Consider the following 50,483-nt stretch of genomic DNA (forward strand, 5'->3'; position numbering starts at 1 on the left):
GGAGGCGTCCATATACGGCAAAAGTGCGGGCCGAGTCTCGGTGTCGGCATGAAGCCGACCGCTGCGAATCAACTCAAACGGGGCGGTTTTCTTGAAGTGCGCCCCAAGCAATCCCACTGCCGAGTTGGCTTAAAACCGCCGAGTCGGCTAAATAAACCAGCTGCTCAGCCCAACCGCCACGCATGGTACTTGCCCAACCACAGCAGCACCTTCTCAGGTGCATGCGCCCGTTTCCACTCACCCGCAGCGTACTTGTTGGCCTCGGCCAGTGTGGGATAAGTGTGAATGGTGCCCAGAATTTTGTTCAAACCCAAACCGTGTTTCATGGCCAAAACAAACTCGGCCAGCAAATCGCCTGCGTGCACACCTGCGATGGTCACACCCAGAATTTTGTCTTTGCCAGGCACAGTCAACACCTTCACCACACCATGGGCCTCGCTGTCGGCGATTGCGCGGTCCAGGTCGTCAATGCCATAGCGTGTTACCTCGTAGGCAACGCCTTGTTCTTTCGCATCCTGTTCATTCAAACCCACGCGGGCCACTTCAGGATCAGTAAAAGTGGTCCAGGGAATGACTGAATAATCGGCCTTGAATTTTTTAAGATGGCCAAACAGCGCATTCACAGAGGCATACCACGCTTGGTGCGCAGCCACATGCGTAAATTGATAGGGGCCCGCCACATCGCCTGCTGCAAAAATATTGGGGTACAGGGTTTCAAGGTATTCGTTGGTGACCACGGTGCGGTTGGTTTCAATACCCAATTTTTCAAGGCCATAACCGGTCAGGCGCGCTTTGCGACCCACTGCGCAAATCACATCGTCAAATTCAATTTCAACGGTGTTGCCTTGGTGTTCGGTGACCAAAACTTTTTGATCGCCTCTGCGCTCAAACCGAACGGCTTTGTGTTGGGTCAAAATATTCACGCCATCGGCGCGCATGCTGTCCATGGCCATGGCGGAAATCTCCGGGTCTTCGCGCACCATGATCCGATCGCCCAGTTCAACCTGGGTTACTTGTGAGCCCAAACGTGCAAAGGCCTGCGCCAGTTCGCTGCCAATTGGGCCACCACCCAGTACGACCAAACGTTTGGGCAGGTCGTCGCGTTTTGCGAATTCGTCCCACAAAGTGTCGCTGGTCAGGTAACCACTGGTTTCAATACCGGGCAAAGGCGGCACCACGGGCTGCGCGCCAGCGGCAATCACAATGCTGCGTGTGGTCAGGCGGCTGGTTTCGCCGCTGTTGTGTTTGATTTCAACGGTCCAGGGATCAACAATGGTTGCATAGCCCTGAATGACATCTACACCCAAGCCGGTGTAGCGTTCTACACTGTCGTGCGGCTCAATGGCTTTGATGATGTCATGCACTCGGGCCATCACCGCCTTGAAGCTGAAGCTGGGTGTGGCTACATGCAAACCATACTTGTCGGCGTGGCGCATTTGGTGGGCCAGCTTTGCACTTTTGATAATGGCCTTGGAAGGCACACAACCAAAGTTCAGGCAGTCGCCACCCATTTTGTGCGCTTCTACCAGCGTCACTTTGGCCTTCACAGCGGCTGCAATGTAGGAACTCACCAAGCCGGCAGCACCAGCACCAATGACCACCATATTGCGATCAAACTTAACCGGTTTGGTCCACTGGGCGTACACCTTGCGGGCCTTGATTTTGTCGGTCACTTTTTTCGCGATCAGCGGGAAAATTCCCAGCAACACGAATGAAAGAATCAGGCCTGGCGAAAGTATGCCGGCCAGGCTGTCAATTTTTGCAAGTTCGGTGCCCGCGTTCACGTACACCACGGTGCCTGCAAACATGCCAAGCTGGCTGACCCAGAAGAAGGTGAAGGCCTTCATGCTGGTCAAACCCATGAGCAAGTTGATCAGAAAAAACGGAAACACTGGCACCAGGCGCAGTGTGAACAGGTAAAAAGCGCCCTCTTTTTCGACGCCTTCATTGATCGCCTTTAAACGGTTGCCGAATTTGGCTTGCACAGAATCGCGCAGCAGGTAACGCGCACCAATGAAGGCGAGCGTGGCACCAATGGTGGAGGCAAACGACACCAAAATCAAACCTTGCAGCAAGCCAAACAAGGCGCCAGCGGCCAAGGTCATCACTGCGGCACCTGGAATTGAAAAGGCGGTAACGACGACATAGGCTGCAAAGAACACACCAGCAACCAGCCAAGGCGATTCGGTCTGGAATTCACGAAACTGCTCCAGACGGCTTTTCAGGCTGTCGAGTGTGAGCAAACTGTGAAGATCGAAGGCAAACACCGCCACAACAGCTGCAACGATAAGCAGCAGAACAATTTTTTTCATTTCAATTCCTTGGTTTTTCTACGCAGTGTGTTGCCAATAATGCATGGTCTGGGCAACTTGTACAGTTAGTTTCGGCGAGTCGTACAAAAAAGTTACCTCGATCTGGAAAGATAGTCGCGTTAATCTAGGTCAACACGATGACAAACGCCTTTCGACCATGAGCCAAACCATTCATTCAATTTTTGTCAGCCACGGCGCGCCCACCTTTGCACTGGAGCCCGGCTTGCCCGGTCAGGCCCTGGAAACCCTGGGGCAACGCCTGATTGCCCAAGGTACGCGCGCACTGATTGTGCTGAGTCCGCATTGGCGCAGCGCTCAACTGGCGGTGACCAGCCACGAAGCCCCTGTGATTGTTCACGATTTTTATGGTTTTCCCAAGCAGCTGTACGCGCTGAAGCCGGAAATTTGCGGGGCACCTGAACTGGCTTCGCAGTTGGCTGCGCACTTGGGCGAACAGCGCTTTGCAACAGCACTGCGCCCGCAGCAAGGTTTTGATCACGGGGCCTGGGTGCCTTACATTCACCTGTTTCCAAATGGTGGCCCACCCATGCTGCAACTCAGCATGCCTGTGGACTGGACTGGAGATACTGCATTGACAGTTGGTGCATTGGTCGGTGAATTTGCCCGCAAAAACAACGCTGTGGTGATGGGCAGTGGCAGCCTGACACACAACTTCGATGACATGGACATGCGTGCTGCCAAAACAGGCGATACTTCGCTGGCGGAAAACCTGCCTTATGTCCGCGAGTTCAATGCCTGGATTCAGGAACGTTTGCAGGCAGGAGACAGCAAGGCGATTGCGCGCGCGACGCTTGAAGCACCGCACTTTGCACGGGCTCACCCAGACGATGACCATTACCTGCCCCTGCCCTTCGCAATGGGTGCAGCAACCAAGCACTTCAAAGTGCATGTGCTACCCGAGGATATTCGCTACAAAGCCTTGTCGATGCAAAGCTTTGCCTTTGCTGAATAAGGCGTCGTTTATTTCAAGAAAGTTGCGTGGCGCTGCAGTTGATGGTTTCGGGCAGCACGCCGTCTTGCAAGGCTTTTTTCAGCGACTCAACGCCCCGGCTCCACAAGGGCACTTGTGCAGGCTGACCTTGAACGGTGGGCACGGTGAGTGGATCTTGCGCCGCTTCTGTGTGCTGATTAATGGCACGCACCAAATCAAGATGCCGCACCCAAACCCACTGACTGCGTTCGATGTCTACGCACTGGCGTGTTTGGGCGATCTCATCGACTGACTTGAAAGGAACCTGTGCGGTATACAGGTGAAACGGCACGCCGGGTGAAATCGAAGGGCCTTGCATTTGACTGGCATCCAGCTCAGCGCTGCGGTATGCACAATTGGATTCTTCCGTGAATTCGCGAATGGCAGTTTGTGCCGGCGTCTCGCCCTTTTGGCCACTGCCACCCAGGGTCGCCCAAGCGCGGCGCGTGGGGTGCGGATCAAACGCCATTAAGTGCAGTGCCTCACCAGCCACGCAGCTGTAGGCAATCAGCCCGGCGGGCGGCAGGCTGCTGGATGAGCATGCCGCAAGGATGGAAAAAAGTGACACGACAAAAAACACACGCATGGTGAAAGCAATCCTGAGCAATGAACGCCCATTATTACCTGCTTACATGACACCTTGCGGGATTACGCTCCCATCCAGCCCAAAGCAATGGCTGTAAGCACGGTGGATACACCGGCCGTGTAGATTGTTTTCAGTTTTCCAGTCATTTTGATGCTCTCCGGAATCATTTCATTGCACACCACAAAGGCCATTGCACCGGCGGCGAACGCCATGGATGCGGGTGTACCCATGGCCCAAGAGTCGGCAGTGATTACGCCCAAACCAGCCCCCACAGGCTCGACCAAACCAGTGGCCAAAGCGGCCAGGGCAGCAAGTGCCTTGTGCACGCCAATACTCCACAAGGCAGTGGCCACAATCAAACCTTCGGGAATGTTTTGCAAACCAATTGAAAATGCCGTGCCCGATGCGCCATTCAAGTTGCCAGCACTGGCACCCACTGCAAATCCTTCCGGCACGTTGTGCAGGGCAATTGCAATGGTCATCAGCAAAGCCATGCGCAATCGTTGTGAACCCGCCATTTCTGAACCCGCCACGGGGTGTTCATGCGGCAGGGTTTGATCAAGCACCGTCATCACACCGTAGCCCGCTGCGGTAGCCACCAGCACTACCATGAAGGCACCTTCGGTTTGAATGGCGGGAATGAACAGGGACATGACGGCAGCGGCCGCCATCATGCCGCCAGCGATCGCAATGAACAAACCCAGACCTTTGTCATCTATTTTCTTCATGACCAGCAACGCCATGCCACCCAGGCCAGTGGCAGCACCGGCAATGGCGGAGAATTCAACTGCCTGCAACTTTGTGGGGCTGGCCACAATGTACTGAACTGCGGCCCAAACAGCAGGCGCGCCTTGCGTGATGATGAGGTACATGCCCAAGGCTGCAATCAGAATGCCCACCACGCCACGTACCGCGCGAAAGGCACGAATGGCGTTTAACTCCTGCCGGTCAGCAATGTTCAGACCCACAATTTTGGTCATTTGATGAAAACTCATGGCGGGCTCCTGTGTTGCAAAGGCTTGAATACACCTTGAGTTTGCCCAAGATTCAATTATTCGTCTAACGGATAATTTCTTTGATGTTAATCGTTTTTACCGATTAACAGCGCAGGTCCTGAATCCGGACAACACGTCTTGCCGGTCCGGTTGAAAGTAGTTTCGGTATTTGGGATGGACCATTTCAGCCGAAGTGGCCCAACTGGCGCCCTTCAATACCTTTCGGTCATGAAACCAGGGTTTGGAGTAATCGACATAAGGGTGCATTTTGAACCCGTCGAAGGGCAGAAAAGTATTGGCAGTCCATTCCCACACCTGACCCCACTGCATTGCGGGTTGTGTGTGTGCGGCGTACTCCCATTCAGCCTCGGTGGGCAAACGGCGACCCGCCCACTGGCAGTAAGCCTGGGCATCGAGCCAACTGATATTCTCGGCCGGCGCATTCAGATTAAGCGGCGTTTGCTGACCATAGCCCAGATTAATCCAGCCACCGTTTTCAAATGCAACGAAGACAGGCATGGGGTGATTGCTGGCCTGAACAAATTCAAGATATTGCGCCCAGCTGACTGGGCGGGAATCGATGGCGAACGCCTGCAACTGAACCACACAGGCGGGTACCTCATTGTCGAATGCAAAACCCTCGCCCTGCCAACCCAGGGTCCACTGTGTAGCCGGCAGGCGAAGCTGGACTGATTCGCCACATTCCTGCACGCCAGGCCGGCACGCATTGTGGGGGCGCAATGGGATGTTCAGTAACTTGGCCATGAAAACCGCGGCTTCGTTGTGCATTTGTTCATGCAACACACACAGGCGGAAAAAATACAGGTACTGGTCTGCTTTACCTGGGTCGGCAGCGCACAGGGCGTCGGCCTGCTCCAGCAACTTCAAGGTGTCGCAAAGCGAGGCAGCCAGATAATTGCGGGTGCCTTGCAAGTCAGGCAAACCAATTTCCCAGCGGGTGTCGTGCGCAATGGTGCTTGAATTCAGGCGCGCATCGGCATTGAACAAGCGGGACTCCAGCTTTGGGGCATCGGGATTGCATTTCACACCCAAGGCCCAGTCGGGATTTCGGGCCAGCCACCAGTCTTGAAACCAGGCCACATGGCACAACTCCCAAAGCGGCGGGTTCAATTCAGGGCGTCGTGGCACCTTGCAGTCTGAACCAAGGGCGGCTACATAATCCTCAAGCAAACCCAAGGTGCGTTCGCGCGTGCGCGACAAGGCCTCACGAAGAAACGTGGCGTTCGCTGTTCGGGCCAACTGGGCTGGATTGATGCGGCTGTTCACAAAAGCACTGCGGTGATTTGGATGGGTTAAGTGTACGACAAATGGCTACAATGAAAGCAAGCGGAAATGTCGATAACCAAGGAATGAGTACACTGAATACACAAGCCAGCGCCCTGTCATTGAAGCAGCTCAGCTATTTGCTGGCTGTGGCTGAAACACTGAACTTTACCCGAGCGGCCGAGTTGTGCTTTGTTACGCAGTCGACGTTGTCGGGTGGCATTGCAGAACTGGAACGCACACTTGGCGTGCAACTGGTGGAACGAGACCGCCAGCGCGTAGCGTTAACACCAGTCGGTATTGAGGTGGCGCAGCGTGCACAAAGTATTTTGTCGGCCAGCCGTGACCTGATGGTACGGGCTCAAATGGCCGCAGACCCAGCCAGTGGAGAATTTCGCCTGGGGGTGATACCCACGATCGCGCCCTTTTTACTCGGTTCAATTTTACGCAAAACCAACGCTGACTTGCCACAGTTGGCGCTTCGCGTGCGCGAAAGCCAAACCGCAGCCCTGTTGCAGGAACTGGAACAGGGCGACCTGGATGCCGCGCTGATTGCCCTGCCGATCGACTTGGGCAAACTGAAAGCTTTTCCGCTATTTGAAGAACCCTTGCGCCTGGTGGCCCACCGAAACGACCCCCTTTGCAAAACCGCCGGTGTACGCCTGCGCGACGTGGACACGCGCCGATTGCTGCTGCTTGAAAAAGGACATTGCCTGCGCGACCACACCGTATCGGCATGCAGCACCAAACAGCGGGATGGGAGCAGCCACGACGACAACCTCATTGAGGCCAGCAGTTTGAGCACCATGGTTCAACTGGTTAATTCGGGGCTGGGCTGTGCCTTGTTACCCGACATGGCCATACAAGCGGGTTTGCTGAACAACACGGAAGTCAAACAGATTGCACTGGCCGCCCCGGCACCAAGCCGACAAATCGCATTGATTACCCGCAACAGTCACCCAAAACTGCACTTTATTGAAACGACACTTTGCCCTTTGCTGATGGCTTGCCAACTCGCTTGAACAGTTGGGTAGTTTGAGTTGCTTTTGGCAATTTTTAACTGGTATGATCAGTTGACCAGTTAAAAATTAATTGCTGTGTAATTAGGCAAGCCATGGAAATTATTCAGAAAACATCGATATCTGAGCAGGTTTACACCCAACTTCGTGATCGGATTCTTAAAAAGGTATTACCAGTTGGAGCCGAATTGCCCTCGGAGCGCGAGCTCTCTGAAACCCTGGGGGTGAACAGGGGTGCCGTTCGCGAGGCAATCAAGCGTTTGCAACAGGCCCGACTGGTTCGGGTACGCCATGGTGGTGCCACCCAGGTTGAGAACTTTGAAGCCGAGGGTGGCCTGGAACTGCTGTCCGGCCTGATGGTAAATACCCAAGGCCAAATCAACCTGGAAGTGGCCCGTGGCATTGTGGCCCTGCGCAAGGCTTTGGCGCCTGTGGTGGCCGGGCAAGCTGCGCAGCACGGCGGCAAAACACTGGCCGACACACTGAAACCCGTGATTGCGGAAATGCAAACCACCAGCGAACTGCCAAGGCTGCAGCAACTGGCCTTTGATTTTTGGGCTTTGGTGGTGCAAGGCAGCGGCAATGTGGTGTTCAAGCTGGCTTTCAATTCCATGAATCAAACCTACCTGGCCGCCTGGCACACTCTGACCCTGGTGATGCAAGACGAATTTCGCGATATCAATACGCTGGCTCAGCTTGCACAGGCCATTGAGGCCGGGGAACAGCGGCGCTGCGAAGTACTGGCGAGACAACACGTGGAACTTGGCAGCCGTGCATTAAACGCCGCTCTTGGCCACGCCTGATTGCACAATAAAACGGAGACGCACATGTTGGGAATTCCTTTGGGGCTGTTAACCGCCAATGCTGTGGAATGGGGCATACACAAGTATGTGCTGCACGGCATGGGCAAGAAGCGCGGTACATTTTGGGCTTTTCATTTTCATGAGCACCACAAGGAGGTGCGTGAGCATGGCTACTACGACCCGAACTACGAGCGCTTTCCCTTGGGGATGCACGCGCAGGGCAAAGAGGCTTGGGCCTTGATTGCCAGTGCGGTGGCTGTAGCCCCTTTGTTTCCGGTAGCGCCATTTTTTGTCGGCACACTTTGGTACAGCAGTCTGAATTACTACCGGGTTCACAAAAAAAGTCACATGAACCCCGCCTGGGGCGAACAACGCGTGCCTTGGCACTTCGACCACCACATGGGCAACAACCCTGGTGCGAATTGGTGCGTCACGCGCCCGTGGTTTGATTACCTCATGGGCACCCGCGTGTTTACCGAGGGCGGGGTGCGTGAGGACAATGTATTGGGTTTGAAACAAATACCAAAGTGGCTTGAACGTCTGTTGCCCAAGCCCGAATCGCTGGGTACCTTCGCACCCAAACCGGCAGTACGGCGCGCAGCGTAAGCCTGTGACATAATCGGTTCACTACAAAAAGGAGAACTGAATGGGCTTGTTGATCTTGGTCGCCGGGTTGGCGCTTTTTTTAGGCATGCATGCGACTCGAATTCCAGACGACCAACGCCGGTCGGGCATGATTGCGAGACTCGGTAAAGGCAAGTACCGGGGCATTTACACAGCGGTATCAATCATAGGCTTGGTGCTGATTGTATACGGCTACGGCCAGGCCAGGCTTGACCCTGTTTTTGTTTGGAACCCGCCAGCGGCAATGCGCCACATCGCGGCACTGCTCATGCTGGTTTCTTTCATTATGCTGGCGGCCTGTTATGTGCCCACCAATCACATCAAGGCGAAGTTGCAGCACCCCATGACCTTGTCAGTGAAGGTGTGGGCACTGGCGCATTTGATCGCCAATGGCACCCTGGCCGATATTATTTTGTTTGGGTCATTTTTGGTTTGGGCCGTGTTGCTGTTCAAAACGGCACGCCGGCGCGCCATTCCCATGGGTTTTGCAGGTGACGGCCCCACCATGGTGGGCACCTTGATGACCGTGGTGGTAGGTGTACTGGCCTGGCTGGTTTTTGCGGCCTGGCTGCATGTTCACTTGATCGGCATCAGCCCGTTCAGTCGATAAGCAATTAGTGCAATAAAAAAGCCCCTGTGTATTGCGCACAGGGGCTTTTTTTATTGGACCTTGAATGATCTACAAATACCAGAAGCAAAGTGCTGCTACCGCTGTGGGACCCAAGGCCCCGGCAAGCAAACCACCGGCCGATACGGCTTCATCGGGGAACTGGCGCTTGAGCAATGACAAACCCGCTGGATTGGGCGCGTTGGCAATCACGGTAAGGCCACCGCCCGCCACCGCACCAGCCACCAAGGCATAGCGGAAACTCTCGGAGGTGCCTTCAATCAGAGAACCAAGGTACGTCAAAGCCGCATTGTCGGTAATCGCCGTAAGTGCCATAGCGGCCATGAACAGCACACCGTCGTCCAGGTCGCTGACCGCGGGCTGCAGCCACCACTGTTGCATACCACCCAACACCACCAAACCGGCCAGGAAGAATGCGACCAGCAAACCTTCTTTCAACAGCAGGCGCGACTGGAAGGTGTTGTAAGCCGCAGTGAAACCCAGGAAGAACAGGAAAACACCCATGAATACGGCGGGGTGGTGTGCGAAATATACGACTGCACCCAGAAACGCGAGGTGGATCACCATGGCCCACCAGGGCACGGGCGCCAAAGGTTGACCATCTTCACCCAAGGCTTCCGGTGTTTTGACTTCTGCACCCAGATGCTTGGCAGCAAAGAAGATGAACACGGTGGCATTGATGAACACGCCAATGGCAGCTTTCCATCCAAAGTTAACCATCATGAATGGCGTGTCCCAACCCCAGGTGCCAGCGACCATCAACACGGGCGGTGCCGCAAACGAGGTGAGCACGCCGCCAATCGAGATGTTCACAAACAGCACGCCCAAGCCCCAGTAGCGGATGAAGTTGGGGACAGCTTTTGAAAAGAGTACATCACGCAGCAGCAATGCAGCCAAAGTCATGGCGGCGGGCTCAGTGATGAAACTGCCCAACAAGGGCACCATGAACAGACCAAGCCAGGTGAATGCAACACCTTTGTTCACGGGCATCAATCGGGCCAACCCCTCTACCAACAAACGGGAGGCATCCAGCACAGGGCGGCTGGCCGCCACCACCATGATCACAAACACAAACAAAGGCTCGGTGTAATGGCGGGTATCGACATACTCCACTGCGGAGTCGAGGTTGACTGAGAAAGCCATGGCAATGACCAAAAACAGGGCCCAAATACCAAACACGGCCTCTACTTCACCCAGCAGGTGAAATAGCCCGCTGTGGTGCTTGCTGTGATGGGCCAGGCGCTCAAAGTAGCTGGCAGAAAAAGTGTGAATAAGCGCGCCGGCAAAGAGAAAGGCGGCAATCCATTGGATGGTGGTTGCTGTCATGTCGGTGTCTATTGTTGTAAAGGTTAATCGAACGGTCCCATAGAAGGAGCCTATCACGCCGTTAAAGTTCCCCGTATTACGCATATTTTCGGGAAAAGTTCCCTAGAGAAGTCTGCGCCCGATTTCTACACTGACCTTAGAACATAAAAAAATTCTGAGAGGAAGGACATGAACAGATTCAAAAGAACAACCATCACCAGTGCTGTGCTGATCATGATGGGACATGGCGGTTTTGCCTTGGCGCAAAACAACGCATTGCCAGGAGTCGAGGTGTCGGGCAACAGCATTTTGCCTTCCAACATTGAGAACTTGCCCGGTTCGTCAAATGTGATGACACGGGAAGACCTGGACAAGCGCGAGCCCTTTTCCATTCTCGAACTGGTTCGCGAAGTACCTGGTTTACATGCGGTGTCAGAAGACGCTGCGGGCACTCACTTGAATATTGGGTTGCGCGGGCTGAACCCACGACGCAGTTCCCGAACACTGCTGCTGGAAGACGGTGCGCCCACTGTATTTTTTGCGCCCTATGGCGACCCCTCGGCGCATTACTCCACACCGCTGGAACGACTGGAGCGCGTGGAAGTGCTGAAAGGATCGGGGCAAATTCTGTATGGTCCGCAAACGCTGGGCGGCATGATCAACTTCGTGACGAAACCCGTGCCGAGAGAGGGCTTTGAAGGCTCAGCGAAATTGTCACTGGGCAACGAGGGCTATCGCGGTACACATTTGAACCTGGGCACGGGTTCAGAACGCGGCGGCATCATGATTGATTTGCTCAAGCGCCAAGGTGATGGCATTCGCGCACAACATGAGTTTGATGTACAAGATGTGACCATTAAAGGCCAGTTGAATATCAACAGTGCGCACACCCTGACGGCGAAGTACACCCGGTTTGAAGAGGATTCGCTGTTCAGCGAAACCGGGCTTACTGCGCAAGAGTATTTGCGCGACCCCTACTCAGTGCCCGGTACCGAAGGTGAGCGCTATGTCATGGACCGCGATACCATTCAGTTGATTCATGGCTGGCAGTTGGATGAACGTGCCCGCCTAACCACGCAGGTTTACCACACCAAAACGGACAGAACTTCTTTGCGCTCGCGAGAATTCGAGTCGGCGTTTGACCCCATGGACCCAGCCACGATTGGCCTGGGCGAGCTGGAAACCGAATTTGCAACACGACCCCGCCAATACGATGTGTTCGGCATTGAGCCAAAGCTTGAGTTCACCCATTCTGCTTTTGGTGTACCCAGTGAAACCATCATCGGGATGCGTTACCACACCGAAGACATTGACCGGAAAAAGTTTGAGTTTGACAACTTCGCCGACACCACACCCGAGGCGGATGAGCGCCTGCTGGCCGATGTAGAGGCCACTGCATTTTTTGCACAAAACACATTCCTGATGGGCAACTGGACACTCACACCTGGCGTACGCGTGGAGCAAATTGAACAGACCAAGGTGCTGTTTTCCGGTGTGCCCGGCACAGCCAATTTTCAGCAGGAAGACATGTTGGACACCAGCGAAACCGAGACCCTGCCCGGCATTGGTTTTACCTGGAACGGACTGGAGAATGCGACAGTATTTGGCGGCGTACACCGCGGCTTTGCCCCGCCCCGCCCAGACCGCGACATTGAAAACGACATGCTTCAGCGCGTGACCCCCGAGCTGGCCACGGTGGCTGAACTGGGTATTCGGGGCAATGTACGTGCCGGATCTTATGAAGCAACATTCTTCAATCTGGACATTGAAGACATTGTTGTCAATTCAGGCGGCTTCTTCCGAAACGAAGGCAAAGCGCAACACACCGGATTTGAGTTGGCCGGGCGCTTGAACCTGGGCGAATTGTTCAACGCGAAAGCCAATCCATTTTTTGTCGGTATGGCCTACACCAATCTGTTCACAGCGGAGTTCAAGAACTCGGGCGTGGTGGGCGGTGAAGGCGAGGATGGATACGGTACATATCAGGCAGGCAACCGCTTGCCCTACGCGCCGAAGCACACCTTGGCCTTGAATTTGTCGTATGAGACTGAACAATGGAATGCCCGGGTTGGTGCAACGCATGTCAGCAAGCAGTTTGCCAACACCGAAAACTTTGGCGGAACCGAGCCGCTGGGCTTTTGCCCCAACGGGGAAGACCCGGCCAATGACCTGTTCTGCGGCCTGTTCGGAGAAATTGAAGCGGTCACTTTGCTGAATGCCTCTGTGAGCTTTAAGCCAGCAGGAAGCAATGTCAGCTATTTTCTGAATGCAGAGAACTTGACCGACAAGCAATACATTGCAGCGCGCACGAACGGTATTCAACCGGGCAGGCAGCGGCAGGTGGTGGCGGGGATTAATGTGAGGTTTTAAGTCGTCATCACCATTTCGCTTGACACACTCAGGTGCATACCCCCTTGCGCCAGAAAACCTGAATACCCCCTTGTTATTGATTAACCGCCCTAAGCGCACCCGCTAAACAGCGGGCGGGCTGCGCTTTCGGCCTTGCCGAACGGACGGTGAATTCAACACCAAGGGCAGGTTTTCTTGATCGGCGCAGCGAGGGCATTGCGACCTGAGTGTGTTGAGCGAATGGGTTGGCGATTGCAGCAGCGACAGGTCATCTATCGCCCCACAGGCCGCTTCGCCAGCTTGCGCTGCAAAGTTCGCCGGTGCATGTTCAGCGCACGCGCGGTGGCCGACACATTGCCATCGTGTTCATTGAGCACCCGCTGAATGTGCTCCCATTCCAAACGAGAAACCGACATCGGTTGAAAGTCGGATGGGTCATCATCTCGGGAAATGTCAGCGCCTGCATCGTCGTCCAAAGCACGCAACACGGCAGCACTGTCTGCGGGCTTGGCCAGGTAATTGTCCGCCCCTAGCTTGATTGCCTGAACAGTCGTTGCAATGCTGGCATAACCAGTCAATATCAAAATATTCGCATTCGGCTGCAAACCGCGAAGCTGTGTAATCAGCTGTAAGCCAGATTGTTCGCCCAAATTCAAATCAAGCGTCATGTCTGTGAATTGCTGTTGCCCTGCTACCAGCATGGCCTGCTCTTTGTTCAGCGCCACACTGGCCTTGAATCCCTTGCGCTCAAACGACAAGGCCAAGGTGCTGGCAAACGCCTCATCGTCGTCCACAATCAGAATTGAACGCGTCATTGCTGCAACACCGGCAAGCTTAAGCTGGCGCAAACACCAGGGTTCAAATTCCGCAGCCCCAGCTTGCCGCCCTCGCGCTCCAGCAGGTTGGCCAGAAGAAACAGACCCATGCCCTGACCGTTGGCCTGAAACAATTGCTGTCCTATCTTGGGCAATAAATCCGTATCAATACCCTGTCCCGCGTCGTTCACAAACAAAGTCATACTGACTTCATCGCATTGCATGCCCACCTGAAGCGGCTCACTGACCGATGCGCGTTGCTGGCTTTGTGCCGCGTTGTCGAGCAAGGTAATCAAGCCCAATTCCAACAACTCCTTGCGCACTTTAAACTCGCCTGCAATGGAGGCAATGCTGGGCATTAATCGCACTTCATGTTGCGGGTTGCGTGTTCGCCAAATGCCCAAGGTGGCCTGAAGCCATTCGCTTGGCTTGATCATTTGCGCGTCAGCATTGTGACGCGGGTTGACTTCAATTTGATCCCGAAGTTGCCCCAGGGTGTCGGTGATGGATTGAACCTGTGCACTGAGAATGTTCATTTCCCGCGCCTGCGCATGCATGGCAGGGTCGTTCTTCCAGTCGGAAACAATGGTGGCAATTGTAGACACTGGCGTACCCAACTGGTGTGCAATGGAAGCCGCCTGATTGCCCAGCGCCGCCAAACGGGACTCACTGGCCAGCCTTTGCTGCGCGCGCCCCAAGGCTTGATCGCGATTGCGAATCGATGAACTCAACCGCGCCACAAAACCCACCAGAATCAACACACTGACCAGGAAATTCAGCCACATGCCCACCAGGTGAAAGTGCACGCCATCGTCGGGGTTCGCCAGCACCAAAGGAATGTAACTCCCCATCAACACCGTGTAGGCCACTACACTGAACAAGGCAAGAACGGCCACTTGCGCCCAGGGCAGCAAGGCCGCAGCCAGGCCCAGCAGTGGCAAGTAAAGCGACACAAACGGATTGGTCACGCCCCCCGTGAAATAAAGCACGAAACTGAAGGCTGCCAGATCGGCGAACAATTGGGCCGCCACTTCAAAGCTGCCCACCGAATGCCCCTGCCGCAGGCGAATGTAAGTAATGCCATTGAGTAAAACCAAGGCACCCAGAATGACAGTCAACACTGGCCAGGGCAGGCTGACCTTCAGCAGCAGGCCAACCACTGCCAACAACAAAAACTGGGCGGCCAGTGCAAGCGTACGCATCCACATCACTGTCACCATTTGCTGGCGACGAACGGACAAATCGCTTTGGTCCATCAAGCCTTCAGTCCAAAGGTGCATGAAGGGACGGTGGTCGGGAAACGGGCTTGTTTTCATGCTCACATTCTAAGTGGCTTCTTGCTTCATTGCCTCGAAATTGTTGAGCTTGCAACCCGGCTGCGACAATATGCCGCATTCTCGCAGTGCGGGCCGTGGCGTATAAAGCGTGCTGGTTGATCTTGCCCGGACTATGCGATGCGCGCTCATGCTTCTTTCAAACTGACCACCCTGTCAACGTGCCTGCTGTTGGCTTTTGCACCACTGGCACAACCGGTATTTGCAAACCCCACGCTGAATGGCGTGGAAGTTCAGGCCCAACGCGAGGCACTGAGTGCAGCCAGCGTGCAAGTGGCCAAAGAAAAACTGAACCAGACCGCTGGCGGCACCGCCGTGGTCGAGGCTGAAAACTTTGAAGCAGGTAAGGCTGTGACCATCAAAGACATGCTGGACTTTACGCCGGGCGTGTTTGCCCAAAGCCGAGTGAATGAAGAAGCACGGCTCAGCATTCGGGGCTCGGGCTTGTCGCGCACCTTTCACATGCGCGGCATTCGCCTGCTTCAAGATGGCATACCGATCAACCTGGCCGATGGTGGCTCTGATTTTCAGGACATTGACCCACTGGCCCTGCAACACGTTGAGGTGTACAAAGGAGCGAACGCCTTGCAGTACGGTGCAGCCAGTTTGGGCGGAGCAATCAATTTTGTAACGCCCACAGGCTACACCACACCCAACAGCCAGTTGCGCCTGGATACCGGCAGCCATGAATTTGCGCGCGCGCAATTCAAAACTGGCGATGTGCTGGGCGATTGGGATTATTTTGCGTCGCTTTCGCAATTGAGGTCTGACGGATTTCGGCAATTCAGCGGGCAAAAAAACACGCGATTGAATGCCAATGCAGGCTTGAAAGTTTCACCCCAACTGGAAACCCGTTTCTATGTGATTCACGGCGACATGAACCAGGAGTTACCGGGTAACCTGAGCAAAGCGCAGTTACAAACCGACCCCACACAGGCCAATGCTGCCTCGGCCAATACGAATTCACAACGCGACTTTTTGATTACACGGATTGCCAACAAAACCACCTGGATTTCGCCAGCAGGTGTGGAGTACAACGCCGGCGTGTATGCGGTGGACAAAAACCTGTACCACCCACTGAGTTTTGGTTTGATTGACCAGCAAACCCGAGATGTAGGTACGTTTGGCAACCGGATTGCGCAAGGCGAATTGTGGGGTTTGCGACACGACACCACCTTGGGTTACAACCTGGTGCACGGCGTTACCGAGGCACGAATATTCAACCATGTGCGCGGCGATCGAATCAGCCTTCGAAGCTACGAGGACCAGAAAGCCCACAACATGGAACTGTACGGCGAAAGCCGATTGCTCCTCACTGATACTTTGCAATGGATCAACGGCCTGCAATGGACCCACGCCAAACGCACGGCAGACGATCAGTTTTTAAGCGATGGCGACGGCAGTTACCAACGCCGCTATGCACAGTTCAGCCCAAAAACCGGCCTGCTGTGGCAAGCCACAGATACAGTGCAGGTATACGGCAATTTCAGCCGTGCATTCGAGCCACCCACATTCTCTGAAACCAGCCCAACGCGCGCGCTTGAGGCGCAGGAATCAAGCACTTTTGAAGTGGGAACTCGCGGTGTTGCCCGTGAAGTTCGCTGGGACATCAGCGCTTACTACAGCCAGTTGAACAATGAGTTTGTGAGCTACCAACTCAACCCACTTGTGCCGGGCTTGAGTGCCATTCTGAATGCAGACAATACAGTGCACCAAGGGGTAGAAATTGGTCTCGCCGGGCCTTTTGCACGCGACTGGATACAAACTGGCGATACCTTGAACTGGCAACTGGCTTACACCTTTGGCCGCTTCCGTTTTGACCAGGACCCTGTGTATGGCAATGCAGCCATACCAGGCATTCCTGAGCAGTATGTGCGGGCCAAACTGGACTACGCCAACACTTTGGGCTGGACCCTGTCACCCAACATTGAATACGTGCCGCAAGGCTACTTTGTGGATTTGACGAACACCTTGTCAACAGATCCTTACCTGTTGCTTGGATTGAATGCATCGTACAAGTTCAGCGACACCTTGCGCGTGTTTGTGGATGCCCGCAATTTGACCGACAAGGTGTATGCCGCCACCACGGGTGTGATTGTGAATGCGAATGGTGCGGATTCAGCACAATTTGCGCCGGGTGAAGGCAGAAGCGTGTATGCGGGTGTTGAGGTGAAGTGGTAAGATCAGGCTGCGACATATCGTCGCAGGGGCGCGACCAAACTTTACCAAACCACGCGTAGAATCAAGGTCTTCAACCAAACCCATTGCAGCACATGTTCAACTTCCCTCGCCTGGCCATTGCCACTCTGCTCGCACTGTCGGTGTCGGGCTGCGCCATGGTCAGCGTGGGCTCGGTCAGCTCGGAAGATTATCTGTCAGCCCGCAGGGGCGATGTACTCACCACCGGCAAGCTCAGCGCATCGGCGCGAACTGCCTTGCAAGTGGTGGGTACCGATGAGGCGCGCTGCAACACCAATATTTCCGAATGCAGAAAAGTGCTGATTGCCTCCATTGGCTTAAGCGATGAACAACGCCTGTCCACCATTTCCGAACTCTGGCTGCAGGAGGCCCTGCAAAATGAAGAAGCCCAGAAACTGGAGCCCGCCAACGACGCACTGAAAGCCGCCACGCTGTCGGCTTACCTTGAAAGCGCCAAGCATGCTTATGCCTATTTGTTTTTCACCAGCCGCACCCCTGATCTGCGTGCATTGGAAGACCGGCAAGCACAGGTTCGTGACTACTACAATTTTTCAACTCAACAGGCCGTGGTGGGTTTGTTCAATCGCTACCGCGACCAACTTGAAAAATCAGTTTCAGAAGAAAAAACCTATCTGCTCCAGTTCGACCCATGGCAGGTCAGTGGCAGCACAGCTGGCATCAGCCTGAGCCACAAAGGTCAATTGCCCAATGAGCTGGTTGCTGCATCATCGCTCACCTTCAAGGGTTTGCGTAACCAGTATCGCCGTGATGGTTTGGGCGCAGAGCTGGTGGCCGTGTTTGCCGACAGCGTGGTAAAGCAGGAAGATGAAAACAAACCCTGGAGCGAAACACCGTTCCCATCCATTACCGTGATGCTGCGCTTTCCCGGCAACAGCATTGAGTCGGTTTTGGAAGGTCGGCGCGTGGAGCTGCAAGGCTTTGACCCTCACCGGAATTCAAGTGTGGATGTTCGCGGCATACGCGTACCCTTGGCTGCAAATTTCACGTCTGGCTACGGGCTGTGGCTTGCACGCTCGGGTTTTGCGCAAGAAAGTTTGTTGTCATTGATTGGCCGCAGCGAAACGCTGGACAAACCCCGCATTTACTTGATGCAGCCTTTCGACCCAAATCGGCGCGTGATTCTGATGCTGCACGGCCTGGCCAGCAGCCCGGAAGCTTGGGTTAACGTGGCCAACGAAGTATTGGGTGATGAGCAACTTCGCCAGAATTATCAAATTTGGCAAGTGTATTACCCCACCAATTTGCCACTGCCTTTCAACAACCGCGAAATTCGCGAAGCAGTGAATGCAACACTGAGAAACTTTGACCCTCAGGGTAACCGCAGGGCCTCTAAAGACATGGTCCTGATTGGTCACAGCATGGGTGGCGTATTGGCGCGGTTGATGGTGTCGAACTCGGGTGATCAGTTGTGGGAATCTGTGCTGGACCGCTACAACATTTCAGCGCAACGCGAAAAAAAGCTGCGCCAGAAAATTGAGCCTTACGTGATTTTCAAGGCAATGCCGCAACCCACACGCGCCATATTCATTGCAGCACCCCATCGCGGAACACCTTACGCAGAAAATCGTTTTGCACGCTTTGTATCGGGGCTTATTCGCTTGCCTGCCACCGTACTAAGCCGAGTCACTGAAATTGGTCAGCTGTTGGTGAACCCGGATGAGGCGTCTGACGAACCTTTGGTTGGATCGATCAACAGCATTAAAAACCTCAGCGATCAAGACCCCTTTGTTCGGGAATCATCAAAGCTGCCAATTTCAGACAAGGTAAGCTACCACTCGATTATGGGCAACGACACACCGGGCGTGATACTGGAAGCCAGCAGCGATGGCGTGGTGCCCTATGCCAGCGCAAAACTGGAGGGTGCGGCCTCCGAACTCGTGGTTAACTCGTGGCACAGCGTGCAGGAAAAACCCGAGGCCATTGTAGAAATTCGCCGTATTTTGCATGAGCACCTGAACTCGCTACAGCAAGGTTCGCAGCAGTAAGCCTTACTTCAATGCGTTGCCGCTTTCACCGGCAACCAGCGACCATCTTGCAGCACCACCTCATAACGGGCCCACCGCTTAAAGGCCTCCACGTTGCTTAGGCCTGTTTCATACAAATCAGCACCGGCCACATTCTTGAAAATCACTTGCTGCCCGGCCTCGCCTTTGTAAGGGGTAGTCAATGACATGTCCAGCAACTCGCGTACGCACCAGCGGTACCCCACTTGCCCGTTGCTGTAAAACGCACCCACAGTCAGGGTTTGGGGATGCGTGCTTTGTTCATCGGCATGCTTGGTGGCGTACTCGAATAGTTCCGCCAGCACGTCTGCACTCACATCCACGTACGAATCCATGCGCGCGATTGCCGCTGCAAAATCCTCGTGGGTGAGGCTGGCCCCTGTTTCGGACAAAGACTCGACCGGTTTTTTCTGCTTGCGCGCAAAATGATTGGGGTAACGCCGCCAGGAAAACAGCGCATTGAAACTGACAGCCACCAACAAAATCGCCAAGGTGTTCAGCAACACCGGGTTGATCATGTACCAGTAACCCAGGTTGGATATTGATTCACCACCCAGCACTGCCGTAAGCGCGGTGGCACCGCCCGGCGGATGAATACAATTGGCCCAGTACATCACGCCGACCGCCAAACCCACCGCCAAACCCGCAGCCAGATAGGTGTGCGGAATGTAACGCGCACACGTCACGCCAATGAGTGCCGATACAAAATGCCCGCCCATCAATGCCCAAGGCTGTGACAAGGTGCCGTGCGGCACGGCGAACAACAACACTGCAGTAGCACCCATGGACGCCACCACCAAAATTGTGTCGGTGCCCTGCACCACAAAACTGGATACCCAACACACCATCAAAATGCCCAAGAAAGCACCCAGGCCCGAAATTGCTTTCTCGCGGGGGCTGGTGGAATTGGACTCGAAGCCAAGAATAGACCTCGACACCGACAGGGCACGCAGGGTCCGGATGGAGAGTTTCATGTTTGGAATCAATGGCTTTGTGTGAAACAAGCCCATGATGATACGCCTGTAAGCCCTGAGGTAGCACCAAGTTGGTGCAATTCCGGATGATCCTTTTTTAGTCCGCAGCCGATATACTTCGCACTTCCTCATCTTTGCCGCTTAGCCTGTGCGCAACTCCACCATTGATCTGCTGAAAGCCTTGGCATCACAAATTATTGTGGTCCACCACTTGCTGTTGTACACGCCCATGTCGCCAGCTTTACAAGCCAAGTGGCCCGGCTTGCTGGGTTTTATCGCCGATGAAGGCCGCTATGTGGTGCAAATTTTCCTGGTCATTGCTGGGTTTTTGGCGGCGCAATCGCTGTTGGGTTTGCTGGACAAGGCACGCGAAGTAGCGGTTTGGACGCTGTTCAAAAAACGCTTTTTGCGCTTGGCCAAACCATTTTGGGTAGCCATTGCCGTGGCCGTGTTGTTGGGCTGGTTGGGCGGCAAAATTGCCATGCACAGCGAGGTGTCCGATTTACCCGGTTTTACCCAACTGCTGGCCCATGTGTTTTTGCTGCACGACATTGTTGAAGTAGAGGCTTTGTCGGCTGGGGTTTGGTATGTGGCGATTGACCTTCAACTGTATGCGGTGTTGGTGTTGATGGCGTGGACCAGTCAGAGAACGGGTGGCTTGAAATTGCTTGAACCCCAGCAGGGATTGTTGCTGCTGGCAGTTGCCATGAGTGTTGCGTCACTGCTGGTGTGGAACAGAAATGCTGAACACGATGAATGGGCCTGGTACTTTTTTGGAGCCTACGGCTTGGGCGTTGCCGCCCATTGGGCTCAACGTGAAGGCAAAGTGATTTTGGTCAGCTTGCTGATTGCGGGCCTGCTGGGCATTGCACTGTGGGTTGAATGGCGCGAACGTTTGTTGCTGACGGGTGTAACTGCTTTGCTGTTAATGAACAGTAGTCGTATTGAACAATTTGTTGGCTCGATTGTTCAAGGCCCAGTGCGCTGGCTGGGCGATATTTCGTACTCGGTTTTTCTGATTCACTACGGCATTGCTGTGTTTGCAAGTTCAGTGGTGATTGCTTTGGACTTGAGCAGCTTTGCAGAGATGTTGGCCGCGTTTTTGTTGACCTGGGTGGTGAGTGTTGCGGCGGGGTGGGTGTTGTATTGGGGGGTTGAGAGAGGGTGATTGAATCAGAAAACAAATGTCATCTCAGTGATTGGCTGCGTTTAGAGTGAACCGAATTTCCACCGAGTCGAAAGGCACATGGACTTTCTTGGTTTCTGCAAACTTTTCAACCAAACCATGCTCAATCAGTCTTGTAATATCACTATGGACATTCGAATAATTGCGTCCAACACGCTTTGCCAAACCGTAAATCGACATGGGCCCAGAGGCTCGAAGCTCTTCTAGAAGGCCGATTCTGGAGGCTGTTAATTCAGATAAAAGAAGTTTTGATGATTCAAAAGTAAGAAAATAGTCAGACGATCTGGTTTGCCCAGCATCCACCTTGCGAGCGGCTTTCAATAAATTATTGAAGATTTCTCCCTTCGCCGCTACTTCAATAATTGCTCTCATCTGATCGGCCTCCAAAACTCGACATCACGCTGAAAATCTTGCATCAGGGTTTCCAAATTACTGAAGACATAGGGCCACTCTTCGTCATTGATGTGACGATGGTCGCCTTTGCCCAATTCATTATCGTACCTAACGCGACACGCACCCGGTACGCCATAAAACAACCGGTATTTGTACTTGTGAGTGCACGGTTCAAGACTCGCCGGTAATCTCCAGACAACCACCTCAACAATTGTGTTGTCTTCACGTATTTCTTTGGCCTTAATTACCTGAATGGCCTTCATATATTGTATTTTAGCAATATATTGCACGATTGCAATATAAATATCGGGTGAATGTTCTCAATCATTGGTCCAATTAACCTCAACTGGGCCTCTGCACTTTCAACATGGCCTGTTGGGCCCGCCCAGCCATTTCCGTGCTGAACTGGTCAAGAATCCAGTGCAGGGTTTGAATGGTGAGCGCTGTGCCGCTGATCGGTGCACGCCCCAGAAAATCAAGCATGGAATTCACAATGGTGAACACATCCTCAGCCAACAACTTGCTGGCGTTTGCAGCTTTCACCAGCACTTCTGAAAGCAGATCTGCCGCTGTAACGGCAAGGCTTAATCCACCCTGCATGGTGACCAGGTAGGCGTATCCCATTGAGCGCAACACCTGCTCTGTCAGCTTGCCCACCAGGTCGAGCAGCTTGGCATTGAACATGCCACCGCCACCCAGTTTCGCAAACTCTCGGGACAAATCGGCATACTGCGACAAGCCGTTCGGCATGGGCGAAAAATCGCCCCAACTGCTGCTATAGGCCATTTTGGAATAACCACTGTGCAGCAGATGCGCATCAATACCCACCTTTTCGCCATGCCGTAGTAATAATTCTGAAGACCCGCGCGAGGCGTGCATGTAAGGAAACAAAGGCACCATGGGCACTGGGTCGCAGGGGTTGGCGATGCGCCGAATTTGGCTGGGAGCAATTTGCTTGGTCATGTCTTGCGCATAACTAACAATACCCACGCGCGGCGCGCCAATGGTGTAAAGGCATACATTGAAACCAGCGTCACGCAGCATGCAAGCATTCAAATTAGCCAATGCCCCGCCCAGGCTGTGACCCATGCAGTGAATGGTACTTGGCCGCTTTGCACCACTTTGCGATACAAAATTCACCAACTGGCTTTGATAACTTTTAAAGGTTTTCAGAAACCCACGGTGAAACACATTGCCCCGAGGGCCGATGCCATAACCAAAGTTTGCGTTGGTTGCGAGATCAAATTTGTTGTGCTTAAAGTTGGTACCGCGCGTGACAAGAACCAGCTCGTTGGCACGGCTGCCGGTGCCGTGTGCGACGAAGCCAAAACCGCTGAGCAGGTCGATGTTGAAGAGGCCGGATCGGCCGGCGAGTGTGCCAAATCCATCCGATCCGATTGGAAGTTTACGAGTCTTTGCCACCTGAATTAACTCGTCTGAACTTAGAGTGGAAACATGCGCAATTGACTTGTTTGGATTCGCCCTTCTATGACTGCGGAAAACGGTATCAGCCTCATACACAAAACCAGAAAGTGCATGAACATAGTTTGGTTGTAAAAGTAGATTAGTCATATTTAAGGCTTTTCCGTTCTTCAGATTCTTCTACTTCACAGTTAATAATTGGCAACCTACCGTTGAATAACTCCTTGTTTTTCAGATCGCACTTCATCCGTATGTTAGGAAGCCCCGTCTCAACATTCTCCTGGTACGAGTTTTTCGATGTGGCGTAGGCCATGTAATCTTTACCGTTGATTGGAATGAAAATTCGAAGGCTTATATTAGGTACGTGAAACAGCTTGGCCAAAAAACCGAACTCTGCCGCACCGCGTACTTCGGGAAATTGAAAACGACCATTCTTATCCGTAGACGTAATTGCCGTACGTGGCTCAGACTCCATATTCCAGTGAAGAATTCTTTTCACTTTAACTCCTGCCAAAGGTTTACCGTGATCAAGTAATTGACCCTCTACCGCAGAGGACAGAACGAGGTTGTCTTGCCACACGGCATGAGCTCCTTGCGAGAAAGAGAGAAGAAAGGTGGCGCAGGCAGGGAACAGCCATCTACCGAGGTTTGGTCGCATAGGGTTGTGATGCGTTTTGATGGAAAGCGAACACACTATCAGACCTGTAAGGCCACTCAAAAAATCACTTATTCGGGTAGCTCTAATTGATTAGGCTGTTCAACCTTGCAGTCGATGATCGGCAAAATGCCCTCAAACATTTGTCGGTCTTTTAGATCGCAACTCAAATTAGTTTTCTCAGCACCTGCTTCCACTGCTTGGTCATATGAATGTCTTCCACTCGAAAACAGCGAGGTTGAAGACCGCCCTTCAATCAAGTTGACATCAATCAGCACCACTGGCACGTGAAACAATTTGGCCAAAAATCCAAATTCAGCAGCGCCCCTTACTTCGGGAAACTGAAAATGACCGCGTTCACTCGTAAAGGTAATTTCATTGCGTGGTTCGGCGTCCATATTCCAAGAGAGCACCAGCACCACTTTTGCCCCGACTACAGGCTTCCCTTGGTCGAACAATTGACCACTAACCGCCGAGGACAAAATCAGATTGTCCTGTCGAACAGTTTGAAACAGGCTCAAATCCCAAGTTGTCAGAATTAAGTAGGGAACAGAGAGAAATCCCAGAAGTACAAAGTAACGTAAACGCATGTGCGGGTTATCTTCCAAGGCAAGGACCCAACACTAGCAGAGGCGATTGGATGCTCAAAAAAGTGGCTTACTCAAGTCACTCACAGGGGGTAGAACCAATGCCTTAATCCAAAATTCACTTCTTATGCCTAAAAAACCAGGTTTTTTTAACATGAAACCACTATCATGTTAAAAAAATCGAATATTTTTAACACGTTGCAGGTGTCATGTTAAAAGCAAGCTACAACATTCCCCCAATGCCGCCCCCTGAGTTTAATCAGGACGATCCCGCCATTTTGAAAGCCTTGGCTGCAGCGCACAGGCATCTTGCAGAGCTAAAGGGCTGTGCCAAAAGCATTCCCAATCAAGCAATCCTGATTGACACCTTGACACTCCAGGAAGCCAAAGCCAGCTCTGAAATTGAAAGTTACGTTACCACGCAAGACGAACTCTTTCAGGCTGATTTGCAACTTGCTGACTGGGTATCGCCAGCCAGCAAGGAGGTATCGCGTTATCGGGAAGCCTTGAAATATGGTTTTGCGAAAATGCAAGCCAATCAAGGCCTACTTACCAACAGCACATTAATCGCGCTATTTCAATTATTAAAAAATAGCGCTGACGGTTTTCGTCACATGCCAGGTACTGTGCTTAAAAACGATCGAACAGGTAACACGGTTTTTGTGCCGCCGCAGAGTGCTAATGAAATTCAGCAACACATGGACCATCTGGAGCACTTTATCAATACGCCAGACGATATTGATCCTCTGATTAAAATGGCGCTTATTCACCATCAGTTCGAGAGTATTCATCCATTTAGTGATGGCAACGGGCGAATCGGCAGAATATTGTGCGTGCTGTATCTGACGCAAACCAGCTTGCTGGATATTCCGATTCTTTATCTTTCCAGATACATCAATCAGAACAAATCCGATTACTACCGACTTCTCCAAATTGTAAGAGACCAAGGTCAATGGCATGAATGGGTGTTATTCATGCTGCAAGCAGTAGCGGTGACAGCTAGAAGCACTGTGGACTTGGTAGAAGGTATGCGTGTGTTGATGGCAATTACCAAACAGAAAATGAGAAAAGAACTTCCGAATCTTTATTCGCAAGACTTGCTCAACAACCTTTTCAGGCACCCGTATACCCGAATCGAATTTGTGCAAAACGACTTGGGTGTTTCACGTCAAACAGCAGCGAAGTATTTACGCGAACTTGTTAGCAAGGGAATTGTTCTGGAACATGCTCAAGGCAAGCATGTTTATTTCATCAATCAGCCGCTTGTGAGTTTGCTGAGTCAAGACGAGATTCAGTAGAGAAATCTCAGGCAAACGAGCTTCAACACATGAAGATGATGTGATACAAAAAATGGACCGAAGCGGATAGTAGGACTGACGGCGGGAATGTGTGACAAATAACTAGGGTTTGTTTTTATCCCGCTCATGCAATGCTTAGCAACTATTTGAAATAGTTAAGTTAAAGAAATAATTTGCGATGTTCGGTTAAATGGATATCGCATTGTTGTTCGATAAATCAAGTTATGCACCAGTAACCCGTTCTTCGGAGTAAACGAAGTGAGTATGCGATTTTTATACGTAATGGATCCTATGTGTGCCTGGTGTTATGGGTTTCAGCCGGAGTTGGATCGGTTTCTAGAACAATATCCTTCAGCGGAGGTGGACTGGATAATGGGAGGGTTAGCGCCTGATACCAAAGAACCCATGAGCGAAAACCTGAAGGAAGCTATTTCTTCCTATTGGCATCAAATAGAGAAAATGTCTCAGGTAAGGTTTAATCACAGTTATTGGGAACGAAACACACCCTATCGTTCAACATACCAAGCTTGTAGAGCAGTGATAGCAGCTGAGAAGTTAGCTGCCAGAAGCTCACCAAATATGGCAAAAGCGATTCAATCTGCTTATTATCGTGAGGCCAGGAACCCATCTTTAGATGAAACGCTGATTGATTGCGCTGGCACAATAGGGTTGTGCGAGGAGCAGTTTTTAGCTGTCCTTCACGCCAAAGAAACTGCACTTGAGTTTCAAAAACATTTGGCAATTACACGTCAACTTCACGTTAGTGGGTTTCCCGCCCTCTTTTACATTAACAAAGAGAATCAGGCTTACCCACTAACTCACGGTTTTTGCAAAGCTGAAGCGCTTTTTGAACGTTTCAGTCCAATCCTGGACGAGTAAGCACATAACCAAGCGCGCTTAGCAAGCAACACATGCACGATCACTTCTCCACAAACGCCCGCTCAATCACATAATCCCCACGCTCGCCCTGCCGGGGGCTAATCTTCAAGCCCTTGGCATCCAGCAGTTTGCAGGTGTCTTCCAGCATGCTGGGGCTGCCGCAAATCATGGCGCGGTCGTGTGCAGCGTCCAGCGCAGGCAAACCCAAGTCGTCGAACAATTTTCCGCTCTGCATCAGGTCGGTTAAGCGGCCACGGTTGCGGTAGGGTTCGCGGGTTACGGTGGGGTAGTACAGCAAGCGGCCCTGCACCAGTTCGCCAATGTATTCCTGCTTGGGCAGTTCCTCGCGAATGTAATCGGAATAGGCCAATTCGCTCACGGTGCGCACGCCGTGTACCAGCACCACTTTGTCGAATCGCTCGTAGGTGTCGGGGTCGCGAATAATGCTCATGAAGGGTGCAAGGCCGGTGCCGGTGGCCAGCAGGTACAGGTTGCGGCCATCATTCAGGTCGTCGATCACCAAGGTGCCCACAGGCTTTTGGCCCACAATCAATTGATCGCCTGGCTTTAAATGTTGCAGGCGGGAAGTCAGCGGGCCATCGGGCACTTTGATGCTCAAAAATTCAAGATGTTCTTCGTAGTTGGCGCTGGCAATACTGTAAGCACGCAGCAGTGGTTTGCCTTCGGCCTGTAAACCGATCATCACGAAGTGGCCGTTGTGAAAACGCAAGCTGGGGCTGCGGGTGGTTTTGAAACTGAACAGTGATTCATTCCAGTGGTGTACTTCCAGCACGGTTTCAAATGCCAAATTGCTCATGATGCAACTCCAAGTTCTCGCAGGTAAGCCCAGGGGAAAATTCCGCGTTCGTGGCCGTCTGCAAATTTAAAGTTCAGGGCGTGTTCGCCCACCATTTCAATGCCGGTAATGGCGCTGCCCTGCACCACGGCTTGCCCTGCGCGCTGCGCAGCCACGCATTCTGCACACTTGCAATGTGTACGCAGCAAACTGTGGGGCAATTCGCTAACCGCGCCGTCGGCCCATTCAATGCGCAGCAGTTGCGAGGCGCGTTGGTCTGTAACCGCAACGGGCTGAATAGCCATGTTGTTCATCGCAACGTCTCCATGCCCTCTTCGCCCAGGTGCCAGCTTTGGCCCATGGTGGCGGGGTCAATTTCGCCACCCATGGCAGCCAGGCTTTCTTCACGAATAAGACTTTTCAATTGCCGGTGCAAGGCTGTGAACACGGGCGACGCGGTCATGGCAGACGAACGTGGCCGAGGCAAATCGATGGGAATTTCCGCCTTGATTTTTCCGGGGCGGGCGGTCATCACATACACGCGGTCGGACAGAAAAATGGCCTCTTCAATGTCGTGCGTAATAAACAGCACCGAGATTTTCCATTGCTGCCACATGTGGGTCAGAATTTCCTGCATCACTACGCGGGTTTGGGAATCGAGTGCACCGAAGGGTTCGTCCATCAACAACACGCGCGGGCCGGTGGCCAGTGCGCGCACAATGCCCACGCGTTGTTTCATGCCACCGGAAAGCTGATCGGGGTAATGGTTCTCGAATGGCAGCAAACCAGCCAAGCCCAACAAGGTGCGCGCTTTGCCTTCGCGTTCATGGCGGGCCATGCCTTGCAGCTTCAAGCCAAACTCAACGTTTTCGCGCACCTTGAGCCAAGGAAAGAGTGAGTACTGTTGAAACACCACACCACGTTCGGCACTGGGGCCATGAATGGCCTGACCATCCATGGTGACCACACCATCGCTGGGCTTCAGGAACCCGGCCACAATGTTCAACAGCGTACTTTTGCCGCAACCTGATGGGCCAACCACCGACACAAACTCACCGGGCTGCACATTCAGAGAAACATCCTGCACAGCAGCAAAACGCGCACCGTTTTGAATGAAGTTCACCTGCACATTGCTCAGTTCAATACAGCCCTCGGGCTTTTTCACAGTGCTGTTCATTTTCCACCTCCGGGCCCGGCAATGTGTTGCCAAGGCATGAGCAAACGGGCCAGCAGCAAAATACCGCCACTGCACAACAAACCCAACACGCCAATCACGATCATGCCCAGCACAATGTTGGGGTACTCAATCAGCGAGTACGCTTCCCAAGTGAAATAACCCACACCGAACTGGCCTGAAATCATTTCCGCTGCAATCAGCGACACCCAAGCCACGCCCATGCCCACCGCCAAACCGGTGAATACATTGGGTAGGGCTGCAGGCAATATCACTTTGGTCAGCATGGTGAACTCATTTGCACCCAAACTTTTTGCAGCGCGCAGCAGCACTGGGTCAACGCCCTTCACACCCGCCATGGTGTTGATCAGGATTGGAAAGAAGGCGCCAATGAAGGTGATGAAAATAATGCTGCTTTCTGTGGTGGGCCACAGCATGATTGAAATGGGCACCCAGGCAATCGCAGGAATTGGGCGCAACACTTCAAGCGCTGGAAACATGAGGCCCCGCACCACCGCAAAGCGGCCGCACAGCAGGCCCAAGGTGACACCCAGGGCTGTGGCCATGGCAAAGCCCTGCATAATGCGCACCACACTTTTCCAGATGTTGGTCTGGAAGCGCTGGTTTTGCATCAACTCGACCATGTTGGTGAACACTTCACCCGGCGTGGGAATATTGTTGAAGCGCACATAAAAGTCGAGCTTGTACAAAGTGGCCACATACCAGAAGGCCACCAATGCGCCGATCGACAAAAACGTCATCAACGCAGCCAAGCTGTGCTTTTTTACACTGATCAAAAACAGTTCACGTGCAGGCAGTTTTTCAGCCACTTCGGCTTTGGCACGCGCTGCAACGCGTGGCGCACTGCCGGGTGCGTCCACCGCTTGCAAGGCAGGCTCTTTCGCCCCGGGGGCGAGGGTACTGGCTTTCACCACCGGGGCATACGGCTTCGCAGCCGCGGGCATTTGAATTTCAAGAGGTCGGGACATGGTTTATTTCCCCACTACTGCAAGTGCAAGTGCATCGTCATAGAGGCCCACTTTGCCGCCGTTCTTCGCAGCAAAAGCCTCTGCGTCTTTCTTCAACAGAAAGGGCACAATCTCGGGAGTTTTGGCACCGGCTTTCAGGGAATAAAATGCTTTGTCGGCAAACACCTTGATCTTCATGCTTTGGTCGTACACATAGGCCACGCCAATTTTTTTGCCCTCACCTTGGGCTTTCTTAATGGCAGCCAGTGTGCAGTTGGCCGACTTGTAAGCAGTAATTGCGCCGCCTTCAATCCATACTTCACCAGCTTGGCGTGACTCGGTAATCTTGCCGCCGCACAGCGGGTCGGTGCCGCTAATTTCATAGTTGGTGGTGCTGGCTTTTTGCTTGGCGTAATCCAGGCCCAGTTCTTTAAACGCTTGCTTCACATAGGTTTCATCAACCCATGCATCGGCGTCAAAATCTTTTACACGGCCCATGCGCTTGAGTACACCATGATCATATTTCACGGTTTCAACCCACTTGGGCTTGATGGTGGGGTCCAAAGTGTGCACACCGCCTGGGCCTAAAAACATGTAAGCCACTTCTTTCTCAATGCGGGTCCATTCTTCAATTTTTGCGGCAGCCTGCACCGGGTTTTTGCGCACCCAGTCGTTGGCTTCCATCAATGCCTTGATGTAGGCCACCACAAACTCGGGGTACTTTTTGGCGAAGTCTTCGCGCACCACCACGCCGTGAAACGTGGGCACTTTGGTTTCAGCACCATCGAAAATTTTGCGGGCAAAACCACGGTACGGAAGAAGCTCGGCAAACGGCACAAAGTCGGCGTGGCCGTCAATACGTTTTTCTTGCAGGCTGGAAGTACCCACTTCCGGGCTTTGGCTTGAAAGTTCGAAGTCTTCCGCCGTCCAGCCTCGGTCTTCGAGCGCTTTGAGCAACATACCATGTGCTGCCGACCCAAAAGGCACGGAGAGTTTTTTGCCTTTCAGGTCAGCCAGCTCATAGTAAGGGGAGTCTTTGTGCACCACCACACCGTTGCCTGCGCCTTCCGCGTTGTAGGCAATCAATGCAATCAGGCGGCTTTTGGTTTCATTGCCGTTTTGAAACGTGGCACCGTTCACCAGCAGCGGGTAGTCGCCCATCATGCCGATTTGTAAGGTGTTGGCCACCATGCCGTTGGTCACGGGTGGGCCAGAAGTGAAGTTTTGCCATTCCAGTTTGAATTGAATGTCTTTGAAACGTGGCACTTTGGCCAGGTGCTTTTCAATCAAACCGAGTTCTTTCAACACCACGCCGCCAGTCACTGTGTTGGTGGTGGTGTTTTGTGTACCAATTCCTACTGTGACCACTTCGGCCAGTGCTGGAAATGAAAGTGTGCAGGCCACCAGCGCGCTGGCTGCGCGAATACCGATGGACCTGCTTGCTACCTTGCCCTGTGCTGCGATTCCTTTGAAGATTCCCGTGTTCATGTCAACAATCCTTTTCAATAGACTCGTTTCAAAATAGGTATCAGGTGGACATCTCTTCGGGTTCATGCCTTGTCTGTGCAGGCTTCTTCCAGGTACTGCTTTTTGTTCGTGATATCAACCCAGGCGTCGGCGTCGGCAAGCGGCTCTTTGGCGCTGTCAATCACCGGCCACTGCTGGGCCAACCGTGCATTGATTTCAATGAATTCCTGCTGGTCTGCGGGCACATTGTCTTCTTCGAAAATTGCGCTGGCTGGGCATTCAGGAATGCACACACCACAATCGATACAGCCTTCCGGATTAATCACGAGGAAGTTCGGCCCCTCATGAAAACAATCCACCGGGCACACCGACACGCAGTCGGTGTATTTGCATTTGATACAGGCTTGCGTCACCACGAATGTCATGGCTGTTCCCCTTAGCTGTGTTTCAGCGTGATGTTGGTCAGTGCCAGTCGGGCCAGTTTGCGTACATCGGGGTCGTTGTCTTCCAGCGCTTTCTCAAGCGCTGGGATTGCCCGTTTGTCACCAATTTCACCCAAGGCAATGGCTGCCTCTTTTCTCAAATTACTCACTGTGTCATTCATGGCTTCCACCAAGGCAGGCAACGCAGGCAAGGCCTTCATGACACCCAAGGCACGCGCAGCTTTCACGCGCACTTGCCAGTAATCGTCTTGCATGGCTTTCACCAATTCATCGGTGGCCTGTGCCATGCCCAGCTTGCCAATGGTGGCTGCGGCTTCTTCACGCACCATCCACACGCTGTCATTCAAAGCCCGCATCAGTGACGGCAATACACTGACCTCATTGGTGTAACCCAATGCACCCACAGCAATACGGCGCACTTCACCATCAGGGTCGTGTGCTGCCACTTCAGCCAACTCACCCACTGCCTCGGCACGCTTCAAGTAACCCAGCACGCCCACTGCTTCACGTCGCACTGCCGGGCTTGGGTCTTTCAACTGGGTCAAGGCGGGCTCGTAAGCTTCGGGCACCCGCAATGCACGCACTGCTTTCAGGGCCAGCGAACGCACTGTGGCATCGGCATGGGTTAGCAAAGGGATCAAGGGCGGGGCTGATTCCGATTCTTTCAATTCAGCAAGCACCAAACCGGCCGCTTCTTGAACCACTGCTGATGTATCTAGCAGCATCTGTGCCAAAGCCGTGACCGTGGTTTGGTCCTCAAAACCTTCCAGTGCACGCACTGCTTCCAGGCGTACATTGGCGTCGGCATCTTGCAGGCAAGGCAGCAGCAACAACTCAATGTCATCTTCATCGCTGTAAGGCAAGTCGATCACAGCCAGTCGGCGCACTTCGGCATCGGGGCTGTTTAGCCGTTCTTGCAGGGTAGGAATTGCAATGCTCATGGTGTGCTCCTTTTCAGCGCAGCAAGAATGGAATGTCCACGTGCACCGCGCCTGTGGGGCAATCTTTTTCACAGGGCAGGCAGTACCAGCATTCATCAAATTTCATGAAGGCTTTGCCGGTGACGTGGTCAATGGCAAGTACGTCTAGCGGGCATACATCCACACACACCGTGCAACCTTTTTCAGCAATGCATTTCTCGGAATCCACCTTGACGGGGACTTGGGTAATTGTTGCGGCCATGGTCATGTTCAGTACCTCTCGTGTTGAGTGTTGGGGCAAATCAAGCGGCTTCACCGACCACGCGCAAGCGCTGGTAAGCATCCATTTCCTTTTCATCGATGGGCACAATGTAGGGCTCGATTTCCTTTTTCTTCATGGCCATTTGGCCTTGTTCGTTCTTGTACAACAGGGTGTGACAGAACCAGTTTTTGTCGTCGCGCTCGGGGTAATCCACATTGAAGTGGTACAGACCCCAGCGACTTTCCGTGCGGAACAGGCTGGCGCGTGCCGCCATTTCTGCGCAGTCGATAATCGAATGGGTTTCCATGGCCCGCATCAGCTCATGCGGGTTGGTGGCCACCATTTGTGCAGCATCGGCGCGCACTTCATCCATGCGGCGCAAACCGATCTGGTATTTGCGCGTTACTTTGGGTGGCTGTAAGTAGTCGTTTACCAAACGACGTGTTTTGTATTCCACCTGGAAAGGGGTCGGACCATCGGTGCGCAACAGAGGCGCTTCAATGCGGTCGTGCTCGGCTTGTACCTGGGCTTCGTCCAGTTCATTCAAGGTGTTGTCGGCGCAGTAAGCAGCGGCATTTACACCGCAAATCTTTCCGTACACGAATGCACCCAGCATGTAGTTGTGAGGTACGCTGGCGCAGTCTCCGGCAGAGTACAAGCCGGGCACGGATGTTTCACCTTGCGCATTAATCCAGATGCCTGAAGCACTGTGACCACTGCAGAATCCGATTTCGGATATATGCATTTCGATCATTTCCTTGCGGTAGTTGTTGCCACGTTGTTCGTGGAAACGGCCGCGGCTTGGGCGCTCATTGGTGTGCAGAATTACTTCAATTTCGCTGATGGTTTCTTCGGCCAGGTGGTCCAGCTTCAGGAACACAGGGCCGTTGCCGCTTTGCAGTTCGCGGTAAAACTCCATCATCATTTGGCCACTCCAGTAATCGCATTCAATGAAGCGCTCACCGGCTGCGTTGGCGGTGTAACCACCGAAGGGGCCGGTTACATAGGCACAGGCAGGGCCGTTGTAGTCCTTAATCAGCGGGTTGATCTGGTAGCACTCCAGGTTGGCCAGTGCAGCGCCTGCATGGTAGGCCATGGCGTGGCCATCGCCGCAGTTGGTTGGGTTCTCGTAGGTGCCCATCAAGTAGCCGGAAGAAGGCAAGCCCATTCGGCCTGCGGCACCGGTTGCAATAATGGCGGCCTTGCAGCGAATGACATAAAAATCTGCGGTGCGGCAATCGAATCCCATCACACCTGTGATCTCGCCATTCGCACCGGTCAACAGGCGCGTACACACCACGCGGTTGGTCACTTCAACCCTTGTACGCTTGAGCTGACGGTACAACACGCGCTTCATGTTGTGGCCTTCAGGCATGGGCAACACATAACTGCCCAAGTGGTGAACCTTGCGCACTGAATAGTCGCCAGTTTCATCTTTCTCGAATTTCACGCCCCATTTGTCGAGCTCTTGAATCATGTCGAAGCTATTGGCGGCATAGGCCATCACACCTTCCTGGTCCACAATGCCGTCGTTGGCAATCGTGATTTCCTTCACATACTGTTCAGCTGTGGCGTGGCCTGGAATTACCGCGTTGTTCAGTCCGTCCATGCCCATGGAAATTGCGCCGCTGCGTTTCACGTTGGCTTTGTCCACCAACAGCACGCGCAGCTTCGGGTTTTGTTCTTTCGCTTTCACGGCAGCCATGGGGCCGCCTGTGCCGCCACCAATCACTACCAGGTCGTATTCCAAGTCGATGCGTTTCATGTTCACACTCCTCAAGTTCGGTTGATGCGCAAGCGATACTGGAATGCATCGCCCCGGTAATACAGGTATTCAAAGTCAATGGGCGTGTCGCCCGCGTAAGTCATTCGTTCCATGCGCAGCAAGGGGCAGCCCTCGTCCACACGCAGTTGGTGGGCCAGCGATTCATCCGCAGAAATCGCCTCAATTTGCAGATCGGCGTGGGTCAGGTTGTAGCCGTGATCGTTTTCAAGAATCGCGAAAATATCTCGAACCGCCAGGTCTTCCTGCAGCAGCTTTTCACCAATCTCGATCGGGAAATAACTGACATCCACTGAAATAGGTTCGCGATTCAAAAAGCGCAGGCGTTGAATTTCAAATACAGGCTGACCAGGTTTGACATGCAGGCGATTGGCCACCTGCGCGGTGGCTTCAACAGACTTAGCACTGAGCACGTTCGAATATGTTTCGTAACCCGAGGACGACATGGCCTCGCCAAAACCCTGCAAGCGCGACAGGCTTTGAAATGCTTTAGGCTTGGACACAAAACTGCCCTTGCCCATCACCTTGAATATCAGCCCTTCTTTTTGAAGGTCGCCAAGTGCCTGGCGAATCGTGATCCGGCTTACGCCAAACATGCGGATCATCTGGCTTTCAGAAGGCATTTGTGTGTGGGGTGCATACGTGCCATCAAGAATGCATTTGCGCAACTTTTCACGCACCTGGGTATACAAAGGCAATGCCGATACATTCGTATCGAAAGCCTGCTCTTCTACTGCTTTGATCGCTGATTTCTCGCTCATGTTTGCTGCCTGAATCAAACTTGTTATGACAGGTCATGATATGCATAGACCGTGCCAGCTTTTGTTGCACCGTAGCAGTGCCGTTTTAACCGTTTTACCTATTTATTACGTGTACTTGCACAGGGTTGAATTTTTTGCACAACCCAAATTAATGCGTTGCAGCACCGCTTTGAATCACATGCACCAATACAAAACCTGATGCCCAAAGGTGAATGCACAGCACACTGCCCAAGGCCCACACCTTCAAACCTGCGGCCCGCAAATCAACCCAGCGCGTACCCACACCCAAGGCCGCCAGGCCGGTGGCCATTAGCAGCTGGGACAAATCAACCAAGGCGATTTCCAACTGCATGTTCAGCACACCCGTGGATTTCAAAACCACAGCCAATAGAAATCCCCACAGAAACGCGGGAGGCTGCATGGAGACATTGCTTAAGGGAGCTCCCGCCTGCTTGCGCTGTTCACGCACCATGCTCCAGGCCAGCCACACCATGGCCGGGGCCAACAAAGCCACGCGCAACATTTTCTCGATCAAGGCGAATGTGGGTGCTTCACCACCCACCAAGGCTGCACCAGCCACCACATGCCCCAATTCATGCACGCTTAAGCCCAGCCAAAGGCCCGTGAAATCGGCCTGCAAATTGAACAGCCACTGAAAACCCGGAATGGCAAACATGCTGAGTGTGCCAAACACAACCGCCGTGCCCAAGGCAGCGGATGTGGCTGCAGGCGGCGCACGCAACACTGAATCCGCTGCAGCAATGGCGGCACCACCGCAAATTGCACTGCCTGCGCCAATCAACAAAAAGCTGCTGGCCTGCAGGCCCATGCGCTTGCCCAACCAGGCTGCCAGGCCCAAAGTGCTGACCACCACAAACACCGCCGCCAATACACCTGCCCAACCCACTGCCAGCAAATCAGCAAACCCCAACTGGAAACCAAACAGGGCAATGCCGGTGCGCATCACATGGCGGCGTGCAAAGCCAAACCCGGCGTGCCCGTGCTGCGCCAATGCGGGTGCAGCATTGCCCAAGGCCATGCCTAAAAACATGGCCAGTGGCAACAGGCCCAAACCCCATGCTGCCAAACCACCCTGCACTGCTCCAAGCCAGGCAAAAGCCGCCAATACCATGCTTAGAAGCAGGCCGACAGGCAAAGCAGTGTTGGGGGCTTGAAGAACGCGCATGAATCATGAATTCAAAAAAGACACCTTATGGTGATGCTTTTTTTCTCATATCCATAGACAATGAAATTCCTGTATTCATAACTTAGGGTTATGTATGAACCTGCACTTGCTTCGAATATTTGTCTGTGCTGTTGAGGAAAACAGTTTCACCAAGGCGGCAGACCAACTGGGCATTAGCCAGCCTGCTGTTTCAAAAGCCGTGCGCGAACTTGAATCGCAACTGGACACCCTGCTGCTTGAACGCCAAGGCAAGTACTTCAAACCCAACGAGGCTGGGCAGGTGTTGTACGACTACGGCAAAAGCCTGTTCGCCATGGAGCGCGAGGCCAGCGAAGTGCTGCGTGCTTTCAAGAACCTGGAACGCGGGCGGCTGATTGTGGGTGCCAGCACCACGGTGGCCAGCTACTGGCTTGCAGCTTATTTGAAAAAGTTCTCCGACAAGCACCCAGGTGTGGAAATACAAGTGGTGGGCGCCAACACTGAAAGCGTTGCCCAACTGTTGTTGGACTGCAAAGTGGATGTGGCCCTGGTGGAAGGCGAAGTGAACGACGAACGAATCGAAACGCGTTTGTGGCGCACCGAGGAAATGGTGGCCATTGCACCCAGCTTCGAGAGCAGCGTGCGCAAGCGCGAACTGGAGCAGCAGGTGTGGATACTGCGCGAACAGGGTTCAGGCAGCCGCAATGTGGCGGAGCAACTGCTGCTGAACATGGGAATACAAGCCCAGCGCACATTGGAAATGAACAGCAACGAGGCCATTATTCAAGCGGTGGCAGCGGGCTGCGGTGTGGGCATTGTGCCGAAAATTACCGCACGCGATCAGCTTGCCTTGCGGCGGGTAAAACGCTTTGCATTGGGTTCAGGAAAAATGGAACGCCCCTTGTTCAGGCTGCGCTTGCCACACAGGCCGTTGAGCAATGCCGCATTGGCATTTGAGGCTTTGTTGGGAGCGACAGTTGCAGCATAGCCCCCAGGGGCGTTCTGTCAATTCGCCTTCCAAAACCAATACTCCGCCTTGTAGTCCACCTCGGCTTTTTCTCCTTCATTGTCAGCTGAGCACTTTTTGGCAGGTGCAACACCACCCTGTGTTTTCACGCGCTGTATATAACTGATCGCAGTCAAGGCACCAAGACCGCCAGAAACGTCGGCTTTCACCAGTTGAAGGGGAATGTTTTTGCTGCCATTGGGCGACACAGCCACTTGCGAGCCGGTGACAAACGAGCCGTCTTTGTGGCTCCAACGTGCGGGCGGGCCAGAGTAATCGCCCACTTTCTCACCGCCCTCATCGCTCAGTTCGGCTTTCGGGCCAACCATGCTCCACTTGTAAGTGGTCAGCGGGTCTTTTTCTTTGCTGCACTGGTATTCAATGGTTCCGCTGGCTTTGGTTTCAAGCACCAAAGTATTGGCTGTTGCCACCTGGATCAGCGCTGGCAAACCTTTCTGTGCAGAATCAGTTTGTGCAAAAGCCAAAGGTTGCGCGCAAAGCGTGGTCAAACCCAACATCAACAAACTGGTTTTTTTCATGTGTATTGCCTCGTGCTGCTTTGTTTCATTAACTAAGGCTAACGTGGGCAAAACCTGATGCGTTTACAACACCGCCTAAAACACACCCCGCATCATGTTCACAGCAATGCCAAACACCACCACTGCAAACACTTTTCGAAGCAAAGGTGCAGGTAAAATGTGAGCCGCCTGCGCACCCCACGGGGCAAGCAACACGCTGGCCACCACCGTGAACAGCAAGGCGGGTGTGTATACAAAACCCAGGCTGCCTGTGGGCAGGCCCGGTGCTGTCCAGCCATTGAAAATGAAACCAATGGTTCCGCCCAGGGCAATTGGAAAACCCATGGCCGAGGCCGTGCCAATTGCATTTCTAATCGACACATTGCACCACACCAAAAACGGTACGGTAAGCGCGCCACCGCCCACTGCAACCAGTGAGGACGCCGTACCAATGAAGGTGGCTACGCCCATTTGCCCGTTGCGCCCCGGCAATACTCGGCCGGGCTTTGGCTTGTATTCAAAGAACATTTGAAACGAGGCCAACCCCATGAACAGCGCAAAGAACACAATCAGGAAAGTGGTAGAAACATGCCGAGCCAGGAAAGTACCAAAAAGGGTGCCCAGCAGAATACCGGGGATGAAATTTTTCACGACATCCCAACGCACAGCGCCATGCAAGTGGTGCGAGCGCACACTGGACACCGAGGTGAACAGAATGGTGGCCATGGAAGTGCCGAGCGCCAAACGGAAATGCCACTGCCCCGGCAAGGCGGCCAGTTTGAAGGCCCACACCAGCGCGGGCACCAACACACTGCCGCCGCCCACACCCAATAGGCCCGCCAGAAAACCGGCAACCACACCAATGGCAATGTACGCAGCAACAGCCTGCACTGTAAAAATTTCAGCGAACAGCGCTGCGTTCAGGTCAACCAATTCAATGCGCCTTCAAAGGTTTGAAACTCGGACAAAGAACGTGCCTGCACATTCGGAAACCGTTCACGCACCATGCGGGTCAGCGTATTGCCAGGCCCCACTTCGAAGTAAACCGTGGCACCCATCTCGGCGGCCAAGTCCAGTGTGCGTGCCCACTGCAGGGGTTCTGAAATTTGACGTGCAAGGCAATCAATTGCGCCATCACGACGCTCTACAGGACTGCCGTCCAGCGCACTGAGCACCGGGCAATTGAATCCGTGCCAACTGGCTGCTTCCAGCGCACTTTTAAATTCGGCACTGGCATCCTTCAACCACGGTGTGTGCGAGGGCACTTGCACATTCAGATGCACCACATGCGCACCCAGCTCGCGCTCCATACCTTTGCAAATGAACTTCATCACAGCCGTGGGACCGGCCAACACTGCGTGTTGTTCATCATTCACAATGGCCACAGCCAAGCCATGTTCTTGTGCCAGCGCATTGAGTTTGTCAATTCGAACCCCCTTCACAGCCATCATGCCGTATGCAGCCGGTGCAGCGCGGTCCATGCACTGTGCACGCTTCACAGCCAAATCAACACCATTCAGGGCCTGTACACTGCCTGCCACCACGTGGGCGGTCAGTTCACCAATGCTGTAACCGGCGCTTAAATTCGCATGTTTGCCTTGTGCTTTCAGTGCATTCGCCACAGCTGCGCCTGCAGCAACAATCAGGGGCTGGGCATGTGCGTTGGCAAAACACAATTCGGAATTCTGCGACACCGCCATGGCATCAAAAGGCATGGCTGCCAACAAAGGTTCAAGGTGTGGCGCAATCAAGGGCTCGGCCAACAAACGCGGCAACATGTCGACGGTTTGGCTACCCTGCCCCGGGCACAAAATGCACAAGGTCATCAGCGGGCCACCATGAAGTTGGGCAGCTCTGAATTGACTTGCACCAGCGCCTGCACAAACAGCGCGGCAGACAACAAATCGGCGCTGCCGCCCGGGCTTAACCATTGCGATTCAAACTGCGCACACAGGTGTTGTGCTCTGCTTTTCCAGCCCGGTGCAAATACACCACCCTCTGCCAGAAATTGATCAACCCGGCTTTGGGCCCACTGCAAACCTTTCAAGCCACCGCGATGTGCAAGGTTGGTGTCGGGGAGCTTGCCGATGGTGCACACCAGGGCATGCAACTGCGCCTGTTCGGGTGAAATACCCTCTGACAAGGCCCAACGCAGCTGGGGCACCGTGGTCCAAAACAGCACCGGAAAACCCTCGGCGGCTTGCTCGCGGGCACCTGGTAAACCAAAGGCGTCTTTTACCAACCGGCCATGTGTGGGCGCATCCAGGTGTTGAACCTGGTCTTGCACACCTGCCAACAAAATATTCACGCCCCATTTGGCAGCCACCAACCGGCCCAGGCTGATCGGCTCAAAACAACCGTGTTCGCGAAACTGGGCACCCGCTGCACCCGCCAGCAAACCCATCAGGAAAATGGCGCCTTTGTGGGTGTTTACGCCCCCTGTGGCCTTGAACATGGCTTTCTCGGCAGCCAGGCCATGGGCCTGTAATGTTCTGAATTCTGCACCCTCAATGCCCGATGCAAAACAGGCCCCGAAGTACCCCCGCAACGCATCAATACTGCGGTGGAAAGTGGCGCAATTCATGTCGGCATGGCTACCATTGTTGCCAGGGCACACCAAGCCTGGCTTGTACTCCAGGTCCACTTCCTGCCGAAGGGCGTCACACGCCGCTGCATCGATTCGCGCGACCAGTTCCTTCATGCAGCACTCCCGATCGGGCATTGAAAACCCTGCTGATACGTCGCCAATGTAACTAGTTTCACAGCGTGATTGCTTTTACAAAGCAACTGCGAATCTACATTTCGAAGCCCTTGAAAAAGTTCTCGCCACTGCACAGCCTGGCCACTCGGGTTCAGCACCTCGCCATCGACTTTGAGCTCGGGATATTCAGTTTGAAGGGCATTCAGAAAAATGCACAGTGTCTCGGCTTCAAACCAACTCACTGGTTTGAAGAGCACATCAAGATCGGAGTTTTCAGTGAGGCACGGCAAACCGGTTAACACCTGCACAGCGCTTGAACCATAGACATGCGCAGCAATGTGCTGCTGATCCAGAAACCGCTGCAAGGCTGCAGCCCCAGCCTGCCAATGCTGCGGCAATTGCGGCAGCACTACACCCAAGCCAGGCCCGTGCTGATGCTTTTGAATGCCTTGATTGTTCACGATGAAAGACAAGCGTCGTTTTCCCCAGGAAGCAGGCTCAGCCAAACCCACCCGCAGGCAATTGGGTAACACCTCATCCTGACGCGCCACAATTAGCGGGTAGCCGCCAAGTACCCAGCGGTGCAACAGCGACAAAGCGCTGATGGGTTCCTGGGGCAGCGGGCCGGCATACTCGGCATGCTTGACCGAATCAATGTGTAGCCAAACCAGATCATGGCGATTGAAAGTGATCATGTGGTGCTTATGGGCTTGTCGTCAATTGGCCAGAACACGCTCAATCACCACGCCAGCAGCCTTTCTGCCACCGCGTTCAACGCCCCGCGCAATGCGGGAGTCCGTGCCAATGTCTTCACGCGATTTGGCTTGCAAACCAGCAATTGCTGCGGCCAGTTGCGCGGCATAGTCGCCTTGCCACACTGCGTCAAGATGGCCCATGCGCAAATAATTTTCCACGCCGGGCGAAAACACGGGCGACTGTTTGGCCAGTTCTTGCAAATGGTCCAAAGGAATTTTTGTGATGCGCGACATCGCCGGCAAATTCATGACTTTGATTTCTGCATCAGACAAGGCATAGCAGGCATCGGCCATCATGCCGGTGCTGATATAACCACCACTGACTGCTTCGCCGTACACCACACTCACGATCACATGGCCACGCTGGCGTGCCAGTTCAACCGCCTTGGCCAGGTGTGCCATGTAGCCATTCAAACCCATCAGTTCATCGCGGCGGCGAAGGCGTTGCCCCTGCGTGTCCAGCAAAAACACAATGGGCTCGCCCGGGCGCTGCTTGATGGTTTCAATCACCACGCGCGCCATGGTCAGGGCCATGTCGGCACCCACCTCGGCTTTTTCAGCAGTGCCAATTACGGTCACCTGCTGATTGCCGACAGTTGCTCGGCCATAGAAATGATCTGCCTCCAGGTACTCTGCTTTCCAGCCGCTGGCGAACAATGCGTTTAACACTTGATCCCGGTTCATTGCGCACCCCTTGCCACATCGCGTGCAACGCTTGTTGCGCGCACAAATTCATCAGCGGGCATCAATGCCAGCTCTTCGGCACTGGGCAGCCCCAAGCGTTGCCAAATTTCTTTGGCATCGCGGCAGTCACCAAACTGCTCAAGCCGTTGCGTCAACATGGCGTGCTCGGCTTCCAGGTTCTCCAGGTCAAAACTCACCTTGCCGGAATCGAGTGCAGCCAAAGCAGCGTTTCGAAATGCATCCACTTCATCGGCCACCAAGGCTTGAATATCTCCCATCACATAACGGTGCTTGCCACCGCTGACCCGCCACACCAGCGCACGGTCACGTGAATCGAATTCTTCCACGCCATACACGGTTTCAATCACCTCCGGGCCAGACATCGCCAGGCGCCCTTCTTCGGACATGATCAGTACATCGCAGCAACGGGCAATCAGGCCAGTACCGCCGAAGCAACCCGCTGCGCCACCAATCAGGCCAATGAATTGAATGCCTTGTGCGCGGGCTGCACACACGGCACGCATAATTTCCGACACTGCGATTAATCCGGCATTGGCCTCGTGCAGGCGCACGCCTCCACTCTCGAAAATCAACAGCACTGCGCGAGGTTTTTCCTTCACGGCTTTGGCAATGAGTGCGGTTATTTTTGCACCATGCACTTCGCCAATGGCACCGCCCAGAAACTCACCTTCCTGGGCGGCCACCAGCACAGGTGCGCCACCCAAAGTGGCTCGCCCAATGACCACACCATCATCAAATGCAACCGGTTGTTCAAGCAGCGCCATGTGCGGGCTGCTGATGCGATCGGAGGGCTTCAGGATTTCCTGAAAACTGCCTGCGTCGCACACGGCCTGCACACGCTCGCGTGCACTGGCTTCCAGAAAACTATTGGCCATGCTGGTTCTCCCATGCCTCAATGGCTTGGTCCAGGCGCAGGCTGACCACAGCCGGTGTTGCGCCCACATCGTGAATTTCAATCTTCAAACCGCCTGCATTTTTTCGCTCTGCGAAATCGGCCAGTACGGCTTGCCAAATTTGTCCGAAACCGCGTGCGGAGGTTTGAATATCCACTGAACACTGCGCGGTATCCTCCCCTTTCTCCAGCAACACTTCGCAGTTGCCGCTGGCAGTGACGCCCACCAGCACGGCATCGCGATTTGTGGGCTGCGCCTTGCTGGGCAAGTTGTATTTCAGTTGTTCCATACTCATGATGAAAGCCCCTTACCAATTGCGGAAGCGGCTGGGCGGGTTGTACAAACCACCCGAAGCACGCACCAAGTCTTTCACGGTTTTCGCAGCCAACAGATCGCGTGTGGCATCGCGCCGGGCAATGCCCAGGTCTTCGGCGCGTTTGATCACGCCACGCGCACGCAGTTCTTCGACCTTTTTCTTGTCGCGTGCCATGCCCACTTCGGTGTAACCCGCCACGCCACGAATGGCTTGCTCGCGTTCTTCCTCGCCACGACACAACAGCAAATTCGCAATGCCTTCTTCGGTCACAATGTGGGTTACATCGTCACCAAATATCATCACGGGCGGGTTGTTCAAACCCATGCTGTCGGCCAAATCCCAAGCGTCCAGACGTTCAACAAATGCGGGCGCCATGTGCTCTCGGAATGTTTCAACCATTTGCACCACCAGCTTGCGGCCACGCGGCATGTGTTTTGGGTTGGCTTGCGCTTCACGGCCTGCTTTCACCCAGGCTTCGCTTTCATGCCTGCGGCCACGTGCATCTGCGCCCATATTGGGTGCGCCACCGAAACCGGCAATTCGACCCTTGGTGGCCGTACTGCTGTTGCCGTAGGTGTCAATTTGCAAGGTTGAGCCAATGAACAGGTCGCAGGCGTAGTGTCCTGCTGCCTGACAAAAAGCGCGGTTGCTGCGCATGCTGCCATCGCCCCCAGTGAAGAACACATCGGGTCTTGCGGCAATGTATTTTTCCATGCCCAGTTCGCTACCGAAGCTGTGCACGCTTTGTACAAAACCGGCTTCAATCGCAGGTATTAACGCAGGGTGCGGGTTCAGCGCCCAGTTGGTACAAACTTTTCCTTTCAAACCCAATTGCTCGCCATAGGTGGGCAGCAGCAGTTCGATGGCTGCAGTGTCGAATCCAATGCCGTGGTTCAAACGCTTCACACCGTACTCGGCGTAAATGCCCTTGATCACCATCATCGCCATCAACACCTGAATTTCTGAAATTTGCGCAGGGTCGCGCGTGAACAGCGGTTCAATGTAATTGGGGCGCGGTGCCTGTATTACAAAATCCACCCAATCCGCAGGCACATCCACACGCGGCAAGGTGTCGCGTATTTCATTGACCTGCACAATCACAATGCCGTTTTTAAATGCAGCGGCTTCCACAATCGCAGGCGTGTCTTCGGTATTCGGGCCGGTGTACAAATTACCCTGTGCATCGGCGGCTTCTGCAGCAATTAACGCCACATTGGGCGTTAAGTCGACGAAGTAACGGCCAAACAATTCCAGGTAAGTATGAATCGCATTGATCTTGATTTTTCCGGCTGCCACCAGGTTGGCCAGGCGCGCACCTTGTGGACCCGAAAACGAAAAGTCGATTTCTTTGGCAATGCCTTTGTCAAACAAGGCTGTGTGTTCAGGCAAAGCCACCACCGACTGCAACAAATGCAAATCATGCACCTGTTGCGGGCTGACTTTGGCCAGGCACTGCGCCAGAAAATCTGCCTGCTTTTGGTTATTGCCTTCCAGGCAAACCCGGTCGCCCGGCTCAATCACACTTTCAAGCAAAGCCACGGTCTGGTCCGCCTTGACCACCTTGCCGGAATTGCCCCCGGCAAGGTGGGAAGCGCGGCCCAACCGGGCCGCCTTGGATTGTTGCCCTTGGCGCCATGCCCTGTTGGTCATGCTCATTTTTAATCTTCCTGCTTAGTAGTCGTAGAACATGTCGGGCAAGAACATCACTACTTCCGGAAACACTGACAAGAAGGCGATGTAGCCGGCGATGATCAAAATGAACGGAACAATGCCGCGGAAAATTTCACCGAACTTGATGTCAGGCGCAATGCCGTTGATCACGAAAAGGTTCAAACCCACAGGCGGTGTAATCAGCCCCAGTTCCATGTTGATTGTCAAAATAATGCCGAACCAGATTGGGTCGAAACCAGCTGCCAGAATGGGCGGCAAGATAACGGGTGTGATCATCAGGATAATGGCCACAGGTGGCAGGAAGAAACCCAGCACCAGCAACAACATATTCACCCAGAACAACAAGGCCCACTTCGACATTTCCAGTGCCACCAGCCATTCCGCCATGCTTTGGCTAATACGCAGATAGCTCATTACATAGGTGAACAGGAATGACATGGCAATGATCATCATCACCATGCAGCTTTCTTTGGCGGTGCCGGTGAAAATAGCGCGAAGGTCTGTCCACTGGTAACACTTGTACAGTGCAATCACCAGAATCAAGGCAGCCACCGCACCTACGCCTGCCACTTCAGAAGGTGTACCGAAGCCGCCGTACATGGCACCCATGATCAAACCGATCAACAAGAGGAAAGGCAGCAGTCGTGGCAGCGACTCCATTTTCTCCTTCCAGGTGAAATGTTCTTTTTGGGCTACTTTTGCAATTTCTTCTGGGCTTGCGGTTTTCATCCATTCATGGCGGTCACGAATGAATTTCACCACTACCCAAACCGAGAACAGCACGGCCAATAAAATGCCGGGTACGATGCCAGCAATGAACAATTTGCCGATGGATTGCTCTGCCATCACACCGTAAATAATCAGCGTAATGCTGGGTGGAATCAAAATGCCCAGTGTGCCACCTGCGGCAATCAGGCCGGAGGCCAATGCACCGCTGTAACCACGCTTGCGCATTTCGGGAATGCCCATGCCGCCAATGGCTGCACAGGTTGCAGGGCTTGAACCGCACAGCGCTGCGAAAATGGTGCAACCCATCACGTTGGCCACGCCCAGACTTCCGGGCATACGGTACAGCCAACGGTAAGCCGATTCGTACAAATCAACAGCTGCCCGGGTTTTACCAATCGCCGCACCCATGAGAATGAACAGCGGAATGGTGAGTAAAGTGAAGTTTTCAAGTTCACCAAAAATGGTTTCTGCAATCAAATGAATATTGGTTGCAGGCATGAAAAAATACATGATGATCACTGCCGAGGAACCCAAGGCAAACGCAATGGGCATGCCCGAGAACAGCAATACCAAAGTGAGGGCCGTGTAGATCAGGCCGATTTCGACGACGCCCATATTAGCCCCCTTGTCCGCTGGTTGTAGTGGCGTGCCCATGCTTTGGCAATTCGGGCGCTTTGCCCATCAAGCCTTCAACAATTTGCACAACGAATTGCAGTGTCAGCAACAGCATGCCGAACGCCATAAAGAAGTAAGGAATCCACAACTTGGGTCCCCAGGTCGAACTGGTGGTCCAGCCCTGGTCCCAGGCCTCATGGCAATACACTGCCGACAAATAGGCCACCAAGCCACAGAACAACATCGAGAGAATGTCGCCCAGCAACAGACGAATTCGGCTGGCGCGTTTGGACATCACTTCGTCCAGAATTTCAATGCCGACATGGCCGCGCTCGCGCTGGGTGTGTGCAGCGGCCAGAAAGGTGGCCGCAATCAACATGAAAATGCTGAGTTCGATAACCCAGTCATTGGAAATATTCAGTATGTAACGTGTGACCACTTCGTACACCAGTACGAGTGAACAAATCAAAATCAGAAGTGCGGACAGGTATGCCATGAGCTGGTTGAAACCGCGCACGGTGCCGCTGAACAGTCGCCACAAAGGGTTGTTCATAATTGTCTCCGAGTGGAACTTGAACACCAGGCCCGTTTCTTGTGGAAAGGGCCTGGTGCGCCTTGCTTTACTGCACTGCCTTATTTAACTGCTGTGGCCATGTCCAACCACTTCTGGCCGTCTTTCACTTCTTCAGCGAAATCTTTCCAGGCTGACTTTTCAGCAACAGCACGCCACTTGGCGAATGTTGCATCGTCCATGGCATAGGCCTTCTTGCCTGCTTTCTTCCACACTTCAGCGGCCATCTGGTCGTCTTTCTTGGACTCTTCGATGGAGAACTTCTCCAGGCTTGCACCCACTTCCATCACGGCTTTTTGCTGTGCAGGTGTCAGGCGGTCAAATGTAGACTTGGCCATCAAGAGGGGTTCGAACATGAACCAGAATGAATTCTGGCTGGCGTCGGTCAAGTGGTCACCCACTTCTTCCAGGCGGAAAGAAATGATGGACGTGCTGGATGTGACAGCAGCGTCCAGTACGCCGGTTTGCATGGCGCTGTAAACTTCGTTCGATGGCACGTTGGTGATTGAACCGCCGGCACCCTTCAGCATCAAGTCCATGTGCTTGGAGGCACCACGAATTTTCACGCCCTTCACATCGTCAGGTGACAGCACTTTTTTCTTGGAAGCGATACCGCCTGCCTGCCAAATCCAGGTCACTACTTTCACGCCCTTGCTTTCCAGCAACTTTTCAAGTTCGTTGCCAATGGGCTGACCTTTCCAGCGGTGGCCTTGCTCGTAGCTGGTGATCATGCCGGGCATCAAGGTAATGTTCACTTGTGGAATCTTGCCGCCCTCATAAGCCAGTGGGTACAAGGTCATGTCCACGGAGCCATTTTGCAAAGCGCCAAACTGCGCAAAAGTTTTTACCAGCGAGCTGCCTGGATAAATTTCAAACTTCAGGCTGCCATTGGTTTTTTCGGCCACTTCGCGCGCGAACTTGCGCACGAGGCGGTCGCGGAAATCACCTTTTTCTTCAGTGCCACCCGGGAATTGGTGAGACACCTTGATGGTGGTGGTTTGTGCTGACGCTGTGCTGGCAAAACCAAAGGTCAGGGCTGCTGCGGCCATGCCGGCCACGAGGGGTTTGAACATCAATCGCATGAGTAAGTCTCCTCTCTTGCTTTCTAATTGAACGTTATTGAATCAGGTGAGTGATTCGCAAACGCTTTCCACATCCGAACGAAATTTCTGGGTTCGTTCAATATTTCCCGGACAACAGCGAGCCGAAGCCCGGGGCATAGGTCTTAAGACCCAATTTCTTTAACATCATGTAAGTCGTTGCCACCGAAGAAGACAATACGGGCATACCCGCGCGGTCCTCGATTTGCTGAATGGAGGCCAGCGACGGCATCTGCACACAAGCCGAGGCCACAATGGCGTCCACATTGGCGGTGTTCAGTTTCTTGGTGTGCTCAACCGGGGCCAATGGGTTCAGCAAACCCACTTCCAGGTTGTTCGACACTTCCAGCGAAATGCTGTCAAGCACCTCAATGCCTTCGTGCTCGATGTAATCCACAACCAGTTGCGTCAGCGGCTTCATGTAAGGCGTCAGAATCGCCACTTTCTTGGCGCCAATCGCTTTCAAACCATCGACCAGTGCACCTGCGCTGGTCACAACCGGCGCCGGGCCACCCGCTTCCACAGTACGGCCGTGCAAACGTTCTTCTGATTTTTTGTGATAACCCAGGCCCATGCTCATGATGGCCACCAGGCAGGCATAACCCAGCACATCCACGCGGGCATCGGCCAACTCCAGTGCGCAGCGGTCTGAATCGGCGTCCATTTTGGCCAACTCTTCCTTGGTCACATGTTGCATGCGCATACGGCTGGAATGGAAAGTGAAACGTTCTGCTTCCACCGCTTCACGGGCCCGCAAAATGGCGGGAATTTCAGTTTCCATCGTGGTGTTTGAACTCGGCACAATCTGGCCAATCCGGTAAATCTTGCTCATTCAATGCTCCGTGTAGGTGGGCCTAGGTTGCCAACTGGCGAGCCAGGTCCACAAAGTCTTGTGCTACGAAATCAAATTCACCCGCCTCAACTTTGGGCAAGGGCACGTGTTCGCCAAATTCAAAGGGACGCATGACATAGGCAGTGCGCATGCCTTGTGCCTTGGCGGCGCGTAAATCACTGGGATGGCTGGCGCACAGCATCACCTGCTCAATCGGCAAATTCAGCAAACCGGCTACGCCGTGATAGGTTTCGGGGTCGGGTTTGTAGTGCTTGAACAGCTCCGCCGACACTATGCAGTCCCAAGGCAAACCTGCGTTTTTCGCCATGGCGGTAAGCAGTGAAAAATTGCCGTTGGAAAGGGTGGTGATCGTGAATTGTTTTTTCAGGGCGTGCAGGCCAGCCACCGTGTCGGGCCAGGGGCTTAAGCGATGCCACACCTGGTTCAGGTTGATGCGCTGCTCATCGTTCAGTTGGCCCAAGCCAAACTGTTCAACAATGGAATCCAGAATCATGCGGTGCAGGCTGTCAATGTGCATCCAGGGCAGCTCACCCTTGCGCACCCGGTCCATGGCCGGTGCATAACCGGCACGCCAGGCATCGGCAAACGCCAAAGCATCCACCTGAATGTTCAGGTGTTTGGCAATCATCGCGACTTCGCGTGCAACACTGCCACGCCAGTCTACAACCGTGCCAAAAACATCAAATGCGAGCGCTTTGACCGCGCCAGCTGCGTGATTCATTCCTGTCTCCTCGAGGGTTTGCCGAAACTGATTGTGTTTGGGCCTGTGCTCTCTTATGATTGTATTTAGAGCATCGCATTTTGCATGCGTTATTTGATTTCTTGTATACAAGACTAATTGCGGTCGTATACATTGTCAATAACGCTGATTCATTTTTTTTATCGCCCATGAAGAAAAAACTGTCAGAAGACGTGCGGGACCAAATTGAAGAACTGATCGCTTTCGGCAAGTTGCCGCCCGGCGAACACCTGGACGAAACCGAGTTGGCAGAACGCTTTGGCGTGTCCCGAACCCCCATTCGAGAGGCTTTGAACCAACTGGCCACCGCCGGCCTGGTTGAGTTGCGCGCACGCCGGGGCGCCGTGGTGGCGCAATTCAGCGCCCAGCAGTTAGTCGAGATGTTTGAAGTGATGGGTGAGTTCGAAGGCATGTGCGGCCGCCTTGCCGCCCGCCGTTTGACCGATGAAGAACAACAGGAATTGGTGGCCACGCATGAGGAATGCAAAGCAGCCATGCAAAAAGGTGGCGACCCCGACGAGTACTACCAGCTCAATGACAAGTTTCACGGTGTGATTTACCGTGGCAGCCACAATGAGTTTTTGATGGAACAAGCTTGGGGACTTCGCAGAAGGCTGCGCCCCTACCGCCGCTTGCAACTGCGCGTGCGCGGCCGTATTCCCACTTCGCTAGATGAACACGATGCAATCGTGAAGGCCATTCTGGCCGGAGACGGCGACACCGCGAATGAATTGCTGCGCAGCCACGTGATGGTGCAGGGCCAGCGCTTCGCTGATTTGGTGGCCTCGCTGCCATTACTAAAGGCACGCTCAGCAGCTTAAGGCCCCGTTATTTAAACCTTCGGCCTTGCCAAATCAAAATTGCTGCGGGTGGTGCAATACCCATCACCCGCCAGTTTGCCCACGGCATC

Annotated in this window: 51 protein-coding genes; 13 read left to right on the plus strand and 38 right to left on the minus strand. The window is 53.6% G+C overall.

The annotated features are described in order from the left end of the window. Nucleotides 1-164: 164 nt before the first annotated feature. Complete coding sequence (locus B4N58_RS11250; RefSeq protein WP_291749318.1) at nucleotides 165-2,312, minus strand: FAD-dependent oxidoreductase; 2,148 nt, start codon at nucleotides 2,310-2,312, stop codon at nucleotides 165-167. Nucleotides 2,313-2,469: 157 nt separating this feature from the next. On the opposite strand from B4N58_RS11250, the gene B4N58_RS11255 reads away from it, so the two are divergent. Further along, a complete protein-coding gene (locus tag B4N58_RS11255; RefSeq protein WP_291749320.1) occupies nucleotides 2,470-3,285 on the plus strand; it encodes a DODA-type extradiol aromatic ring-opening family dioxygenase in 816 nt (271 codons plus the stop codon). A 13-nt stretch (nucleotides 3,286-3,298) separates the two neighbouring features. On the opposite strand, the gene B4N58_RS11260 is transcribed toward B4N58_RS11255, so the two are convergent. The 3 genes from B4N58_RS11260 to senA all read right to left on the minus strand — a co-directional run bounded on the left by B4N58_RS11260 (nucleotide 3,299) and on the right by senA (nucleotide 6,171). Further along, on the minus strand, nucleotides 3,299-3,889 hold the full coding sequence (locus tag B4N58_RS11260) for an NUDIX domain-containing protein (RefSeq protein ID WP_291749323.1): 591 nt from the start codon (nucleotides 3,887-3,889) through the stop codon (nucleotides 3,299-3,301). Nucleotides 3,890-3,951: 62 nt separating this feature from the next. Then, the gene (locus B4N58_RS11265) at nucleotides 3,952-4,884 is read right to left on the minus strand and encodes a ZIP family metal transporter (RefSeq protein ID WP_008247401.1); all 933 of its coding nucleotides are present in this window, start codon (nucleotides 4,882-4,884) and stop codon (nucleotides 3,952-3,954) included. A 96-nt stretch (nucleotides 4,885-4,980) separates the two neighbouring features. Continuing rightward, nucleotides 4,981-6,171 carry a selenoneine synthase SenA gene (senA, locus tag B4N58_RS11270; RefSeq protein WP_291749326.1) on the minus strand — a complete coding sequence of 397 codons (1,191 nt, stop codon included), beginning with the start codon at nucleotides 6,169-6,171 and terminating at the stop codon, nucleotides 4,981-4,983. A gap of 83 nt (nucleotides 6,172-6,254) precedes the next feature. On the opposite strand from senA, the gene B4N58_RS11275 reads away from it, so the two are divergent. The 4 genes from B4N58_RS11275 to B4N58_RS11290 all read left to right on the plus strand — a co-directional run bounded on the left by B4N58_RS11275 (nucleotide 6,255) and on the right by B4N58_RS11290 (nucleotide 9,224). Next, entirely contained in the window at nucleotides 6,255-7,190 is a 936-nt protein-coding gene (locus B4N58_RS11275; RefSeq protein ID WP_291749328.1) for a hydrogen peroxide-inducible genes activator, read from the plus strand. A 92-nt stretch (nucleotides 7,191-7,282) separates the two neighbouring features. Beyond that, nucleotides 7,283-7,990 (plus strand): FadR/GntR family transcriptional regulator, encoded by a 708-nt coding sequence (locus B4N58_RS11280; RefSeq protein ID WP_291749332.1) that lies wholly within the window; start codon nucleotides 7,283-7,285, stop codon nucleotides 7,988-7,990. 24 nt (nucleotides 7,991-8,014) lie between these two features. Beyond that, a complete protein-coding gene (locus B4N58_RS11285; RefSeq protein WP_008247397.1) occupies nucleotides 8,015-8,596 on the plus strand; it encodes a hypothetical protein in 582 nt (193 codons plus the stop codon). Nucleotides 8,597-8,636: 40 nt separating this feature from the next. Then, on the plus strand, nucleotides 8,637-9,224 hold the full coding sequence (locus B4N58_RS11290; protein ID WP_008247396.1) for an NnrU family protein: 588 nt from the start codon (nucleotides 8,637-8,639) through the stop codon (nucleotides 9,222-9,224). Between the two features lie 69 nt (nucleotides 9,225-9,293). Here B4N58_RS11290 and B4N58_RS11295 read toward each other — a convergent pair whose 3' ends face one another. Then, a complete protein-coding gene (locus tag B4N58_RS11295) occupies nucleotides 9,294-10,568 on the minus strand; it encodes a putative Na+/H+ antiporter (protein ID WP_291749335.1) in 1,275 nt (424 codons plus the stop codon). Between the two features lie 168 nt (nucleotides 10,569-10,736). On the opposite strand from B4N58_RS11295, the gene B4N58_RS11300 reads away from it, so the two are divergent. Continuing rightward, nucleotides 10,737-12,917, plus strand: a complete 2,181-nt coding sequence (locus B4N58_RS11300; protein ID WP_291749338.1) for a TonB-dependent receptor family protein — start codon at nucleotides 10,737-10,739, stop codon at nucleotides 12,915-12,917. 251 nt (nucleotides 12,918-13,168) lie between these two features. Here B4N58_RS11300 and B4N58_RS11305 read toward each other — a convergent pair whose 3' ends face one another. Together B4N58_RS11305 and B4N58_RS11310 are read right to left on the minus strand one after the other, a co-directional pair. Next, the gene (locus tag B4N58_RS11305; RefSeq protein ID WP_291749341.1) at nucleotides 13,169-13,711 is read right to left on the minus strand and encodes a response regulator transcription factor; all 543 of its coding nucleotides are present in this window, start codon (nucleotides 13,709-13,711) and stop codon (nucleotides 13,169-13,171) included. Further along, a complete protein-coding gene (locus B4N58_RS11310) occupies nucleotides 13,708-15,027 on the minus strand; it encodes a HAMP domain-containing histidine kinase (protein ID WP_291749343.1) in 1,320 nt (439 codons plus the stop codon). The genes B4N58_RS11305 and B4N58_RS11310 overlap by 4 nt, the downstream gene beginning before the upstream one ends. A gap of 138 nt (nucleotides 15,028-15,165) precedes the next feature. Here B4N58_RS11310 and B4N58_RS11315 point away from each other — a divergent pair, with 138 nt between their 5' ends. Together B4N58_RS11315 and B4N58_RS11320 are read left to right on the plus strand one after the other, a co-directional pair. Next, on the plus strand, nucleotides 15,166-17,226 hold the full coding sequence (locus B4N58_RS11315; protein WP_291749346.1) for a TonB-dependent receptor family protein: 2,061 nt from the start codon (nucleotides 15,166-15,168) through the stop codon (nucleotides 17,224-17,226). 92 nt (nucleotides 17,227-17,318) lie between these two features. Further along, nucleotides 17,319-19,250 (plus strand): esterase/lipase family protein, encoded by a 1,932-nt coding sequence (locus tag B4N58_RS11320; RefSeq protein ID WP_291749349.1) that lies wholly within the window; start codon nucleotides 17,319-17,321, stop codon nucleotides 19,248-19,250. An 8-nt stretch (nucleotides 19,251-19,258) separates the two neighbouring features. Here the strand turns inward: B4N58_RS11320 and B4N58_RS11325 are convergent, their stop codons facing one another. Further along, a complete protein-coding gene (locus B4N58_RS11325) occupies nucleotides 19,259-20,242 on the minus strand; it encodes an HPP family protein (RefSeq protein ID WP_291749352.1) in 984 nt (327 codons plus the stop codon). Nucleotides 20,243-20,390: 148 nt separating this feature from the next. Here B4N58_RS11325 and B4N58_RS11330 point away from each other — a divergent pair, with 148 nt between their 5' ends. Beyond that, nucleotides 20,391-21,410 carry an acyltransferase family protein gene (locus tag B4N58_RS11330; protein ID WP_291749354.1) on the plus strand — a complete coding sequence of 340 codons (1,020 nt, stop codon included), beginning with the start codon at nucleotides 20,391-20,393 and terminating at the stop codon, nucleotides 21,408-21,410. Between the two features lie 24 nt (nucleotides 21,411-21,434). Here the strand turns inward: B4N58_RS11330 and B4N58_RS11335 are convergent, their stop codons facing one another. The 5 genes from B4N58_RS11335 to B4N58_RS11355 form a co-directional block, all read right to left on the minus strand. Next, nucleotides 21,435-21,800 (minus strand): MarR family transcriptional regulator, encoded by a 366-nt coding sequence (locus B4N58_RS11335; RefSeq protein ID WP_008247386.1) that lies wholly within the window; start codon nucleotides 21,798-21,800, stop codon nucleotides 21,435-21,437. After that, nucleotides 21,797-22,084 (minus strand): toxin-antitoxin system TumE family protein, encoded by a 288-nt coding sequence (locus B4N58_RS11340; protein ID WP_291715011.1) that lies wholly within the window; start codon nucleotides 22,082-22,084, stop codon nucleotides 21,797-21,799. The genes B4N58_RS11335 and B4N58_RS11340 overlap by 4 nt, the downstream gene beginning before the upstream one ends. A 79-nt stretch (nucleotides 22,085-22,163) precedes the next feature. Beyond that, complete coding sequence (locus B4N58_RS11345; protein ID WP_291749359.1) at nucleotides 22,164-23,243, minus strand: lipase family protein; 1,080 nt, start codon at nucleotides 23,241-23,243, stop codon at nucleotides 22,164-22,166. A 142-nt stretch (nucleotides 23,244-23,385) separates the two neighbouring features. After that, the gene (locus tag B4N58_RS11350; RefSeq protein WP_291749362.1) at nucleotides 23,386-23,823 is read right to left on the minus strand and encodes a DUF6795 domain-containing protein; all 438 of its coding nucleotides are present in this window, start codon (nucleotides 23,821-23,823) and stop codon (nucleotides 23,386-23,388) included. A 146-nt stretch (nucleotides 23,824-23,969) separates the two neighbouring features. Continuing rightward, entirely contained in the window at nucleotides 23,970-24,506 is a 537-nt protein-coding gene (locus tag B4N58_RS11355; protein ID WP_291749365.1) for a DUF6795 domain-containing protein, read from the minus strand. Nucleotides 24,507-24,694: 188 nt separating this feature from the next. Between B4N58_RS11355 and B4N58_RS11360 the strand changes: the two genes are divergently transcribed. Both B4N58_RS11360 and B4N58_RS11365 read left to right on the plus strand, forming a co-directional pair. Further along, the gene (locus B4N58_RS11360) at nucleotides 24,695-25,783 is read left to right on the plus strand and encodes a Fic family protein (protein ID WP_291749368.1); all 1,089 of its coding nucleotides are present in this window, start codon (nucleotides 24,695-24,697) and stop codon (nucleotides 25,781-25,783) included. A gap of 291 nt (nucleotides 25,784-26,074) precedes the next feature. After that, entirely contained in the window at nucleotides 26,075-26,662 is a 588-nt protein-coding gene (locus B4N58_RS11365; RefSeq protein ID WP_291749553.1) for a DsbA family protein, read from the plus strand. Nucleotides 26,663-26,702: 40 nt separating this feature from the next. On the opposite strand, the gene B4N58_RS11370 is transcribed toward B4N58_RS11365, so the two are convergent. The 11 genes from B4N58_RS11370 to B4N58_RS11420 all read right to left on the minus strand — a co-directional run bounded on the left by B4N58_RS11370 (nucleotide 26,703) and on the right by B4N58_RS11420 (nucleotide 36,422). Then, the gene (locus tag B4N58_RS11370) at nucleotides 26,703-27,479 is read right to left on the minus strand and encodes a ferredoxin--NADP reductase (RefSeq protein WP_040512162.1); all 777 of its coding nucleotides are present in this window, start codon (nucleotides 27,477-27,479) and stop codon (nucleotides 26,703-26,705) included. Further along, on the minus strand, nucleotides 27,476-27,772 hold the full coding sequence (locus tag B4N58_RS11375) for a gamma-butyrobetaine hydroxylase-like domain-containing protein (protein WP_291749375.1): 297 nt from the start codon (nucleotides 27,770-27,772) through the stop codon (nucleotides 27,476-27,478). Before B4N58_RS11375 ends, B4N58_RS11370 begins: the two co-directional genes overlap by 4 nt. Continuing rightward, entirely contained in the window at nucleotides 27,769-28,635 is an 867-nt protein-coding gene (locus B4N58_RS11380) for an ABC transporter ATP-binding protein (RefSeq protein WP_008247361.1), read from the minus strand. The genes B4N58_RS11375 and B4N58_RS11380 overlap by 4 nt, the downstream gene beginning before the upstream one ends. Then, nucleotides 28,632-29,621, minus strand: a complete 990-nt coding sequence (locus tag B4N58_RS11385) for an ABC transporter permease (protein ID WP_291749380.1) — start codon at nucleotides 29,619-29,621, stop codon at nucleotides 28,632-28,634. The genes B4N58_RS11380 and B4N58_RS11385 overlap by 4 nt, the downstream gene beginning before the upstream one ends. 3 nt (nucleotides 29,622-29,624) lie before the next feature. Next, nucleotides 29,625-31,088, minus strand: coding sequence for an ABC transporter substrate-binding protein (locus tag B4N58_RS11390; RefSeq protein WP_008247357.1), 1,464 nt, complete (start codon nucleotides 31,086-31,088; stop codon nucleotides 29,625-29,627). 62 nt (nucleotides 31,089-31,150) lie between these two features. Next, nucleotides 31,151-31,492 carry a ferredoxin FdxA gene (fdxA, locus tag B4N58_RS11395; RefSeq protein WP_291749384.1) on the minus strand — a complete coding sequence of 114 codons (342 nt, stop codon included), beginning with the start codon at nucleotides 31,490-31,492 and terminating at the stop codon, nucleotides 31,151-31,153. A gap of 11 nt (nucleotides 31,493-31,503) precedes the next feature. Continuing rightward, complete coding sequence (locus B4N58_RS11400; protein WP_008247355.1) at nucleotides 31,504-32,451, minus strand: HEAT repeat domain-containing protein; 948 nt, start codon at nucleotides 32,449-32,451, stop codon at nucleotides 31,504-31,506. A 13-nt stretch (nucleotides 32,452-32,464) separates the two neighbouring features. Beyond that, entirely contained in the window at nucleotides 32,465-32,698 is a 234-nt protein-coding gene (locus B4N58_RS11405) for a 4Fe-4S dicluster domain-containing protein (protein WP_008247354.1), read from the minus strand. A 34-nt stretch (nucleotides 32,699-32,732) separates the two neighbouring features. After that, complete coding sequence (locus B4N58_RS11410) at nucleotides 32,733-34,457, minus strand: fumarate reductase/succinate dehydrogenase flavoprotein subunit (protein WP_008247353.1); 1,725 nt, start codon at nucleotides 34,455-34,457, stop codon at nucleotides 32,733-32,735. Nucleotides 34,458-34,468: 11 nt separating this feature from the next. After that, entirely contained in the window at nucleotides 34,469-35,236 is a 768-nt protein-coding gene (locus tag B4N58_RS11415; protein ID WP_050771114.1) for a GntR family transcriptional regulator, read from the minus strand. Nucleotides 35,237-35,384: 148 nt separating this feature from the next. Next, a complete protein-coding gene (locus tag B4N58_RS11420) occupies nucleotides 35,385-36,422 on the minus strand; it encodes a YeiH family protein (RefSeq protein ID WP_291749393.1) in 1,038 nt (345 codons plus the stop codon). A 94-nt stretch (nucleotides 36,423-36,516) separates the two neighbouring features. On the opposite strand from B4N58_RS11420, the gene B4N58_RS11425 reads away from it, so the two are divergent. Then, nucleotides 36,517-37,389, plus strand: coding sequence for a LysR family transcriptional regulator (locus B4N58_RS11425; RefSeq protein ID WP_291749395.1), 873 nt, complete (start codon nucleotides 36,517-36,519; stop codon nucleotides 37,387-37,389). 17 nt (nucleotides 37,390-37,406) lie between these two features. On the opposite strand, the gene B4N58_RS11430 is transcribed toward B4N58_RS11425, so the two are convergent. The 14 genes from B4N58_RS11430 to B4N58_RS11495 all read right to left on the minus strand — a co-directional run bounded on the left by B4N58_RS11430 (nucleotide 37,407) and on the right by B4N58_RS11495 (nucleotide 49,555). Then, a complete protein-coding gene (locus B4N58_RS11430; RefSeq protein ID WP_291749397.1) occupies nucleotides 37,407-37,946 on the minus strand; it encodes a DUF3455 domain-containing protein in 540 nt (179 codons plus the stop codon). Nucleotides 37,947-38,021: 75 nt separating this feature from the next. Beyond that, a complete protein-coding gene (locus B4N58_RS11435) occupies nucleotides 38,022-38,858 on the minus strand; it encodes a sulfite exporter TauE/SafE family protein (RefSeq protein WP_291749400.1) in 837 nt (278 codons plus the stop codon). Continuing rightward, nucleotides 38,846-39,751, minus strand: a complete 906-nt coding sequence (locus B4N58_RS11440; protein WP_291749403.1) for an acyltransferase domain-containing protein — start codon at nucleotides 39,749-39,751, stop codon at nucleotides 38,846-38,848. The genes B4N58_RS11435 and B4N58_RS11440 overlap by 13 nt, the downstream gene beginning before the upstream one ends. Then, nucleotides 39,751-40,626 carry a triphosphoribosyl-dephospho-CoA synthase gene (locus B4N58_RS11445; protein ID WP_291749404.1) on the minus strand — a complete coding sequence of 292 codons (876 nt, stop codon included), beginning with the start codon at nucleotides 40,624-40,626 and terminating at the stop codon, nucleotides 39,751-39,753. Before B4N58_RS11445 ends, B4N58_RS11440 begins: the two co-directional genes overlap by 1 nt. Continuing rightward, a complete protein-coding gene (mdcG, locus tag B4N58_RS11450) occupies nucleotides 40,623-41,321 on the minus strand; it encodes a malonate decarboxylase holo-[acyl-carrier-protein] synthase (protein ID WP_291749406.1) in 699 nt (232 codons plus the stop codon). The genes B4N58_RS11445 and mdcG overlap by 4 nt, the downstream gene beginning before the upstream one ends. Before the next feature lie 21 nt (nucleotides 41,322-41,342). Next, nucleotides 41,343-42,065 (minus strand): biotin-independent malonate decarboxylase subunit gamma, encoded by a 723-nt coding sequence (gene mdcE / locus B4N58_RS11455; RefSeq protein ID WP_291749409.1) that lies wholly within the window; start codon nucleotides 42,063-42,065, stop codon nucleotides 41,343-41,345. Beyond that, nucleotides 42,062-42,961, minus strand: a complete 900-nt coding sequence (locus B4N58_RS11460) for a biotin-independent malonate decarboxylase subunit beta (protein WP_008247331.1) — start codon at nucleotides 42,959-42,961, stop codon at nucleotides 42,062-42,064. The genes mdcE and B4N58_RS11460 overlap by 4 nt, the downstream gene beginning before the upstream one ends. Then, on the minus strand, nucleotides 42,951-43,274 hold the full coding sequence (gene mdcC / locus B4N58_RS11465; RefSeq protein ID WP_008247329.1) for a malonate decarboxylase acyl carrier protein: 324 nt from the start codon (nucleotides 43,272-43,274) through the stop codon (nucleotides 42,951-42,953). Before mdcC ends, B4N58_RS11460 begins: the two co-directional genes overlap by 11 nt. A 12-nt stretch (nucleotides 43,275-43,286) precedes the next feature. Next, on the minus strand, nucleotides 43,287-44,951 hold the full coding sequence (gene mdcA / locus B4N58_RS11470; protein ID WP_291749417.1) for a malonate decarboxylase subunit alpha: 1,665 nt from the start codon (nucleotides 44,949-44,951) through the stop codon (nucleotides 43,287-43,289). 15 nt (nucleotides 44,952-44,966) lie between these two features. After that, entirely contained in the window at nucleotides 44,967-46,310 is a 1,344-nt protein-coding gene (locus B4N58_RS11475; RefSeq protein WP_291749420.1) for a TRAP transporter large permease, read from the minus strand. 1 nt (nucleotide 46,311) lies between these two features. Further along, on the minus strand, nucleotides 46,312-46,863 hold the full coding sequence (locus tag B4N58_RS11480) for a TRAP transporter small permease subunit (protein WP_291749422.1): 552 nt from the start codon (nucleotides 46,861-46,863) through the stop codon (nucleotides 46,312-46,314). Nucleotides 46,864-46,943: 80 nt separating this feature from the next. Then, nucleotides 46,944-47,963, minus strand: coding sequence for a TRAP transporter substrate-binding protein DctP (gene dctP, locus B4N58_RS11485; RefSeq protein WP_291749425.1), 1,020 nt, complete (start codon nucleotides 47,961-47,963; stop codon nucleotides 46,944-46,946). Nucleotides 47,964-48,060: 97 nt separating this feature from the next. Next, entirely contained in the window at nucleotides 48,061-48,813 is a 753-nt protein-coding gene (locus B4N58_RS11490) for a maleate cis-trans isomerase family protein (RefSeq protein WP_008247318.1), read from the minus strand. A 22-nt stretch (nucleotides 48,814-48,835) separates the two neighbouring features. Continuing rightward, nucleotides 48,836-49,555, minus strand: a complete 720-nt coding sequence (locus B4N58_RS11495; protein ID WP_291749430.1) for a haloacid dehalogenase type II — start codon at nucleotides 49,553-49,555, stop codon at nucleotides 48,836-48,838. A gap of 167 nt (nucleotides 49,556-49,722) precedes the next feature. Between B4N58_RS11495 and B4N58_RS11500 the strand changes: the two genes are divergently transcribed. Next, nucleotides 49,723-50,394: a GntR family transcriptional regulator gene (locus B4N58_RS11500; protein ID WP_008247314.1), complete on the plus strand. Its 672-nt coding sequence runs from the start codon at nucleotides 49,723-49,725 to the stop codon at nucleotides 50,392-50,394. Nucleotides 50,395-50,483 lie beyond the last annotated feature (89 nt).

The organism is Limnobacter sp. UBA3528 (assembly GCF_002377005.1).
Taxonomy (GTDB): Bacteria; Pseudomonadota; Gammaproteobacteria; order Burkholderiales; family Burkholderiaceae_B; genus Limnobacter.

What these genes read in the sequence shown, in the direction of transcription:
- B4N58_RS11430 (WP_291749397.1), bottom strand. Translation starts at nt 37,946, where the DNA reads ATGAAAAAAACCAGTTTGTTGATGTTGGGTTTGACCACGCTTTGCGCG.
- B4N58_RS11390 (WP_008247357.1), bottom strand. Translation starts at nt 31,088, where the DNA reads ATGAACACGGGAATCTTCAAAGGAATCGCAGCACAGGGCAAGGTAGCA.
- B4N58_RS11290 (WP_008247396.1), top strand. Translation starts at nt 8,637, where the DNA reads ATGGGCTTGTTGATCTTGGTCGCCGGGTTGGCGCTTTTTTTAGGCATG.
- B4N58_RS11315 (WP_291749346.1), top strand. Translation starts at nt 15,166, where the DNA reads ATGCGCGCTCATGCTTCTTTCAAACTGACCACCCTGTCAACGTGCCTG.
- B4N58_RS11475 (WP_291749420.1), bottom strand. Translation starts at nt 46,310, where the DNA reads ATGGGCGTCGTCGAAATCGGCCTGATCTACACGGCCCTCACTTTGGTA.
- B4N58_RS11280 (WP_291749332.1), top strand. Translation starts at nt 7,283, where the DNA reads ATGGAAATTATTCAGAAAACATCGATATCTGAGCAGGTTTACACCCAA.
- B4N58_RS11400 (WP_008247355.1), bottom strand. Translation starts at nt 32,451, where the DNA reads ATGAGCATTGCAATTCCTACCCTGCAAGAACGGCTAAACAGCCCCGAT.
- B4N58_RS11325 (WP_291749352.1), bottom strand. Translation starts at nt 20,242, where the DNA reads ATGAAACTCTCCATCCGGACCCTGCGTGCCCTGTCGGTGTCGAGGTCT.
- B4N58_RS11460 (WP_008247331.1), bottom strand. Translation starts at nt 42,961, where the DNA reads ATGGCCAATAGTTTTCTGGAAGCCAGTGCACGCGAGCGTGTGCAGGCC.
- B4N58_RS11365 (WP_291749553.1), top strand. Translation starts at nt 26,075, where the DNA reads ATGTGTGCCTGGTGTTATGGGTTTCAGCCGGAGTTGGATCGGTTTCTA.
- B4N58_RS11310 (WP_291749343.1), bottom strand. Translation starts at nt 15,027, where the DNA reads ATGAAAACAAGCCCGTTTCCCGACCACCGTCCCTTCATGCACCTTTGG.
- B4N58_RS11375 (WP_291749375.1), bottom strand. Translation starts at nt 27,772, where the DNA reads ATGAACAACATGGCTATTCAGCCCGTTGCGGTTACAGACCAACGCGCC.
- fdxA (WP_291749384.1), bottom strand. Translation starts at nt 31,492, where the DNA reads ATGACATTCGTGGTGACGCAAGCCTGTATCAAATGCAAATACACCGAC.
- B4N58_RS11440 (WP_291749403.1), bottom strand. Translation starts at nt 39,751, where the DNA reads ATGACCTTGTGCATTTTGTGCCCGGGGCAGGGTAGCCAAACCGTCGAC.
- B4N58_RS11405 (WP_008247354.1), bottom strand. Translation starts at nt 32,698, where the DNA reads ATGACCATGGCCGCAACAATTACCCAAGTCCCCGTCAAGGTGGATTCC.
- B4N58_RS11380 (WP_008247361.1), bottom strand. Translation starts at nt 28,635, where the DNA reads ATGAACAGCACTGTGAAAAAGCCCGAGGGCTGTATTGAACTGAGCAAT.
- B4N58_RS11385 (WP_291749380.1), bottom strand. Translation starts at nt 29,621, where the DNA reads ATGTCCCGACCTCTTGAAATTCAAATGCCCGCGGCTGCGAAGCCGTAT.
- B4N58_RS11275 (WP_291749328.1), top strand. Translation starts at nt 6,255, where the DNA reads ATGAGTACACTGAATACACAAGCCAGCGCCCTGTCATTGAAGCAGCTC.
- B4N58_RS11445 (WP_291749404.1), bottom strand. Translation starts at nt 40,626, where the DNA reads ATGAAGGAACTGGTCGCGCGAATCGATGCAGCGGCGTGTGACGCCCTT.
- B4N58_RS11285 (WP_008247397.1), top strand. Translation starts at nt 8,015, where the DNA reads ATGTTGGGAATTCCTTTGGGGCTGTTAACCGCCAATGCTGTGGAATGG.
- dctP (WP_291749425.1), bottom strand. Translation starts at nt 47,963, where the DNA reads ATGCGATTGATGTTCAAACCCCTCGTGGCCGGCATGGCCGCAGCAGCC.
- B4N58_RS11500 (WP_008247314.1), top strand. Translation starts at nt 49,723, where the DNA reads ATGAAGAAAAAACTGTCAGAAGACGTGCGGGACCAAATTGAAGAACTG.
- B4N58_RS11415 (WP_050771114.1), bottom strand. Translation starts at nt 35,236, where the DNA reads ATGAGCGAGAAATCAGCGATCAAAGCAGTAGAAGAGCAGGCTTTCGAT.
- B4N58_RS11300 (WP_291749338.1), top strand. Translation starts at nt 10,737, where the DNA reads ATGAACAGATTCAAAAGAACAACCATCACCAGTGCTGTGCTGATCATG.
- B4N58_RS11420 (WP_291749393.1), bottom strand. Translation starts at nt 36,422, where the DNA reads ATGCGCGTTCTTCAAGCCCCCAACACTGCTTTGCCTGTCGGCCTGCTT.
- B4N58_RS11410 (WP_008247353.1), bottom strand. Translation starts at nt 34,457, where the DNA reads ATGAAACGCATCGACTTGGAATACGACCTGGTAGTGATTGGTGGCGGC.
- B4N58_RS11320 (WP_291749349.1), top strand. Translation starts at nt 17,319, where the DNA reads ATGTTCAACTTCCCTCGCCTGGCCATTGCCACTCTGCTCGCACTGTCG.
- mdcC (WP_008247329.1), bottom strand. Translation starts at nt 43,274, where the DNA reads ATGAGTATGGAACAACTGAAATACAACTTGCCCAGCAAGGCGCAGCCC.
- B4N58_RS11425 (WP_291749395.1), top strand. Translation starts at nt 36,517, where the DNA reads ATGAACCTGCACTTGCTTCGAATATTTGTCTGTGCTGTTGAGGAAAAC.
- B4N58_RS11335 (WP_008247386.1), bottom strand. Translation starts at nt 21,800, where the DNA reads ATGAGAGCAATTATTGAAGTAGCGGCGAAGGGAGAAATCTTCAATAAT.
- B4N58_RS11480 (WP_291749422.1), bottom strand. Translation starts at nt 46,863, where the DNA reads ATGAACAACCCTTTGTGGCGACTGTTCAGCGGCACCGTGCGCGGTTTC.
- B4N58_RS11250 (WP_291749318.1), bottom strand. Translation starts at nt 2,312, where the DNA reads ATGAAAAAAATTGTTCTGCTGCTTATCGTTGCAGCTGTTGTGGCGGTG.
- B4N58_RS11490 (WP_008247318.1), bottom strand. Translation starts at nt 48,813, where the DNA reads ATGAGCAAGATTTACCGGATTGGCCAGATTGTGCCGAGTTCAAACACC.
- mdcA (WP_291749417.1), bottom strand. Translation starts at nt 44,951, where the DNA reads ATGAGCATGACCAACAGGGCATGGCGCCAAGGGCAACAATCCAAGGCG.
- B4N58_RS11340 (WP_291715011.1), bottom strand. Translation starts at nt 22,084, where the DNA reads ATGAAGGCCATTCAGGTAATTAAGGCCAAAGAAATACGTGAAGACAAC.
- B4N58_RS11370 (WP_040512162.1), bottom strand. Translation starts at nt 27,479, where the DNA reads ATGAGCAATTTGGCATTTGAAACCGTGCTGGAAGTACACCACTGGAAT.
- B4N58_RS11265 (WP_008247401.1), bottom strand. Translation starts at nt 4,884, where the DNA reads ATGAGTTTTCATCAAATGACCAAAATTGTGGGTCTGAACATTGCTGAC.
- mdcG (WP_291749406.1), bottom strand. Translation starts at nt 41,321, where the DNA reads ATGATCACTTTCAATCGCCATGATCTGGTTTGGCTACACATTGATTCG.
- B4N58_RS11255 (WP_291749320.1), top strand. Translation starts at nt 2,470, where the DNA reads ATGAGCCAAACCATTCATTCAATTTTTGTCAGCCACGGCGCGCCCACC.
- B4N58_RS11260 (WP_291749323.1), bottom strand. Translation starts at nt 3,889, where the DNA reads ATGCGTGTGTTTTTTGTCGTGTCACTTTTTTCCATCCTTGCGGCATGC.
- B4N58_RS11305 (WP_291749341.1), bottom strand. Translation starts at nt 13,711, where the DNA reads ATGACGCGTTCAATTCTGATTGTGGACGACGATGAGGCGTTTGCCAGC.
- B4N58_RS11495 (WP_291749430.1), bottom strand. Translation starts at nt 49,555, where the DNA reads ATGAATCACGCAGCTGGCGCGGTCAAAGCGCTCGCATTTGATGTTTTT.
- B4N58_RS11295 (WP_291749335.1), bottom strand. Translation starts at nt 10,568, where the DNA reads ATGACAGCAACCACCATCCAATGGATTGCCGCCTTTCTCTTTGCCGGC.
- mdcE (WP_291749409.1), bottom strand. Translation starts at nt 42,065, where the DNA reads ATGAACCGGGATCAAGTGTTAAACGCATTGTTCGCCAGCGGCTGGAAA.
- B4N58_RS11360 (WP_291749368.1), top strand. Translation starts at nt 24,695, where the DNA reads ATGTTAAAAGCAAGCTACAACATTCCCCCAATGCCGCCCCCTGAGTTT.